General features: G+C 39.0%; 54 protein-coding genes and 1 riboswitch (1 of these 55 only partly in view). Of the genes, 11 read left to right on the top strand and 43 right to left on the bottom strand.

The window, feature by feature from the left end:
* Nucleotides 1-1541, top strand: the 3' portion of a protein-coding gene (locus KO495_RS01685) for a TonB-dependent receptor (RefSeq protein WP_215978667.1). 910 nt of this gene lie to the left of the window's left edge; the window shows 1541 of its 2451 coding nt (coding positions 911-2451); its start codon lies off the left edge, out of view; its stop codon occupies nucleotides 1539-1541.
* 233 nt (nucleotides 1542-1774) lie between these two features.
* Entirely contained in the window at nucleotides 1775-4171 is a 2397-nt protein-coding gene (locus KO495_RS01680; protein ID WP_215978666.1) for a TonB-dependent receptor, read from the top strand.
* Nucleotides 4172-4204: 33 nt separating this feature from the next.
* Here KO495_RS01680 and KO495_RS01675 read toward each other — a convergent pair whose 3' ends face one another.
* From KO495_RS01675 to KO495_RS01495, 37 genes are all read right to left on the bottom strand, one after another.
* On the bottom strand, nucleotides 4205-4846 hold the full coding sequence (locus tag KO495_RS01675) for an SCO family protein (RefSeq protein WP_215978665.1): 642 nt from the start codon (nucleotides 4844-4846) through the stop codon (nucleotides 4205-4207).
* A gap of 60 nt (nucleotides 4847-4906) precedes the next feature.
* Nucleotides 4907-5824 carry a heme o synthase gene (gene cyoE / locus KO495_RS01670; protein ID WP_215978697.1) on the bottom strand — a complete coding sequence of 306 codons (918 nt, stop codon included), beginning with the start codon at nucleotides 5822-5824 and terminating at the stop codon, nucleotides 4907-4909.
* 52 nt (nucleotides 5825-5876) lie between these two features.
* Complete coding sequence (locus tag KO495_RS01665; RefSeq protein ID WP_215978664.1) at nucleotides 5877-6983, bottom strand: COX15/CtaA family protein; 1107 nt, start codon at nucleotides 6981-6983, stop codon at nucleotides 5877-5879.
* A 2-nt stretch (nucleotides 6984-6985) separates the two neighbouring features.
* On the bottom strand, nucleotides 6986-7627 hold the full coding sequence (locus KO495_RS01660) for a hypothetical protein (RefSeq protein ID WP_215978663.1): 642 nt from the start codon (nucleotides 7625-7627) through the stop codon (nucleotides 6986-6988).
* Nucleotides 7620-8408 (bottom strand): SURF1 family protein, encoded by a 789-nt coding sequence (locus KO495_RS01655; RefSeq protein ID WP_215978662.1) that lies wholly within the window; start codon nucleotides 8406-8408, stop codon nucleotides 7620-7622. The genes KO495_RS01660 and KO495_RS01655 overlap by 8 nt, the downstream gene beginning before the upstream one ends.
* A gap of 48 nt (nucleotides 8409-8456) precedes the next feature.
* Complete coding sequence (locus tag KO495_RS01650; RefSeq protein WP_215978661.1) at nucleotides 8457-9341, bottom strand: cytochrome c oxidase subunit 3; 885 nt, start codon at nucleotides 9339-9341, stop codon at nucleotides 8457-8459.
* Nucleotides 9342-9367: 26 nt separating this feature from the next.
* The gene (locus KO495_RS01645) at nucleotides 9368-9901 is read right to left on the bottom strand and encodes a cytochrome c oxidase assembly protein (RefSeq protein ID WP_215978660.1); all 534 of its coding nucleotides are present in this window, start codon (nucleotides 9899-9901) and stop codon (nucleotides 9368-9370) included.
* The gene (gene ctaD, locus KO495_RS01640) at nucleotides 9901-11523 is read right to left on the bottom strand and encodes a cytochrome c oxidase subunit I (protein ID WP_215978659.1); all 1623 of its coding nucleotides are present in this window, start codon (nucleotides 11521-11523) and stop codon (nucleotides 9901-9903) included. The genes KO495_RS01645 and ctaD overlap by 1 nt, the downstream gene beginning before the upstream one ends.
* A 10-nt stretch (nucleotides 11524-11533) precedes the next feature.
* Nucleotides 11534-13108 (bottom strand): cytochrome c oxidase subunit II, encoded by a 1575-nt coding sequence (gene coxB / locus KO495_RS01635; RefSeq protein ID WP_215978658.1) that lies wholly within the window; start codon nucleotides 13106-13108, stop codon nucleotides 11534-11536.
* 431 nt (nucleotides 13109-13539) lie between these two features.
* Nucleotides 13540-14172 carry a transcriptional repressor LexA gene (gene lexA / locus KO495_RS01630; RefSeq protein ID WP_215978657.1) on the bottom strand — a complete coding sequence of 211 codons (633 nt, stop codon included), beginning with the start codon at nucleotides 14170-14172 and terminating at the stop codon, nucleotides 13540-13542.
* Between the two features lie 162 nt (nucleotides 14173-14334).
* Entirely contained in the window at nucleotides 14335-15102 is a 768-nt protein-coding gene (locus KO495_RS01625) for a hypothetical protein (protein ID WP_215978656.1), read from the bottom strand.
* 24 nt (nucleotides 15103-15126) lie between these two features.
* Nucleotides 15127-15981, bottom strand: a complete 855-nt coding sequence (locus KO495_RS01620) for a hypothetical protein (protein WP_215978655.1) — start codon at nucleotides 15979-15981, stop codon at nucleotides 15127-15129.
* Nucleotides 15974-16657, bottom strand: a complete 684-nt coding sequence (locus tag KO495_RS01615) for an iron-containing redox enzyme family protein (RefSeq protein WP_215978654.1) — start codon at nucleotides 16655-16657, stop codon at nucleotides 15974-15976. Before KO495_RS01615 ends, KO495_RS01620 begins: the two co-directional genes overlap by 8 nt.
* 6 nt (nucleotides 16658-16663) lie before the next feature.
* Nucleotides 16664-17773 carry a beta-ketoacyl-ACP synthase III gene (locus KO495_RS01610; protein WP_215978653.1) on the bottom strand — a complete coding sequence of 370 codons (1110 nt, stop codon included), beginning with the start codon at nucleotides 17771-17773 and terminating at the stop codon, nucleotides 16664-16666.
* The gene (locus KO495_RS01605; protein ID WP_215978652.1) at nucleotides 17774-18334 is read right to left on the bottom strand and encodes a diguanylate cyclase; all 561 of its coding nucleotides are present in this window, start codon (nucleotides 18332-18334) and stop codon (nucleotides 17774-17776) included.
* An 84-nt stretch (nucleotides 18335-18418) separates the two neighbouring features.
* On the bottom strand, nucleotides 18419-19234 hold the full coding sequence (locus tag KO495_RS01600; RefSeq protein ID WP_215978651.1) for a MipA/OmpV family protein: 816 nt from the start codon (nucleotides 19232-19234) through the stop codon (nucleotides 18419-18421).
* A complete protein-coding gene (locus tag KO495_RS01595; protein WP_215978650.1) occupies nucleotides 19227-20456 on the bottom strand; it encodes a beta-ketoacyl-ACP synthase in 1230 nt (409 codons plus the stop codon). The genes KO495_RS01600 and KO495_RS01595 overlap by 8 nt, the downstream gene beginning before the upstream one ends.
* Nucleotides 20456-21181: a 3-oxoacyl-ACP reductase FabG gene (fabG, locus tag KO495_RS01590; RefSeq protein WP_215978649.1), complete on the bottom strand. Its 726-nt coding sequence runs from the start codon at nucleotides 21179-21181 to the stop codon at nucleotides 20456-20458. The genes KO495_RS01595 and fabG overlap by 1 nt, the downstream gene beginning before the upstream one ends.
* Nucleotides 21178-21633 (bottom strand): 3-hydroxylacyl-ACP dehydratase, encoded by a 456-nt coding sequence (locus tag KO495_RS01585; protein WP_215978648.1) that lies wholly within the window; start codon nucleotides 21631-21633, stop codon nucleotides 21178-21180. Before KO495_RS01585 ends, fabG begins: the two co-directional genes overlap by 4 nt.
* A complete protein-coding gene (locus KO495_RS01580; RefSeq protein ID WP_215978647.1) occupies nucleotides 21626-22816 on the bottom strand; it encodes a beta-ketoacyl-ACP synthase in 1191 nt (396 codons plus the stop codon). The genes KO495_RS01585 and KO495_RS01580 overlap by 8 nt, the downstream gene beginning before the upstream one ends.
* 2 nt (nucleotides 22817-22818) lie before the next feature.
* Entirely contained in the window at nucleotides 22819-23397 is a 579-nt protein-coding gene (locus KO495_RS01575; RefSeq protein WP_215978646.1) for a DUF3261 domain-containing protein, read from the bottom strand.
* The gene (locus KO495_RS01570; protein WP_215978645.1) at nucleotides 23388-24623 is read right to left on the bottom strand and encodes an NAD(P)/FAD-dependent oxidoreductase; all 1236 of its coding nucleotides are present in this window, start codon (nucleotides 24621-24623) and stop codon (nucleotides 23388-23390) included. The genes KO495_RS01575 and KO495_RS01570 overlap by 10 nt, the downstream gene beginning before the upstream one ends.
* A complete protein-coding gene (locus KO495_RS01565) occupies nucleotides 24616-26898 on the bottom strand; it encodes a hypothetical protein (protein ID WP_215978644.1) in 2283 nt (760 codons plus the stop codon). Before KO495_RS01565 ends, KO495_RS01570 begins: the two co-directional genes overlap by 8 nt.
* Nucleotides 26899-26927: 29 nt before the next feature.
* Nucleotides 26928-27572: an outer membrane lipoprotein carrier protein LolA gene (locus KO495_RS01560; protein ID WP_215978643.1), complete on the bottom strand. Its 645-nt coding sequence runs from the start codon at nucleotides 27570-27572 to the stop codon at nucleotides 26928-26930.
* The gene (locus tag KO495_RS01555; protein ID WP_215978642.1) at nucleotides 27572-27997 is read right to left on the bottom strand and encodes an acyl-CoA thioesterase; all 426 of its coding nucleotides are present in this window, start codon (nucleotides 27995-27997) and stop codon (nucleotides 27572-27574) included. Before KO495_RS01555 ends, KO495_RS01560 begins: the two co-directional genes overlap by 1 nt.
* A gap of 5 nt (nucleotides 27998-28002) precedes the next feature.
* Nucleotides 28003-29544 carry an aromatic amino acid ammonia-lyase gene (locus KO495_RS01550; protein WP_215978641.1) on the bottom strand — a complete coding sequence of 514 codons (1542 nt, stop codon included), beginning with the start codon at nucleotides 29542-29544 and terminating at the stop codon, nucleotides 28003-28005.
* Nucleotides 29541-30506, bottom strand: coding sequence for an acyltransferase (locus KO495_RS01545; protein WP_215978640.1), 966 nt, complete (start codon nucleotides 30504-30506; stop codon nucleotides 29541-29543). Before KO495_RS01545 ends, KO495_RS01550 begins: the two co-directional genes overlap by 4 nt.
* Entirely contained in the window at nucleotides 30503-31246 is a 744-nt protein-coding gene (locus tag KO495_RS01540; RefSeq protein ID WP_215978639.1) for a glycosyltransferase family 2 protein, read from the bottom strand. The genes KO495_RS01545 and KO495_RS01540 overlap by 4 nt, the downstream gene beginning before the upstream one ends.
* Nucleotides 31246-31605: a thioester dehydrase gene (locus tag KO495_RS01535; protein WP_252738747.1), complete on the bottom strand. Its 360-nt coding sequence runs from the start codon at nucleotides 31603-31605 to the stop codon at nucleotides 31246-31248. Before KO495_RS01535 ends, KO495_RS01540 begins: the two co-directional genes overlap by 1 nt.
* A complete protein-coding gene (locus KO495_RS01530; protein WP_215978638.1) occupies nucleotides 31598-32998 on the bottom strand; it encodes an AMP-binding protein in 1401 nt (466 codons plus the stop codon). Before KO495_RS01530 ends, KO495_RS01535 begins: the two co-directional genes overlap by 8 nt.
* Entirely contained in the window at nucleotides 32991-33557 is a 567-nt protein-coding gene (locus KO495_RS01525; protein WP_354668353.1) for a hypothetical protein, read from the bottom strand. Before KO495_RS01525 ends, KO495_RS01530 begins: the two co-directional genes overlap by 8 nt.
* A gap of 8 nt (nucleotides 33558-33565) precedes the next feature.
* Entirely contained in the window at nucleotides 33566-33811 is a 246-nt protein-coding gene (locus tag KO495_RS01520) for an acyl carrier protein (RefSeq protein WP_215978637.1), read from the bottom strand.
* A 13-nt stretch (nucleotides 33812-33824) separates the two neighbouring features.
* Entirely contained in the window at nucleotides 33825-34079 is a 255-nt protein-coding gene (locus tag KO495_RS01515; protein WP_215978636.1) for a phosphopantetheine-binding protein, read from the bottom strand.
* Nucleotides 34060-34836, bottom strand: a complete 777-nt coding sequence (locus KO495_RS01510; RefSeq protein ID WP_215978635.1) for a lysophospholipid acyltransferase family protein — start codon at nucleotides 34834-34836, stop codon at nucleotides 34060-34062. Before KO495_RS01510 ends, KO495_RS01515 begins: the two co-directional genes overlap by 20 nt.
* Before the next feature lies 1 nt (nucleotide 34837).
* Nucleotides 34838-35608, bottom strand: coding sequence for a beta-ketoacyl synthase chain length factor (locus tag KO495_RS01505; RefSeq protein ID WP_215978634.1), 771 nt, complete (start codon nucleotides 35606-35608; stop codon nucleotides 34838-34840).
* A gap of 166 nt (nucleotides 35609-35774) precedes the next feature.
* Nucleotides 35775-36356, bottom strand: a complete 582-nt coding sequence (locus tag KO495_RS01500; RefSeq protein ID WP_215978633.1) for a HutD family protein — start codon at nucleotides 36354-36356, stop codon at nucleotides 35775-35777.
* A 93-nt stretch (nucleotides 36357-36449) separates the two neighbouring features.
* The gene (locus KO495_RS01495) at nucleotides 36450-37694 is read right to left on the bottom strand and encodes a GGDEF domain-containing protein (RefSeq protein WP_215978632.1); all 1245 of its coding nucleotides are present in this window, start codon (nucleotides 37692-37694) and stop codon (nucleotides 36450-36452) included.
* A gap of 249 nt (nucleotides 37695-37943) precedes the next feature.
* A riboswitch (TPP riboswitch) is annotated at nucleotides 37944-38041 on the top strand.
* A gap of 135 nt (nucleotides 38042-38176) precedes the next feature.
* On the opposite strand from KO495_RS01495, the gene thiC reads away from it, so the two are divergent.
* From thiC to KO495_RS01465, 6 genes are all read left to right on the top strand, one after another.
* Complete coding sequence (thiC, locus tag KO495_RS01490) at nucleotides 38177-40168, top strand: phosphomethylpyrimidine synthase ThiC (protein WP_215978631.1); 1992 nt, start codon at nucleotides 38177-38179, stop codon at nucleotides 40166-40168.
* 97 nt (nucleotides 40169-40265) lie between these two features.
* The gene (locus KO495_RS01485) at nucleotides 40266-41483 is read left to right on the top strand and encodes an FAD-dependent oxidoreductase (RefSeq protein WP_215978630.1); all 1218 of its coding nucleotides are present in this window, start codon (nucleotides 40266-40268) and stop codon (nucleotides 41481-41483) included.
* On the top strand, nucleotides 41467-41679 hold the full coding sequence (gene thiS, locus KO495_RS01480; RefSeq protein ID WP_215978629.1) for a sulfur carrier protein ThiS: 213 nt from the start codon (nucleotides 41467-41469) through the stop codon (nucleotides 41677-41679). The genes KO495_RS01485 and thiS overlap by 17 nt, the downstream gene beginning before the upstream one ends.
* Nucleotides 41679-42479, top strand: coding sequence for a thiazole synthase (locus tag KO495_RS01475; RefSeq protein ID WP_215978628.1), 801 nt, complete (start codon nucleotides 41679-41681; stop codon nucleotides 42477-42479). The genes thiS and KO495_RS01475 overlap by 1 nt, the downstream gene beginning before the upstream one ends.
* 155 nt (nucleotides 42480-42634) lie before the next feature.
* Complete coding sequence (thiE, locus tag KO495_RS01470) at nucleotides 42635-44248, top strand: thiamine phosphate synthase (protein ID WP_215978627.1); 1614 nt, start codon at nucleotides 42635-42637, stop codon at nucleotides 44246-44248.
* Between the two features lie 44 nt (nucleotides 44249-44292).
* Nucleotides 44293-44499 carry a hypothetical protein gene (locus KO495_RS01465; RefSeq protein ID WP_215978626.1) on the top strand — a complete coding sequence of 69 codons (207 nt, stop codon included), beginning with the start codon at nucleotides 44293-44295 and terminating at the stop codon, nucleotides 44497-44499.
* A 60-nt stretch (nucleotides 44500-44559) separates the two neighbouring features.
* Here KO495_RS01465 and KO495_RS01460 read toward each other — a convergent pair whose 3' ends face one another.
* Together KO495_RS01460 and KO495_RS01455 are read right to left on the bottom strand one after the other, a co-directional pair.
* Nucleotides 44560-45414: a delta-class carbonic anhydrase gene (locus tag KO495_RS01460; RefSeq protein ID WP_215978625.1), complete on the bottom strand. Its 855-nt coding sequence runs from the start codon at nucleotides 45412-45414 to the stop codon at nucleotides 44560-44562.
* A 275-nt stretch (nucleotides 45415-45689) separates the two neighbouring features.
* A complete protein-coding gene (locus KO495_RS01455) occupies nucleotides 45690-47180 on the bottom strand; it encodes a DUF3612 domain-containing protein (protein WP_215978624.1) in 1491 nt (496 codons plus the stop codon).
* A 156-nt stretch (nucleotides 47181-47336) separates the two neighbouring features.
* Between KO495_RS01455 and KO495_RS01450 the strand changes: the two genes are divergently transcribed.
* The 3 genes from KO495_RS01450 (at nucleotide 47337) to KO495_RS01440 (ending at nucleotide 51344) form a co-directional block, all read left to right on the top strand.
* Nucleotides 47337-47846 carry a malate synthase gene (locus tag KO495_RS01450; RefSeq protein WP_215978623.1) on the top strand — a complete coding sequence of 170 codons (510 nt, stop codon included), beginning with the start codon at nucleotides 47337-47339 and terminating at the stop codon, nucleotides 47844-47846.
* Nucleotides 47847-48920: 1074 nt separating this feature from the next.
* A complete protein-coding gene (locus KO495_RS01445) occupies nucleotides 48921-50522 on the top strand; it encodes a PepSY-associated TM helix domain-containing protein (protein WP_215978622.1) in 1602 nt (533 codons plus the stop codon).
* Nucleotides 50523-50630: 108 nt separating this feature from the next.
* The gene (locus tag KO495_RS01440) at nucleotides 50631-51344 is read left to right on the top strand and encodes a lipoate--protein ligase (RefSeq protein ID WP_215978621.1); all 714 of its coding nucleotides are present in this window, start codon (nucleotides 50631-50633) and stop codon (nucleotides 51342-51344) included.
* A gap of 34 nt (nucleotides 51345-51378) precedes the next feature.
* On the opposite strand, the gene KO495_RS01435 is transcribed toward KO495_RS01440, so the two are convergent.
* The 4 genes from KO495_RS01435 to KO495_RS01420 are packed head-to-tail and all read right to left on the bottom strand — an operon-like array spanning nucleotide 51379 to nucleotide 57044.
* Complete coding sequence (locus KO495_RS01435) at nucleotides 51379-52791, bottom strand: DUF3526 domain-containing protein (RefSeq protein WP_215978620.1); 1413 nt, start codon at nucleotides 52789-52791, stop codon at nucleotides 51379-51381.
* Nucleotides 52784-54226 carry a DUF3526 domain-containing protein gene (locus tag KO495_RS01430; RefSeq protein ID WP_215978619.1) on the bottom strand — a complete coding sequence of 481 codons (1443 nt, stop codon included), beginning with the start codon at nucleotides 54224-54226 and terminating at the stop codon, nucleotides 52784-52786. Before KO495_RS01430 ends, KO495_RS01435 begins: the two co-directional genes overlap by 8 nt.
* 12 nt (nucleotides 54227-54238) lie before the next feature.
* On the bottom strand, nucleotides 54239-56245 hold the full coding sequence (locus KO495_RS01425; protein ID WP_215978618.1) for a TonB-dependent receptor: 2007 nt from the start codon (nucleotides 56243-56245) through the stop codon (nucleotides 54239-54241).
* Between the two features lie 16 nt (nucleotides 56246-56261).
* Nucleotides 56262-57044, bottom strand: a complete 783-nt coding sequence (locus KO495_RS01420) for an ABC transporter ATP-binding protein (protein ID WP_215978617.1) — start codon at nucleotides 57042-57044, stop codon at nucleotides 56262-56264.
* Nucleotides 57045-57671 lie beyond the last annotated feature (627 nt).

The following is a 57671-nucleotide window of genomic DNA, read 5'->3' as shown; positions in this document are numbered from 1 at the left end:
TTGATTTTGACAGCCAGAGTCGCGGTGCATCGTATGATGCGAATGGTGATCGCTTAGCGCCAGAGCCAAGTCAAGGAGACTTATTCGATACACAGTCGTATAGTATTTTTGGTAAATTAGCGTACGCACTGGATAATCATCAGAGCGTAGAAACCAGCTTATTATGGTTTGATGCACAACAAGATACAGACTACGCTTCTGATCCTTCAGTTGCACAATTACCTTTATTAAGCGTACCTGCAAAAGTCAGAAAAGGTTTGGAGCTGGAAGAGCAAAACCAAGCAAATAACTTAGTGTTTAATGCTGCTTATCAACATAATGATTTTTTCGGTCAATTACTTAATAGCCAAGTGTATTATCGAGATTATCAAACGCGCTTTTACCCCTTTGATGGCCGACCTTATGCGGGTTGGGCTAATTTAGGACAAGTACACTTAGACACTGAAGTTTTCGGCGCTCGCTTATTGTTAAGTAAACAACAAGCAGAACATAGAATTAGTTATGGTATCGATATTAATGAAGAAAAAACGTCTATGCCAATTACTGCTTACGATCCTAATATTTTTGACCAATCAGAAGGCTTAGTCTTTAAAAGTATTGGTGATAAAACTTTTATGCCAGAGACTAAAACAGGCTCTTTAGGCGCTTTTGCACAATATACTTATACTTTTGATTTCGGCTTAAAGTTTGATGGTGGCATTCGTTATGAAAGTGTTGATGTGTCGTTTGATGACTTTACGACTCTTGGGCCACAAAGTGCTGTTGCTGGGGGGGAATTAAACTATTCAGATACACTATTTAATTTGAGTGTCGATTATCAGATTTCTGAAAGTTTTGGAGCTTATGTTGCCTTTAATCAAGGCTTTGAGCTTCCTGATGTTGGCTTACAACTAAGGTATGCTAATGAAAAATTCACTATTGGTGATAGTAAATTAAAACCTGTGACATCAGATAATGCGGAAATAGGTTTACGTTATTTAGATGAAAATACAACGTTTGATGTTGCACTTTTTCGCTCAACCTCAGATCAAGGGCGCGTTAAAACCGACGGTTTTGGTTGGAAGTTACGTCGCGATGAAGAAGTGATTGAGGGTGTTGAAGTAGAACTACAGCATTGGCTAACTGATAGCTTACAAATGAGTGTGTTTGCAGCATTAATATCAGGAGAAGAAAAAGTAGAGGCAGCTGAAGATTGGCGAGATATGAATGGCTTTAGAATTCCGCCATTTAAGAGTGGTTTTAGCCTAGATTATCAATATGACAATATCAACTTCTACGGACAAATAAACTATGTTGGTGCAGAAGACTACCGTATTGATGGTAAAGATAGTTTTGGTCGTCATAATGTGGACTCTTATATCACATTAGATTTAAGTGCCCGCATTCACTTTAGCGATAGTTTGGTTGAAGTTGCTTTAGAAAATGCCACTAACAATGAATACTTTCCTTTATATAGCCAGTTATTACGTTCAGGAAATAATACGAGTCATATACCTGCTAAAGGGGCTGAATTACGTGTTAGCTATCAACTTAATTGGTAAGTTCGAGAGAGTTGATTGTATAGGAGTGGTAAATGAGATAGCTAGTCCACTATAAGTAAACTTAAGCTGACTTCAGATTATATAGCGCTATTGTATTGTTGACGAAAATAAGCAAACGCTATGTATGTCTTTATAACTTTAAAGTAACCCGTAAATTATTTTCAATTAATTTACGGGTTTTGTTTTTTATATCGTTATTGTAAATAGTAATTGTTATTATTTATAGGTGGAGTATGTCTTTATTTACAGTATCCGCGTTAACATCTGCTTTGGTGTTAGCAAGCATGGCGGCGTTTCCTGCAATAGCCAATCAAACTGACGGCAGTTTGAATTACCAACAACAACGTATTAATTTTGATATTTCTACAGTGTCATTTAAAGAGGCTTTAACACAGTTTAGCCATGTGGCGGGTGTGCAGCTATTTGTTAAAGATGAGGCTGTAATAGGGTTGTCTACTCAATCACTGAAAGGGCAATATCAGGCCGCTGTAGCGTTAGATATATTATTAGATAACACGGGGCTAATCGCCGTGTGGAAATCACCCAATGCGGTGATCGTTAAGGAAAAATTAGCTAAACAAACGATTGAAGCTGAAACAGGTTTAATAACTAATGACGATGCGGTTGTGAAAAATACACTTGAAACTATTGTTATCACAACGGATAGACCAAGAAGCTTTGCTGCCAACTATGTACAAGCAGGCACTTTTCGCAATAGCCGAGTTTTAGATACAGCATTAACAACGAGTATTTTAACTAAAGAGTTACTAGAGGCGCAGCAAGCTTCATCTTTAGCAGATGCGGTTAGAAATACTGCAGGGGTAAGTTATGCACAAATTAATACGGCAATTTATAGCAATTTGGCAATTCGTGGTATTCGTTTAGAAAATAATACTAATTACCGCTTGAATGGTGTTTTACCTTTATCTAACTACATACAAATGCCGTTAGAGAACAAAGATAGAGTTGAGGTGCTTAAAGGTGCATCAGGGCTATATTATGGTTTTGGCTCTCCATCGGGTGTTATTAATTTGGTAACCGAAAGAGCTTACGAAAATAAGGTTACAGCAGAGGCTTTCGCAAGTAATCACGGTAGTTTAGGTGTAAACGTAGATATTGAAAAAACCTTTGATAATTCAGGTGTACGTATTAATTTAGTAACTGCCAATGAAGATCTTGGTGTTGATAGAAGCTCAGGTGATCGTCATTTTGCTTCTATTGGTTACGATTTATCGTTAAGTGAATCATTACGCTTTGAATTTGATGGTGAATATATTAGTAGGGATATTACTGAGCAGACAGAATATTACTTATTAGCGAATAGTGATGGAGAGATTACTTTACCTCCTTTATTAGAGCCTTCCACTAATCATGGTGCTGAGTGGTTTAAGGCTGAGGCAGAATCATATAATTTACTAGGGTCACTCACTTATGATTTTTCTGAGTTTTGGCAAGGAACATTTGCGGCTGGTCGTTCGTATTCAATAAATACTAGACGCTACTCATCATTTTATGGTTTTGATATCGATTCTGGTAGTGGCGGTAAAGTCGCATTATCAACTTTTCCTGAGACTGAGTATGATAATAAGGTTGTTGATATTAAATTGTCAGGTGGCTTTAATACTGGAGATATTTTCCATCAAGTTATTGCAGGAGGTTCTTTAAATACCAGTAATGCAGTGATCCCCGAAAAGGTAAAGCAAGGGGCGTGGTCTCAAGACTTATACCATCCTGAAAATATCGCAGCCGTTGATACACCACAACGCACCGTAAAAAATGAAATAGATAAAGAACAAAAAGGCTTATATTTAGCGACACATTCACAAATAACGCAATGGCTAGCATTGACTTTAGGTTACCGTTACACCGATTACAAAAATGAAAGCTTTACGAGTGATTATTATGACAAAATAGGCTCATTATCGGGTAGTATTTTAATTCAGCCCACAGAAAATTTGACATTATATGCTAGTTATATTGAAGGGTTAGAGGAAGGTGGTTTAGCACAAGGAATAGCTAAAAATGCAGGGGAAGTATTACCTGCTGCTGTGAGCGAACAGCAAGAAGTAGGGCTTAAATACCAGTCTGAACAAGGGCTATTTTTTACCGCAGCTTATTTTGATATTGATAGGGTTTCAGCTTTTATTGACCCCGTAACTAACTATTTTGTGCAAGACGGTCGCGCGGTTTATCAAGGAGTTGAGGTGAGCGCTTCAGGTGAGCTAACCGATAACTTATCTCTTATGGTTAATGCTACTTATATTCACGCTCAGCAGGAAAAAACCAGTAGTGAGCTACTGACATCAAAACGTATAGAAAATACTCCAGAGCACACTGCCTCAGTATTTATTAAGTATAATATGCCTAGTATTGAGGGTTTAAGTGTTACCGCAGGTGCATTCTATACGGGTGATCGCGCTGTCGATGCTCTCAATAGTGCTTTTGCTGATAGTTATACGTTGTTTGATATAGGTGCAAACTATCAAACAATGTTACTTAATCATCAAGTTGAGTTTAGCTTATATGGTCAAAATATAACGAATGAGAAATATTGGGCGGCAACAGGCTCTCGTTTATTAGCGCAAGGTTTACCTGGCACAATTAAGCTAACAATGAGTATTCAATTTTAAACGAATGATGTTATTAATTGGTAGTCGCTTTGCTTAATCTAAAGCGACGATTTTTTTAAAATCGGTTAACACTTGCTCAGTGTTAATACTGGGGACTTCACCTAAGGCTTGCTCTGGTTTGAAAATGGCAGAAATTTTACCGTCAGGATTAATTAAAATGAGCGAGGCACTGTGATCAACCCAGTAATTTTCAACATTGTTAGCATTATCATTGGTATCGTCAGTGATAGCGTACATTAATCCTAAACTACGGGTAAACGGGAATAAAACATTATGTTCGGCACGGAGCGCTTTAAACTCGGGATTAAAATAAGCAATATATTGAGCAAGTTTTTCTTGGCTATCTCGTTTGGGATCAGCGGAAATAAGCAAAACTTGGCTGTTATTGGCGATTTGTTGTAAGTCATCATAAATAGCATTCAGGCTTTGTAAGGTAATAGGGCAAACATCAGGGCAGGAGGTATAACCTAAAAAAGCGAAAGACCAATGATTTTCTAGAGCACTATTTGCAAAGCTATTGCCGTCTTCATCGGTAAGCTCAAACGCTGGGATAGTTCTTGGTTCTTGGTAGTACAATGCATAATCGGTTGACTCAGTGGTAGCAAGAAACTGAAAGGCAACTGCGCCAATGCTTACTGAAACTATAATGGCAATGGCGTAGAGCATTTTATTCATGAAATTATTCTCAAGTTAATTGTATCAGTGTCGGTATAGTGATTTACCACTAAACTGTTGTTAGCTAATCGCCATTAAATAATGATCGGCAAGTAAGGCAATAAATAGCAACATTAAATGCACAATAGAAAATTTAAAGGTTGCCATAGCGGTGTCAGCTTTTGCATGAAATTTCAATTGCCATGCATAAGCAAAAAAAATCGTATTAAGAATGCAGGCTGATACTAAATAGAGTATATCGCTCATACCAACTAAGTAAGGTAATAAGCTTACTACAAAGAGTAGTACCGTATATAACAGTATTTGAGTTTTGGTAAATTCCACCCCATGCGTTACAGGTAACATAGGGATATTTACTTTGGCATACTCATCTTTACGATGAATGGCCAACGCCCAAAAATGAGGTGGTGTCCAAGTAAAGATTATTAATACTAATAACAACGCATTGCCAGAGACTTCGTTGGTCATGGCGGTCCAACCCAATAATGGCGGAATAGCGCCAGCTAAACCACCAATCGTAATATTTTGCGGTGTTGCTCGTTTTAAGTACAACGTATAAATAAAGCTATAACCGACTAAACCAGACAAAGTTAAGTAAGCTGTTAATGGGTTGACTAAGCCATATAATAACGCAAACCCTATAACCGCTAAACTTACAGCAAAAGTAATGGCGCTTTGTGTTGTTATTTTTCCTTCAGGTAAAGGTCGGTTGTGTGTGCGTCCCATCACAGTATCAATGTTTTTATCGACAATATGATTAATGGCGGCAGCTGCTGAAGAAAGTAGCCCAATACCTAGCATAGCGGGAATAAGAACTTGCCAAGGCAAAGCGCCGGGTACCGATAAACTCATACCGACTAGCGCTGTTAACACTAATAAAGCGACGACTTTCGGCTTGGTAATATCATAATAAGCGCGCCAGTTTTTTATATGGCTTAGTACCCTGTTTTTATTGGACTCACTGAGGGTAACAGGCATGGTTTCAGGAACACTTTTAACTAATGCTTTATTAAGGTTTGAATGAATTAATCTACTCATGACAACTACCTCGTGAGTGTTGGGTGAGCTGATATGCTAATGAAATCAAACTTAACATTAACAAGGCGGCAACTAAGTTGTGTGCAACCGCAACATTGAGCGGTAATTTAAACCAAATATTACTAATACCTAAACTGACTTGGGTCACCAAAAATAACACCAACACGGCGCAAGATATTTGGACTTGCCGTATGGGGTATTTTTTTAAGGTGGCGATAACTAGCCATAGCAAATACAGGCTAGTAACAATAGCGCCTAAACGATGCACGACATGAATGGTGAGTCGTTCGTGGTGGTCTAAGTGACCAAATTCATAACTTTTTTGTGGTGGAGGCAATAAAGTAAAAGCTTCTTTGAAATTAAGTTGGTTTTGCCAGTCTCCTTGGCAAATAGGTAATTCAATACAACTTAAGGCTGCATAATTTGAAGAAGTCCAACCGCCTAACGCAATTTGCATGGTTAAAATAACAATACCGACTATGGCAAAGCGTTGGTATGAAGACGTTTTTTTAATTTGAGTTGCGGCATTGGAATTTATTGTTACCGCTTTATCACTTATTGCTGCTTCAATTTTCTTATTGTATAACTCAGGGTTGAGCTTTAAATATAAAAGAAACAATAAGCACAGTGTGGTGAAACCACCGAGTAAATGCCCCATAACAATCACGGGCATTAACATTAAGGTGACCGTCCACATACCCAATGCAGCTTGAAATATAACCACGGCTAAAGCAAGTAAAGGCAATAGCAAAGGTGTTTTTGTTGATGTTTTGTGTTTTATTCTCAGCTTTATTGAAATAAAAGCAATGGCAACAATAAATAACCCTAACGCACCAGCAAAATAGCGATGGATCATTTCATTCCATGCCTTTTCTGGCTCTACTGCTCGTTCAGGGAACGCTTTCTCTGCCGCGGCTATTTGTTCACTGGTTTGTGGTACATCAAGTAAGCCATAACAGGTTGGCCAATCAGGGCAGCCAAGCCCAGCATGTGTTAAACGCGTATAAGCACCTAAGCCAATCACAAAAATGGTTAATACGATACTTATTAACACTAAGCGACGTAAGGCGATAATATTGTTATTTGCAGAGTTTTCCATACTCAACCTACCTTAGAATACTTAAGGAGTTTTTTCATGTCGGTAATAATGGCTTTACCTAAACGTGTTTGTTGCGTTGAGTCGCTTTGCGCTTCTGCTGAGGTGTTTGCAGAATCAAGTTGGCTTGCCGTATCACCATGAGGGTTGTAACTTAAAATAATATTACCTAAGGGATCAGCAATAACTATTTGCGTTGAGCTTATATGCTGTAACGCTTGTTGAGGCATTGGCATAATTTGCCATTGGCTTTTCGCTAAACGTTGAGATTGCTCTACAGAAAACTCATGTTGTTTTAATGCCACGGGAGTAATTCTGGGCATTTCTTTGCCTAAAGCGACATAACTATTGTGTACAGTTTCTAGGGTTTGCTGACAACTTTTATGACATTGCGCCGGTAGTAAATACATAATAAGCCATTGGTGTTCAAATTGACTTTGCTCAATACCTAAATCGGTTAAGGTGAGACTTTTATTAATTAACTCTCCTTGGTTGGTTACACCAAACTCTAACCACTTCTGCTCTAAGGCTAATTTTGCCAAAATAACGGGTAAGGCAAAAACCACCAGCAATAACAGTAAACTTTGTCTGTTTCTGTTGGGCTTTATCACCATATCAGTCTCGGGTGACATATTAATATTAGTCATATTTAATGGCCTCATTATTTTTATTATAAGCGTGTTTTGTTGGAGAATTGTTCTTGAGAGCTTTTGTAACCGTTTTAGGCTTTGTATGATTAGTACGAGAGAATTTAAGCCATAGCATTAATAACAACCATGTGACCGCTAAGCCTGCCCATTGTACGGAGTAGCCAAAATGTTTGGCTGGCGGCATCACAACAGCCTGCCAATTTTTTAAATAACCTAGCTTTTCTTGTGCATCGACATAAATTACAAAAGGTAAAATAGGCTCATTAAGTAAAGTTGAAAACTTATTTAATTCTATTTGCTGTATTCTTAACGGCCAACTTGCCTCGGCGAAGTGTTGCGCTTGTAGCATAATACCGGTTTCAACCAAGCGTACATGACCTGTAAATTGATATTGACCTGTAATAGCTTGAATATCAGGTAATTCTTGGCGGTTGATGGAGCCTTTTACCCAGCCTAAGTTAATTAATGCACTTACATTTTCGCTGCGTAGTAATTGCAGCACACGATAACCTAAGGTGCCACTTTCAACTTGGTTGTCTAGCAAAAACAGCACATGATTATCAAAAGTTCCCGTAATGCTTACGGGGTAATCATTAAGGTTTTCGGAGGCAGGTAAAGCCAATAGCTGTGTTAGAGACAGCGGATCATTTTGGCTAAGCTGTGTTATGCGCATTAAACGTTGCTCTTTTTGTTGACCACGATCGTATTGCCAAATACTTAAACGTACTAGTATGCTAAACACTACTAAGGTAAATATTAGCCAAAGTAGTGTTGTCATCCATGAACTTTTAGCATCATGCGCTCGTACTACCAAAGACGTGCCCCACTAAATAATATATACAAAAATAAACAGCATAATCCAGACAACATCAACAAAATGCCAGTACCAGTTAGCGGCTTGAAAGGCAAAGTGATTTTTTGGCGTGAAGTGTCCTTTAAGGACTCTAAACCACATAATAATCAGCATGATACAACCCAAGGTAACGTGCATGCCGTGAAAGCCCGTTAGCAAATAAAAGCTATTACCATAAACACCACTGGTTAAATAAAGGCGCATTTCTTCAGAATAACCGTGGGCGTATTCTTGAATTTGGAAAAAGATGAATGCGATACCCAGCAAAATAGTAATACCGAGCCATACTTTTAGCTGACGGCGATTGTCTTTCATTAAGGCGCTGTGAGCAAAATGAGCGGTAATAGATGAGGTGAGTAATATCACCGTATTAATCAGCGGTAAACCATACCAACCCATTGCCGTTGTTTCAGTGCCTCCAGGGGTTTTTAATAAGGGCCAAGCGGCAACAAAGTCTGGCCATAATACCGCGCCAGTTTCAGCATTATTACCAGCCCCACCTAACCAAGGCACAGAAAAAACACGCAAGTACAACAGTGCGCCAAAAAAGGCGGCAAAAAACATCACTTCAGAAAAAATAAACCAGCTCATACCTTGTTTAAAAGAGTGGTCCATTTGATGAGAATATTTACCCGCTAATGATTCATTCACTACATCAGTAAACCAACCAACTAACATGTAAATAATTAAGGCGATACCTGCTAGTAATAGATAAACGCCAAAACCGCTTTGATCTTTTGACAAGTCAGTGACATAGTTTCCCGCACCCACGGCAATCATAAATAAAGCAATTGCCCCAACAATAGGCCAATGACTTTGGCTAGGTACATAGTAATTTTCGTATTCTTTATTAGTCATTTCATATCCCTTTTCAAGGTATTATCTTAGGATGATTTTTTACCAATATCGTACAAAGTATAAGAGAGCGTTAAGGTGCTTATGTCGCTGGGTAAGTCTTGATCTACATAAAACTGCAATCCCATTTCAACCTCTTCACCTGCAGCTAGCGGTTGATTAGTGAAACAGAAGCATTCAATTTTATTAAAGTAATTAGCTGCCATTCCTGGTGAAACCGAGGGTACAGCTTGGCCTGTCATGGCGTGATCTGCTTTGTTTTTGGCATAAAATTTTACAAACTTCATTTCACCAGGATGAACATCAATGCTATTGATCACAGGTGAAAATTGCCAAGGTATGCCTTGCGCATTGCGAGTAATAAACTGCACTGTAATTGTGCGAGACTCATCAACTCCGTTGGCATTGTAAGTGGCTGCAGTATCGTTAGTTTTGCCATTAAGGCCGGTAATATCACAAAAAACATCGTACAGAGGCACCAAGGCAAAACCAAAACCAAACATAGCGAGCACCACTAAGCTGAGTTTTTTAACGGTTTTGCTATGGCTTACTGTTTCAGACATTAGTGTTCGTCCTTATATATTCCATCAATATCGGCTTGTGAAGGTGGTGTAGTAAAGGTGTGATAAGGCGCAGGGCTCGCTACTGTCCATTCTAGACCATCGGCACCATCCCAAGGTTTTGCTGGTGCTTTTTTTCCACCTTTAATGCATTTAATAATTACGGCTAAAAAGATGAATTGCGATAAACCAAAAGCAAAACCACCAATGCTGACCCATTTGTTAAAGTCGGCAAATTGCAACGCATAGTCAGGAATTCTGCGCGGCATACCCGCTAAGCCTAAGAAGTGCATCGGGAAGAACAGTAAATTAACTGAAATCAATGAGCACCAAAAATGCCATTTACTTAAAGTGACGTTGTACATATGCCCTGTCCATTTAGGCAGCCAATAATAGGTACCAGCAAAAATAGAAAATAACGAGCCAGTCACTAAGACATAATGAAAGTGCGCAACCACAAAATAAGTATCATGATATTGAAAATCGACAGGGGTCATTGCTAGCATCAAGCCTGAAAAACCACCAATAGTAAACAAAATAACAAAGGCGATAGAGAATAACATTGGCGTTTCAAAGCTTAATGAACCGCGCCACATGGTTGCGACCCAGTTAAACACTTTTACCCCAGTTGGAACGGCAATTAACATAGTGCAATACATGAAGAACAGCTCACCAAAGAGTGGCATACCAGTAGTAAACATGTGATGCGCCCAAACAATGAATGAAAGTAAAGCGATAGACGCTGTGGCGTAAACCATTGAGCTATAACCAAATAAACGTTTACGGGCAAAAGCTGGAATAATAGTAGAGACAATACCAAAGGCAGGTAAAATCATAATATATACTTCGGGATGACCAAAGAACCAGAAAATATGCTGAAACATTACTGGGTCGCCACCACCAGCGGCATTGAAAAAATTGGTACCGAAGTAAGTGTCGGTTAATAGCATAGTAACCACACCAGCGAGTACAGGCATTACGGCAATTAATAAATAAGCGGTGATAAAAAAAGTCCACACAAATAATGGCATTTTCATGTAGGTCATGCCGGGAGCACGCATATTCATTATGGTAACAACGATATTAATAGCCCCCATAATGGATGAAATCCCCATAATATGTACGGCAAAAACAAAAAAGGCGGTACTACCGTTAGAGTAGGTGGTTGAGAGCGGTGCGTAGAAGGTCCAACCGAAATTAGGTGCGCCACTTTCCATGAAAAAAGAAGCGAGTAGAATACTAAACGCGAAAGGTAAAATCCAAAAACTCCAGTTATTCATACGTGGTAATGCCATGTCTGGCGCACCAACCATCATAGGTAGCATCCAGTTTGCAAAGCCAGTGAACGCTGGCATTATTGCGCCAAATACCATAATTAAACCATGCACTGTGGTTAACTGGTTAAAAAAATCAGGTTCAACTAATTGTAAGCCAGGCTGAAATAGCTCTGCCCTGATAACCATGGCAAAAGCGCCACCAGTTAAAAACATGATAAAAGCGAACCATAAATAGAGCGTACCAATATCTTTATGGTTGGTGGTGTATAGCCAACGCTTGATACCTGTCATTTTGTGATCATCATGGTGCTCGTCGTGGGATTCTTGTTCTATAACGTCTGTAGTCATTTTATGTCCCTTACTTCGCGCTAGCAGCAGTATCAATGGCTGCAGGTTGTACTAAATCACCGGTATTATTTCCCCATGCATTGCGTTCATAAGTAATAACGGCGGCTATTTCTGTTTTGGTTAATTGGCTACCAAAAGCAGCCATAGCAGCATTTTTCTTGCTCCCGTTAAGTACTATGTCAATATGAGCCGCTATATCCCCTAACACCATAGGACTACCTTTTAGTGCAGGAAATGCGGGTGGTAATCCTGCTCCTGTAGGTTGATGACAAGCAACACACGCTTTCATATAAACGTTTTCACCCATTGTCATTAATTCCTCTTTACTGTAGATCTTAGTGAGGTCTTCGGTCGCAGTATTGGTAACCATGGGGGCGTCGACTTTTTTGTCGCTAGTGTCAGTGATGGGGGTTGTTACTGCCTCGAGCGTTGTTTCATCGTTAGCTGTTGAGCTATCCGCTGCAGATTTCACTTGAGATGCTTGTACAGCATCGCCAGTATTGTTACCCCAAGCGTTGCGCTCATAGGTGACAACAGCAGCGATTTCTTTCAAGCTTAATTGTTTACCGTAGCCTTGCATGCCAGTACCAGCTTTACCATTAAAGACTATTTGAATGTGCGTATTAACATCGCCAGTCGCAATGGAGCTATTTTTAAGAGCAGGAAAAGCAGGAGGTAAACCTGCTCCCGATACTTGATGACATGCTGCACAATAAGCGACATAGGTTTTCTCACCTAAGGCCATTAATTCATCCATTGAAGCTTCTGCGCTTAGTGAGGCTTTTTCAGCATCAGCTGCTTGCGCTATTAACTCGTGCTGTTCATCAAGCCATAATTGGTAATCTTCAACAGACTTTACCTCGACAACAATGGGCATAAACCCATGATCCTTACCGCATAATTCGGCACACTGACCACGATAAATACCTGGCTCGTCGACTTTGGTCCATGCTTCATTAATAAAACCAGGGTTGGCATCTTGTTTAACTGCGAATGCAGGCACCCACCATGAATGAATAACATCGTCAGAGGTAATTAAAAAACGTACTTTTTGGTTGGCGGGAATAACAAGGTGTTTATCAACTTCTAATAAATAATTTTCACTTTTATCAGATTCACCTTGATGGTTTTCATATTGCTCACGAGGCGTCGATAACACAGAATAAAACTCAATATCTTGATCAAAGTATTTATAATGCCATTTCCATTGTGAACCGGTAATTTGAATAGTAACGTCAGAATTATCGTTATTTTCCATAGCGATAAGTGTTTTAGTTGCGGGAATTGCCATAGCAATAAGAATAACAATAGGGATAGCGGTCCAGAGTATTTCTACTTTAGTACTTTCATGGAAGTCTGCAGGCTTTGCACCTTTAGATTTTCGGTGAAACGCGATAGACCAGAACATAATGCCAAAAACTATAACGCCAATAGCGGTACAAATATAGAGCACAAGCATATGTAAATCATATACTTCTCTACTTATTTCGGTAACACCTTGGGTTAAATTAAGCTTACTGTTTGCCCATGTTGAATTACTAAATACACTTAGCCATAGTAGCCAAGCTAGGTTACGTCTGCTCACTCGACATCTCCTTTCTAATGCATAGAAAACAGAATTGCAGCAATGTAAATCACGGCCCACTGAACTGAATATCTGTTAGTTTTATTATTATTTTATAAACTAGCTAGTGACGAGAGCTGATAATAACAATCTTCGATGAGAGAGTATTAGCGCATTAACGTCTTATTCTTTTTGTTCGTTTTTTATGCGTTATTTGTATTATGAATACGCTACATTTGATTGTAGGTCAATATAATTTATAGAACAGGAATTGAAAAAAAACCATTTAATTCAATAGAGTGTTAACTCTAAATAGTCTTCATTAGTAGGAGGTACGAGGTTTGAGCTGAGGTTTAATAAACTAAAGAGCCAGTAAATAAAGATCAAAAGAATTTATTGAAATTTATTTACTGGCTCTTTATTAATAGTGGCGCGGTTTTTATAAACTAGAGTTACATCCAGTTACCGTTGCGTATTACACCAACAGCTAAACCTTCAATACTAAATTGCTGTTGTGTTAAATCAACTTTAATCGGGGAGAAATCTTCATTTTCAGCATGCAAGTAAACAATATTACCCTCGCGCTTAAAGCGCTTAACGGTAACATCATCCTCAACACGAGCAACAACAACTTGACCATTTTGCACGTCAGTTGTTTGGTGAACCGCTAGTAAATCACCATCTAAAATACCAATATCTTTCATGCTTTCGCCGTTAACACGTAGTAAGTAATTGGCGGGCGGATGAAAAAGGCTACCATCCATTTTGTAATGATCTTCAACATGCTCTTGCGCTAAAATAGGCTCGCCTGCGGCAACACGGCCAATAAGTGGTAAACCCGCTTCTTCCATAATTTCTTCTGTTAAACGGATACCACGAGAGGTACCTGCTAACATTTCAATGTAACCTTTCTTTGCAAGGGCTTTTAAATGCTCTTCGGCAGCATTAGCTGATTTAAAACCAAAAAAAGTCGCTATTTCAGCCCGAGTTGGTGGCATACCAGTATCAGCAATTTTATCTTTAATTAAGTCTAATATTTGTTGCTGTCTTTTAGTCAACGAAGGTAAATCGAGTATCGAATTCATTATTATTTAGCCTGTAAATTTACACAGTGTTACTGTTAGTATATACAGGCTGTGTTTAAAGGCAAGTGAGTTGCATAAAAATTGTAGTGTTTGTATATGAAGGCTAATGTTTAAAAGTTCATTAAATATGCACTCTTAAAGGAGCAGTTGGTATATTATTATTTAGATCTTTGATAGTTCTAGCATTTTCTTTCTAATGCGTTGCCAGCGCTTACTGTCCTCAATATAAAGCCAAATACATATGCTAATTAAGGTTGATATGAGTAATGTTCCTATTAGGCTGAACGCTTCTAACGAATGAAATAACATTATTGTGAAGAGTAGTAACATAGGTGACAAACATAAGATGGCTACTGCATATGTTGGATGGTGAACGGCTTTTCTCGCGTCTTCAAAAGCATATTTACTCAACACTCTCTCTTTGCCATTAAAGATCATTGATGTGATGAGAATAATAGGGGAGTTATTAAGGGTGCCATATTCTCCATTTATTCCTGAGACTTCTAGTGTATATTCTTTTCCTGTATGAACAGCTCTTTCCCAAAAATAAGGCAATACGACGATATATCGTTTACCATTTGGTAGAACAAAATTGTTTGATAACTCTAACTGGCTCAGTAGGCCTTTATTAGGGCGCTCTACGAATAGCCTCCCCGTAATAGTTGATAAAGTAGGGTATATAGGAGAGAAAAGGCGCAGTGTTCCAACCCTTATTGCCCAATAAAACGCAAAACCACTGCCAACTATCGCTAAAACATATTGGAGTATCCCTGGCATCCAATTACCGCCAGCGCTTATATATCCATATAAGCATAAAACGATAGATAGACAAAGCCCTGCATATAAGAGCTTGGTAAAAAAGAAATTAATACGAAATCTTCTTAATCGAGTACGCAAAAATAGTTTTTCAATATCTGATAGGCTACGCATTATACATCCCTGTAAATTGATTATTTAAGCCGAGTCGGGGCTACTCTTTTCAAGTTGTATCAGTCTTATTGTTTCTAACCTTGCGTATAAGTGTTCGGTAAAAAAGCCATGCATTAAAAAGCGCTGCCCTAAGTTCCAAGGGCCAAGCAAATACTGAGGATATTTGTTATAGGCTAACTCAGTTAAGTTAGGCTCATTAATGATGCGACCGACTCTGATCGCGATAGATTGATCTAAATTAAAGCCATTAATTGCATCGCGATACTCATCTTTTTTCAGTAAAAAACAAAATAAGCACATAAATAAAGCATGCGACGTTTCAAAGTCGAGTATTTGCGTTGATCTTCTTTTGATATGAAAGTCGTCCATATTAATTGGCTGCCAGCTGTCCCAAGTACATCTCGGTAAAATGTCGTTGTTTGAAATTGGTGCCTGACTTTTTCCTAGCTTGATAAAACAGTCGAATAGCTCTTGGTCGTGATCAACAAAGGTACTATTGAGCATATCGTTAATGGTTTTTGGGTAAAGATTAACGCGATGTTCGTGCCCTGTATTTTCCGATAAAAAGTTTAAAATATTCGATTCAGTAGCAAAGTGCCTAAGAATTAAAAGGTTGGCTTCAGGTGAAACAAAATAACGACAAAACCAGCAAATAGTTTTTTGTAAAAAGTGATGGGCGCTAAATTGAGGGAAAGGTAACCGTTTAATAAACCATACAATATGCAGCAGTATTGCAAAAAAAAGCTGTAATAATGGTCTTAATACCCAGCGAAAGCTGTTATTGAGATCTGTCATCCATAATTGCGTGGCAACCTCTTCTATCGGCAGAGAGTCATCATTGCTAATGGCCTGTAAATAAGGACTGACTTTTTTAGCCATTATCAACCTCCTCTAATTGCAGTTGATACAATTTAGCGACGACTTTTGCGGTGCGTATTATGTCGTTAACCCGCTCAGGCGATGTTGCTACGCGATCAATCAGACGGTAAAGCGCTTGTAAGTGATTTTCATCGTTTTCACCGTGGTAATCCATAAAGGCAGTAATAGTATTTTCAAATGAAAATTGCTCATTAATACGTTGTGACCATTTGCTGGCCATTTTGTTACCTAGACCTTCAATAATCCACATTGCACCAATTAAATCAACGGGGTTGGGTTGGCTTGCTCGGTACATTAAAAAGCCATGTAGTGCCTCCGAGCCTATATTTTTACTGGCTGCTTGAATGTCGGTTAAGGTTCCACCTGTTGCTACATAATCGTTTTCAAGTATTAGGTAATCACGATGCTCTTCTGTGGCGTGGCTAATGACGGTTGACCTGACATCAGCATATTCGCGATCAAAGCTTGAGGCACAACGGCTGATCCAGCGTGAGCCTTCAATGACTTGTTGGCGTAAATTAAGTAATAAGCTTTGATAATCTTCAATACTTAATCGCCCTTGCTCTAAGCGTTTTATAATAGGTACTTGCGTGATGGCTAGATCAAAATCGAACCAGACTTTTAGCAGTGATTGTAAGCAACTTTGTCCTAGCTTGGTTAAGACTATATTATCCATTATTTATTACCCTACAACAGTTAAGTGCATGTACGCACAGTTAAAACGACCACTTTCGGGAACCATGCAAAAAAGTGTTTCGCCAGCTTTTAGCTCATGAGTTTTAATGAACTCATCTAACATAATAAAAATTGATGCACAGCCGGTATTTCCACGTTGATAAAGGTTGGTATACCATTTTTCTTCAGCAATACTCGCCCCTGAAACTTCTAGCATTTCAAAAATTTTATTTTTGAAATATTTTGATGAAAAGTGACATAACACATGGTCAATTTTATGAGGGTCAACGTGACCTTGTGCAATTAACTTTAAAAAACCTTGTACGCCAACAGCAACAATATTGTCGAGTAACCTAACATCTTGGCGTAATAAAAGTGCGCCAGCTTGTTCTGCTTCGCCATAGCTTGAGTAGTCTTGCCATGTTTTTTGCTCTTCATCTTTAGATTGTCCCACCGACATACAAACAGGAAAAACATTGGCGTGTGAAAAACTTTTAATCCAATCAATACGAAGGCTACGGCCAGTTGGTCGAGGCTGATTTTCTAGTAATAATGCCCCTGCGCCGTCTGATAGCATCCACCGTAGAAATTCAGCATTAAAATCTACAGCTTGATCGGTAACTTGTTCATAACGGCTGTGTTTGAATAATCGTGAGGTAAGTTCACTAGCAATGACTAAGGCGTTATCGCTATCTTGACACCTTATATTATTAAAGGCGGTTTTAAGTGCCATCATGCTGCTAGAACATATGCCGTGGCTTGTGTGTAACTCTACTTCAGAAAGGTTTAATGCGGCTTGTACCATGCTACCAAAGCCAGGTAAAACCATATCTCCTTGACTGGTTGCACAACTTAACATTTGTATTTTGGCTGGAGCCAAGTAGCTTTCGTCAATACAATTCATACCCGCATTGGCGGCCATATCACTATTTGAAATTGTGGTTTGCTGTTGATCATTAATGGCGTAATGACGCTGTAAAATGCCATTAGAGTTTAAAATTTTTCGCTTTAAGCGACTTTTCTTACCGTGAATTAAACCTAATACCGATTCAATCTCTTCATTATTAACGGCTTTGCCGGGTAAGTAACGGCCAGTACTATTTATATAAACCTGCACTTAAATTCCTTCTTTAAAGTGCGCTTTTAAACAGCGCAAATTTTCTTCAACGTAGGGAAAAACACAAAGTAACGCCATAAATGTTAAGTAGGCGGGTAAGTAAGATGAAGTACCGTGCGGCTCACTAACTAAGGTTAGTGACATATTGCCAGCCCAATTAAAAGTAATAAGCTGTTGAAATTCAGCCCAATTAATAACAATAATTGAAATTAACATGTACAGTGGTAATGAACCAAGGTAGGTGTGGGCGTGCATTTCCCAGATAGATATTTCACGTTGAGGGGCGGCGTAGCGCACATCGCAATGAGCGACGATTTCGTGTGAAATCCAAGTAATAATACAAATAAGTAAAATTAATACATTTACGTCATACAATAAGCAGAGAATGATGGGAATACCCATTTGTATGCCCATTAACGAATGCATTAACGACTCTTTAATGCCTGAGGTTACTTCAATTTTGGTGGCTCTGTGGCAACACCAGTCAGCAAAGCCTGCAATACCCCATAAGGGTAAAAATAGGTAAAGCATTACATTGATGAGTAGTGCAGAAGTGTCCATTTCTATTTGTCCTTTATTATTCTTTTAAATTATTCAGTTACGCTTTTAATAACAAGTGAGTAGCTGCGCTATTGCTTTTGTATTTTATCCCTTTTGGTAAAGTATCCAAACAATGCCTACCCCTGCAGAGTAGCCAATAACGTCATTGACTAAAGGGCTATTTTCTTGCTGACTACCGTGCAACGAGTATGCACTTATATAAGCAGCTAGCCATAGCTTTTTGTGTTTCCATACTAAGCCGGTTGATACATTAGTGCCGGCATAACCGCCATTGGCATTATATGCACTGCGAGTAGCTGTTTGATATTGACTGTCTACGCCATAAAAGTAATGCGCTAACTCATCATTTGCGGTATTAATATCAAGGGCGTTAGCCCATTCAAGGGTGCTGTTATCATTAAAGCTAAAGGTTTTTTGATGTGCCAAGCGTAAACCAGTACGCCAACCAATATCATCAAAACCTCTGAAGTCGGTTGCGATAACTTTACGGGTGTATAGCTCCGCTAATAAATAATCATCACTGTTAGGTTTTCCTTGCCAGTAATGCTTAATGGATGGTCCTAATTCAAATGACCAGTCAATATCTGGCATATTTCGACGGGTTTTATTATCGTCACTATTCACAGGAATGCCTGCCGACATTGAAATATCTAAATACCAACCGTTATCTTGCCATAACCAGCCCGTTAAACCTTCTCGGTCGATAGAGAGCTTTTCACTTTCATAATGAAAATAAGGTAGTGGCACTACATAGGTTTGATATTCATTAGAGCCAGGATAATCGGCAGTATGTAGTGAAAAAGCACCAATGCCTAATTCAACTTTACTATTCGCGTAAACAGCAGGGCTGATAATGTTGCTTAGCATAATAAAACAGAGTGTTAGTAAACGATTATTCATTGGTCCAACGCTTAAATATTAAAGAGGTATTAATACCACCAAAGGCAAAGTTATTCGACATAACATAGTCAGTATTAATCGCTCTATTACTGTCTTGAATATAATCAAGTGGTGCACATTGTGGATCGATATTAGCTAAATTAATGGTTGGTGCAAAACTGTTGTCATTCATCATGTTAATACATGCCCAAGCTTCAATTGCACCACAAGCACCTAAGGTGTGACCTAAATAACTTTTAAGCGAACTAATTGGCACTTTTCCCAGAGCATTATAAGTGGCTTGTGACTCAGCAATATCACCTTTTTCAGTTGAAGTGCCGTGAGCATTAACATAACCAATTTTTTCAGCGCTAATATGTGCATCTTCAAGAGCAAGCTCCATTGCGCGTTGCATGGTTTCTGCTGTAGGTTGTGTTACATGGTTGCCGTCTGCATTGGAGCCAAAACCGACAATTTCAGCTAAAATAGTGGCACCTCGTGCTTGCGCTGAGGAAAGCTCTTCAAGTATTAACGTGCCAGCACCTTCACCAATTACTAAACCGTCTCGGTTTTGATCAAAAGGGCGCGGTGTTGCTTTAGGCTTTTCATTCGCAATACTGGTTGCAAATAAGGTGTCAAAAACAGCCGCACCAGATAAACAAAGTTCTTCTGCGCCACCTGCAATCATTATTTTTTGGCGACCAAATTTTATCGCCTCGTAGGCATAACCAATTCCTTGGGAGCCTGATGTACAAGCAGAGCTAGTAGTAATAGTACGACCTTTAACACCAAAGAAAACCCCAATGTTCACAGGTGCGGTGTGACTCATCATTTGAATGTAACTGGTAGCGGTAATACCATCCATAGTGTTGTTATTTAATAACTCACCAAAAGCGATAATAGGGGGGGTTGAACCTGAAGATGATCCGTATGAAATACCAGTATCGCCATTAATTAAACTTGGGTGGGTCAATAAGTCGGCTGCAATCAAAGCTTGTTCGGTTGCGGCTGTCGCCATTAATGACACTCTTCCCATAGCGCGTATTTGTTTACGTTTATAGTGCGCTGGTTTGATAAAATCTTTTACTGGAGCACCTAAGCAGGTATTTAAGCCATTAACCGTTTGCCATTGCGGCATAATTTCTACGGCATTTTCGCCTTTTTGTAATGCGGCGCTAAAACTTGGCCAGTCTTGGCCTAGCGCGGTAATTGTTGACATTCCAGTAACTACAACTCGTTTCATTACGCTAATCCACCGTTAATTGAAATGGTTTGGCGGGTAATATATGCAGCGTCGTCTGACATTAAAAAAGCGACAGTGGCGGCAACTTCTTCAGGTTGTCCCATGCGGCGCATAGGTACCATTTTAAGAATGTCGTCGGTGGCTAAATCGTCTGTCATTTCTGTAGCAATTAAACCTGGTGCGACACTATTCACAGTAATTTTTCGTTTAGCTAGCTCTAATGATAATGCTTTTGCTGCACCAATAATCCCTGCTTTAGCGGCGCTGTAATTTACTTGCCCACGGTTACCGGTAATACCTGAGACAGAGGTCATTGCGATAATACGTCCACCTTTTCGTGTTTGAATCATGGGCATTACTATTGGATGAATAACATTGTAAAAACCTTCTAAACCGGTTTTTAATACCACATCCCAATCATCGCCAGACATTGCAGGGAAAGCCATATCTCGGGTTAATCCAGCATTACATACCACGCCATAATATGCGCCATGTTCTGCGATATCGGCTTCAATTATTTGTTTAGCAAGGGCTCTATCACAAACATCAAACTGAATAATATTAGCTTGTTGTCCAAGTGCTTCAATAGCTTGTTGTGTTTGTTGTGCTTGTTCAATACCTGTACGACAATGTACTGTAATATCAAATCCTTGTTGTGCTAATTTGATTGCAATGGCTTTACCAATACCACGGCTAGAGCCCGTTACTAATACACGTTTACTCATGAGTTTTCCTTGATAAATTGACTCGCGTCTTCAGGTTGAAAGGTGTTTACTTTGGCTTCAGCAAGTAGATTGTCGCCGTGTTTAATCGTGCAGTTGAACACACTTAAGCCTGAAGGCTCAATGTAAAGCTCTTCAATGAAAATATCGAGTTTGCTATCACACGAAAAACTGGCTTGGTGTGTTAAGAATTTTCGACTACCCAACAAAAAACCAACCTGAATAGTGCTATTGTTATCTAATGCTTTTGCGCCAGCATAAGCGGCAATAGCTTGTGCCATATATTCAATACCAATATAGCTTGGTACTCCAGCAATATCTTTTTGGTAAAAGGGGGAAGTCTCACTAATGTCTACCCAACAATGTGCCGTGGTTTGATCATAATCCGCTAAGCCTGAGATTAAAATCATGGGATCTCGATGAACAATTAATTGTTCAATATCGTAGCTATGCACTGTTTTTTCCTAATATTAAGCTGATGTTATTACCGCCAAAGGCATATGAATTAGACAAACAATAACGGACTTTTTTGGTGGTATTGTCGTCGACTAAATTGATTGCTGCTAAAGAGGGATCGATTTTACCATTATTCACGTTGCTTGGTAGTGTATGGTTTTCACTTTGATTTTGTAAAAGTAACCAACACAAACCCGCCTCAAGTGCGCCCGCTGCGCCTAATGTGTGGCCAGTATAACGTTTTGTTGAACTAGCTAACACGCTACTACCAAACAAACGATGTACTGCCTTGGCCTCCATGTCATCATTTTTTGGTGTGCCAGTGCCATGTAAATTAATATAGTCGATGTCGCTGGCTGATAAATTGGCACCTTTAAGTGCCAATGCCATTGACTGGTAAGCACCGTCACCCTCAGGGTGAGGCGCTGAAATATGGTAAGCGTCAGAGCTTTCGCCAGCAGAGCATAAGTTGATGCTATCGTTATTGCGGCTCATTAAAAAGAGCGCTGCGGCTTCGCCAATATTAATGCCATCTCGCTCAGCACCAAAAGGATTACAAAGCCCTGCTGATACTGACTCAAGTGCACTAAAGCCATTAATGGTGAGTTGGCTTAACGCGTCAACGCCGCCGCAAAGTACCACATCAGCAATATTGCTTTCGAGTAGCATTTTAGCGGTTGCTAGTGATTTTGCACTGGAGCTACATGCGGTAGAAATACTATAAACAGGGCCTTGTGCGCCACAAACATGGGCAATAAATTGTGCGGGTGCTGCCATTTCTTGCGTCGCATAATGGTAGTCTTTAGGTATGTTACCGTTTGCTAATAACTGCGATCGGGCACGTTCACCTGATAAAATACCTGACGTGCTAGTACCAATAACTACAGCAATACGTTGCTTATCTATATTACCGGTGAGCTGTGTGAAAGTGTGCGCTATTTGCTGAAAAGCCTGCAATGCCAATTGATTATTTCGACTGTTAAAGTGGCTTGGGTAAGCTGACAAACATGGCAACTCTGCATTAACTTCACCGACAAAAACAGGAGTACCATCTAAGTGTAAGTCGTCTCTTTGGCTGAGGAATTCAGTTGAGTGATCTTGGCGTTGTATTGCTGTAAGCACCTGTGCTTTATTGTTACCTAACGCACAGTTTATACCTAAGTCATGTAGAAAAGTTGCCATAGTTACGACTCAATTGGGCTAATTAATAATTGATAATTTCTAGTAAGGTGATCAAAGCTTACTTGTGTGTTTGTGATGGTAATTTTAATAACGCTTTTATCGTTGGCGATTACTTTACGTAATAGCGCATCGCCATGCTTTTCTTCGGTGATTATTGCGCCATTTAACATAGTATTGAGCGTGGTTATTGGCCAATACACTAATTGAAAGTCAGCCATAATAAAAGCAGGCTCTATCGCTGTTAAGTTAACATAACTTTTTGATGTTATGGTGCCATCAGCCAAAGAAGCCATTTCAAATAACGGTATTCCTTGTAAACTTACTGCGACTACATCAACTTTTGGCTCGCTAATTTGTACTTGCATTAATACACTGTAACGTTTGTTTTGATGATTAATAGCGAGTAAATGCTGAAAATCCTGCCCCACTAATTGTGCTGGCGCTTTTGATAGCAACAGTGTTACCTGCTCAGCAATTGTTATTTGTGGCGCAATTTGTTGCTCAGCATTAGTTGTCTGTTGATTACGGGCACAACCACTAAGCAGCAATAGCAGTATTAAGCTAAATATTTTTACTGGCATAAATCGACAAGTACCTTAAAGCGACGTTCGCTTTGCGCAACATAAGGATTAGCGGTGTCCCATGCATATCCAGCTAAAATTGAACTGATCATGCTTTTGACGTTTTTTTCTTGTTTTTGATAAAAAATAACATCTTGAAAACCGCCCTCATACCAAGCACTCACAAAGGTTTTAAAGCAATCAACGCCAGCACGTAGTGGCTTTTCAAAATGCTCAAAAAAATCAACATGCTCACCTTGTAAATATTTATCTACCTGTGGCGCAATAAGTGCCGATGAACATAAGGCGATGGTAATACCTGAGGAAAATACGGGATCTAAAAACTCACCCGCATTGCCGAGTAAAGCATAGTTTTTACCCGTTAAGCCCGTTACATCAGCCGAGTAACCTTGCAAGGTATTTACAGGGTTAGCCCAGTTAGCCTCACCGAGTAATCGTGCTAGATTAGGAGCTTGGTAGATAAAATCTTTTAATATCACCTCAGGAGTCGCCTGTGCATCAAATTGCTCAGGTCGACCAACAACACCAATACTGGCGGTACCATCTGAAAAAGGAATTAACCAATACCATATATCAGCATGTTTAGGGTGTACGGTAATAAGTATTTTATTGCGGTCAAAGTCAGCAGCGCTGATCTTATCTTCAACATGAGTGAAATAAGAATGCCTCACGGGGAAAACCGACGGTTTTTCCAATGATAAAAATTTTGGCAGCACACGAGCAAAGCCACTAGCATCGAGTAAAAATTTAGCCTTAACGTGGTAATTATTGCCCGCTTCATCAGTAATGGTTAATTCAGGTTGCTCAGGCTCAACATTAACTTCTACTACTTGGTGACCAAAGCGAACTTCAACACCCGCTTTACTGGCACCATCAGCAAGTAGTTCGTCAAAGGCGGCACGCTTTACTTGGTAGGTTGTACCGGGTCCGTCGCTAAACTTTTCGGTGAAATCAAAAAAAGTATCTTGCCCATTTTTATGAAACGCTGCGCCATCTTTATATTGAAAAGCTAAGCTATCAGCGTGTTGGTGAAGTGAGTCGACTAAGCCAGCTTGCGCTATAAAGGTCATGCATTGTGGCAGTAAGCTTTCACCAATTGAGAAACGCGGAAAATACTGTTTTTCAATCACCAATACTTTATAGCCACGTTGTGCTAATAATGTTGATGCTACGGCACCTGAAGGCCCAGCACCAATAACAACCACATCAAAAAATTCTTTATTCATATTTTCCTCTAATGGTTAATGGTGCAATAAAGTAGATGCAAATTAACCCAATAACTACCGTTAAACCAAAACTAAAAATGGCCGGTGTTTTACTCACTACCAACAAACCAAAAACAAAGGCTGATGACAGTGCTGATAATGTTATCGCGATCACATTCATAGGATGTAAAGCACGACTTTGATAAAAAATAAGATAATCAATTGCTAAGGCTAAAATTAATACCAAAGCTAACGCGTTAAATATATTTAACGGCCCTTGTATAACATTGCTTAATAGCAACGAAATAATAATAGTAGCGAGTAGCGCTGCACCGGCATTAATCGCTGCGCGCGTCGTAAATTTTTTCCACAAGACGACAGTAAAAATAGCGATGGCAATAACTAGCCACAATAATAAGTTTTCACGAGCTAAAGTCATTAAATCAGATAATTGTGCTGCTTTATCAACAAGCATTACTTTATTGGCGTAAGGCGAAATCAGCTTTGCTAGTTTCGCCTTATCAATATTACTCACTTGCATGAGTGTGGTTACCGCCTGACTATCGCGATAATAAAACGGAGACACTAATGACTTTATTGGCGATTTTAATGCGTCTTCAACAGTTAACAAAGTGAATTGAGGGAAGGTGATTTTTTGCGTTAATAAGGTATTAATTTGCGTAAAGGTTTGGTTATTTTCTGCATTACTAAGCAACTGATAGTTTTCTTGCTGACTTTTTGCTGAAGGCACCCAATTACTGATAGCGCTCACTTGCGCTTTGCTTTCGGTAGACATTATTGCTTGGTTAAGCAGCTCTTCTAATTCAAGCGCCGCTTGGTTGTTATTAGCACGAATGAGTAATCTATGGTGATTCGTACCAAAGAGTAACTGTTGATGGCTTTGCTCGTTAGCTAATAGCTTGTCACTGCTGGCACTTAGCAGAGCAATATTATCGTCGAATGTTAACGGTGTAAAAACTTGCTTTGCCAGCAATAAGCCAAGACTTAGTAACACAACCATTAGCATATTCTTGCGGTTTGATGCCATGATACTGGCAAGTTTTTGCCCTGTAGTTTTAAGGCGGCTATCGTTGATGGCTTTATTCGCGAGCTGCGGTACTAAGGTAAATACAGCGACAATTGCGCCTGTTAAGCCGAAAATTATAAAAGTGGCAATTTGCGCAAAAAAGCCAATCGGTGTGAATAAAAACATAGCATAACCAATCGCTGTAGAAGCAAAACCTAACAATATGGCATTGCGCACTGCGTTATTGTGTAGGTTCGTATCGCCTTGCTCTATTTTGTCGGTTAAATAGTGAAAGCAGTAGTCAATGGCAATACCAATTAAGGTGATACCAAAAACAAAACTGATCAGGTGCACCTCTTTAAAAACAATAAATAATGCTAGTAATCCATAGGTTATCGCATTGGTTAAGGTTAATAACACCGCAGATAATGCTTGTATACCTTGGAAGAAGTACCACACTAAAATTATCATCGCTATTAAACTTAAACTGCCAAAAAGTGACATTTCAAAAGCCGCTTGTTGCGCATTTTCACTCGTATGGAAAACAATACCTGAATATTTTATTACGCTGTTTTGATAAGTACTTTGTATAGTATTTAGTGTATTTAATAATTCGGTCGCGAATAGCTGAGCATTAACAATATCTTTAGCTTGTTTAGGTAAATCAACAATAAGTATTGCTACTTCACCTTGCGGTGTTTGTTTTACTAAACGGCCATCTTGTTGCGAGATTCCGTTAGTATTCACCAGTGCTTGTTCAATAAAGTTACCAATCATTAAGCTAGGATCAAGCTCAAATGAGGCTTGAACAAAAGGGTTAGCCGACTCACTCAGTTTACTTAATATTTGCTCGTCAAAATTGTCACCCCGCTCTAAACTTTGTTTATTGGCAACAGAAAGTAAGCTGCCTTGATATTGACTATAAAAACGTGCAATTTCGTTAATGTCAGGGTTGACTTTTTCACTACTTAACCAGCCTTTTTTTGTAAAATCTTGGTGGGCTTGATCGTGCGCTTTTAAGTGTTGTTCGCCGGTAAAAGACAGTACAACTTTACTTTGGTGTTGGTTAAAAAAAGCCGCTTCGCTTTGCTGCCACTGAACGCCACTTGCAGAGTCTTCTGTTGGTAACAAAGCTAACATATCAGCTTGAAAGTGGACTTTGTTAGTGATTAACATTGCCACAACAACAATGAGACTAAAGGATAGCTGTAATGCACCTAATAGCGCGACTCTTCGACTGCTATTGTTGTGATGCTTAGTCCTTGTCATAGTGTATTCCTTTGGCAACTGCGGAGATATTATTTGCTATGTGCGACATCTTCAGCGCTATTTTTTGAACTTTGTCGGGTGTAGCTTAGCATAATGTCGGTTTTGTTGTGTTGAGCATCAAGCAAGGTGATTTTGTCAACCTGACCTGCACCGCATAAGGTGAGTGAATTGATCACTTTGCTTACGTCGCTATCTTTTGGCAAAAGCGTTATACACTGGGCAACATTCGCGGTGAAAAATGAAAACTCATCGGTAAGTTCGTGAAAGTCACCAGCAATGAGTAGGCGAATAATGCTGGAAAACCCTAACGCGTGTGGCATTGGTTTTTTTACTCCTGCTTCTTCAATATAGAGCATACCTTGCTCAAAAATAATGGCACTTTTGGCGGGTTTAAGCGTTTGCCATATAAAATCCTGCTGATTAATGCTAAACGTGCCTTTAGAAACAAAAGGTTTTTTCAACACTTTAAAATACTTATGCTGCGTAAATTGACCTTGGCGCTGCATATTTTTAGTTAATAATAAAATGTTAGTAGCTTGCTGCGTGCTTAGTTCGGTTTTAATATTTTTTTTGGCTGCGATATCTTGTTTGCTATCTTGCGCCAGTGCGGTATTGATAAATATCGTCATTAATAGCGACAATAACAGCGATATTAAAGGGAGTGTTATTGGCATTATAGTACCTTGGCTATTTTAGTTAGCAGTACCGCAGGGCTCTCAAATTGCATTTCTTTACTTTGCATGCATACCGCGACTTGTGTGGTGGTTGCTTTGGTAAGCTTTTTACCCGTTTGTGCATCAGAAATAATGTAATCTATTTTTAAGCGCTGCTCGTACTCTTTTAAAAAGGCTTCAATTTTTATTTGTTGAGTAAAGACCGTTGCTCCAACATATTTAATACGCATATCAATAATTGGCCACATATAACCTGAGTCGTACATATCATTGTAATCGTAGTTAAATAGGCGTAATAATTTACAACGCGCTAATTCTAGATAGCGTGCATAATTACCGTGCCACACTACTTGCATAGGGTCACAGTCATGAAAGGGAACTTCATAAAACTCACTTGCCGATAATAAGGCGTTGTTACTGTTCATTTTTATTACTCGTATAGCGACCAGCGTTGATTTTGAATAGCATCAACTGTAAAACGTAAGACTGGCTCTAGTGGACGATCTTCACTGAGAGTTTCAAAAAAACTATCAATATCGTCATACATTGCTTTAATGCATGGCGATAAGCTATCGTGATCAAGCTCATTATTGATAATTCTTAAACGTACGCCTTGTACTGCCGCTAACAAAGTACTCGCTAATACTTGCTCGGTAAGTTGCAATACACGTAAAGCATCGCGTGCGGCTATGGTGCCCATGCTAACTTTGTCTTGATTATGACATTCGGTTGAGCGTGAAAAAACACTGGCAGGCATAGTGTGTTTTAATGCTTCTGCCGTATAAGCCGATGCGCCGATTTGTACCGCTTTAAAGCCATGATTGATAAACCGACGTTGATCACAACTTGCTGATAAATTAGAAGGTAAACCATTGTTGTAACGGGTATCAACTAATGAAGCAATTTGGCGATCGGCTAAGTCAGCTAGGTTGGCAACCGCGGTTTTTAAACTGTCCATTGCCATCGCGATATGGCCACCGTAAAAATGTCCGCCGTGTAAGACATGCTCACCTTGGCCATCAATAATAGGGTTGTCGTTGGCTGAGTTTAACTCGTTCTCAATTAAGCTTCTGAAAAAGCCTAAGCTGTCTTGTAAAACACCAATCACGTGTGGCGCACAGCGAATAGAATAGCGGTCTTGCAAACGATCAGAATTACGAGGATGCTCATAATGATTTAAGTCTTGTCTGATCCAAGTAGCAATTTGCTGTTGGCCAGGGTGTGGTTTTACCGAGAATAAAATTTCATCAAAATGATGGCTATTCCCTTGTAATGCCAAGCTGGAAAGGGCGGTAATTCTACTGGCTAATTTGGCAAGATATTCTGAGCGATTAAAAGCTAAACATGATAAAGCTGTCATCACCGCTGTGCCATTCATAATGGCTAAGCCTTCTTTCGGGCGCAAAGTTATTGGTTGTAAATTTACTTCATTAAGTACTTCACTACTCGGTCTAATTTCGTTGTTATAATAAACCTCACGTTCGCCAATTAAGGCGCCTGCAACATAAGATAATGGCGTTAAGTCACCACTTGCGCCAACTGAGCCTTCTTGTGGAATAACAGGCACAATATTTTTGTTAATAAAGCTAACTAGCAAGTTTAATAGTGGCCAGCTAACGCCTGAATAACCTTGGCTTAACGAAGCAAGACGCGTTGCTAAAATGGCTCGGCCTTGTTCTGGGCTAAATGAATCGCCTAAACCACAACCATGAAAACGCGTCAAATGCAGTGGTAGTTCTTTCACTAAATCAAGAGGAATGTTCACGGTAACTGAATCGCCATAGCCAGTGGTAACACCGTAAATAACCCCTTCTTCTTCGAGCAACTTATCTAAAAAGCGCACAGCAGAGTCTATTTTTTCTTTGAATAATTCATCGTTAGTAATTTCAACGCTATTTTCTTGCTTGGCAATTGCAACGATATCTTCAATGGTTAATCGTGTTGCGCCAAAAGTTATTGCCTGCTTGTTCACTGTTTACTTTCTCCGTTGCTCTCTTTTCGACTCACGGCTTGGTCTTGCTGCCAAAAATCATAAAAATTAAACCATTGCTGCGGGTATTTCGCGGCATAAAAACTCAGTCTATCAGCATATAGGTTAATGAATGATTCAAGCACTTGAGTACGTTGTTTTCTAGGTAAAGCTAATTCGTCGCTGACATGTTCAAAGATTACTCGAAACTTCTTACCTTCTTTGAGACAAAATAACCAATAAATAGGGCACTTTAATAATGCCGCTAAAATAAAAGGACCTTGTGAAAAAGGAGCGTCTTTACCAATAAATGGGCTATACACAACTCTACCAGCCACTGAAACACTGGTCCGGTCTCCGACAATGACAATGATTTCACCTTGATTAACTTTTTCTTGCAAACTAATTGCCAGTTCAGGACCAATATTACTTAACTGAATTAAGTTAACGCTGACATTATCAGCTGCCTTCTTTAATACTTCATTGAACTTGATCGCATTTTCAGTGAAAACCAAGACATTAATAGGTATATGGTACCGCCCCTGACTTAGTGCGCGGCAAACTTCAATATTACCTAAATGAGAGCCAATAAAAATAGCTCCCTTTTTGTTCTCAATAATGCTTTGCATAACCCCGTCTTGATTATAAATAATGTCGGCGGTGGTGATATTACCAAGCCAAGCATCTATTTTATCAAAGGCAGAATCTGCAAACGCTAAAAAGTGCTTTAAGCCAGCTAGCCATGAGGCGCTTTTTTTATTGCCGTTGTAATAGTTAACTTGCGTTAAAAAGTCACGTGACGCTGTGCGTGCTGCTTTACCTGTGGCGTAAATATATAGCACTACAGGGAATAAAAAAATCAATAATATTCTGCGGCCTAGCAGTCGATAAATGGCAAAGAGTAACTTCATACCAAGCAAAGAGCCACGCTCTTCAATATTGGCCCAATGTTTGTTTTTTGTCATGACAACCAGCGCTTAATGTTTTTGTAGAGCAAAGCTGGGCTGCGGATTAACATGCCGAAAAATAAACGTGTATGCATCCAAGAAATTCTAATGTTGTCTTCTAAAGGGCGAAAGTGAGAACTGCCGTCCTCAGGATAAATAACTTTAGTGGGCACAAAAGTAATAGGGCAGTTTTGCCAATAAAGACGCACCAGTACTTCGGTATCAAAATCCATACGATTACCTAAGGCAACTTTATCACTAAGGATATTGTATGCCGCTAACGGATAAACGCGAAAGCCGCACATACTATCTTTTACTTGTAGCGATAAGGTTTCAATATAAACCCAGACATGGGTGATGTAACGCGCAAAATACCGATGCTTTGGAATTGACTCATCATACATTGGTGTACCTGAAATCAGTGTCAGTGGCGATGCTTTAGATAAGTTGATAAACGTATCAATATCATTCAAGTCATGCTGACCATCAGCATCGACTTGTAATGCATGGCTAAAACCTTGCTGATAAGCGTAACTTAACCCTGTTTGTACGGCCGCACCTTTGCCTAAATTACGCTGGTGGTGTAGTAATGTTATGCTCGGTTGCTCGGTTGCTAGTGTGCGTAGCGCCAGTTCGGTATTGGTATCACTGCCATCGTTAATCACAATAATAGGCAGCTTATACTGAATTAACTTATTGATAAACGATGAAAACTTATGGATATGATTGTAATTAGGAATAATAAAGCAATATGACATTAGTTTTCCTCTAAAACAATGCGACCAGAAGAATGTGTACCGTGTTCAGAATAAAACTTGAAGGTAAATTTAACCTCGCTTTTTTGTTCTAACTCTAAAAAGACTTGGGTATTTGGCGTGATCACTAATTGGTATTTTAATACTTCGACTTGCTTTACTGCATGGGGTTTTAATGACAAGTATTGTTGACCAAAATTAACAGCCCAGTCGAGTTGTACCACACCAGCAAGTATTGGAGCCGTAGGAAAATGTCCTTTAAAATAATCGAGACTAGGCTCAACCATAAAAGTCAGTAGCGCTCCGTGTGTTGTTTTTTGATGGTGAGTTATTTCTACTTGGGTATTTTGCAAACTAGTCAAATACCTTCTCCAAAGCTGCCTGGGTTAATTTTCCCTGCAGATTATAAGGTAATTCGCTTAGGTAGCGCCATTTTTTTGGAAGACAAAGAGCATTAAACTTTTCACTTAAGGTTTGTTTTAACTGCTGATTCATTTGAAGCTTGCTGAGCTCACTTTGCGCCATTTTCCCCGTTGGTGTTAAAACTATAACGGCTGCGAGGACATCTCGCTGCCCTTGCTTTACAATAATACGTGCCTCATCAATCCACGGGTGCACCGTTAAGCTTGCTTCAATATCTGATAAATTAACTCGTTTATCTTCAATTTTCACTGTACGGTCAGTGCGGCCTAGTAAGTTAAATTGTTGAGGTGAAATCAATTCAATAATGTCGTCCATGACAAACCAGTTATGTGCTGTAATTGTTGAACTGTCGGTTAAATAAGGTGAATTGAGCAGTAATTGTTGTGTTGTGTCATGGCATTTAATAGTAATGTCATGGAACACAGTCCAAGGCTCTGCTGGTAATGTTGTTACTTGTCGATGTGCAATACCGCCAGACTCTGTACTGCCGTAAACCTGAGTTATACCTAAACTTAATTGTTGAGCCAGTGTGAGTGCGTCATTATCATCCAACTTACCACCCGATGAAAAAATGCGATTAAAATTACTCGTATAAGGTGAGAAAACATTATCTTTTGATAAGCGCTTCAAAAAAGCAGGGCTGGAAATAAGGACAATATTATTATTCGCCTTGAGCAGATTCAGCGCGCTTTCAGGGTAATCTATTTGTCGTTCAAGGGTGGCTGAAATTTTTAACGGCCACAATAACCTAAACAACATACCGTAAATATGATGATGTGGCACTGTGGTAATAAATGTACTCTCAGCATTAATACGTTGGCTGTGCTCTGCAAAAGTAGTAATTAAACAGCTAAGCTCTTTGTTGAGCTGCCACCAGTGCTTTTCAATTAATTTTGCTTTACCAGTAGAGCCTGAGGTAGAAAATATTAACTTACCTGTGGTTGGCCACATCAATGTATTACTTAGTTGTGATTTGTCAGCTATATCATTTTCATCATCAATAACTGAGCGCTCTAACGAGTAAAAACCTGCGGGGAAATTAGCTGAGCCAGCTGAAAATTGACTAAACTGTTGCAACTCTTTGAGCGTTTCAGGTTGACTATTATTCGGAATATAAATGGTAATACCGTGCTGTGCTAAGGCAAATAACCGTACGGCAAAGCGGTATGTATTGCTTTCATTTAACACCACCGCGTTAAGTTGTGTTTTATTGAACTGTTGTATTTTTTTGTGAAAAAAGGCAACGTCTTGTAAAAAATTTTCTCCGGAAAAATCCCCTTCAGCTAAAGAAAATAAAGGCGATTTTTTGGCTAAGTACGATAAGTTAGTCATGAGAGTGTTTCGCTTTAACACGTTGTCGAACAAGCCATTCAACGGTCATCAAAGTCCCCATTAATAAATAAGCAATTAAGCCGTTGTATAAGGTCCATGTTTCGATACTGGTAAATAGTGCAGTGTACAACGAAATAGTGCCATTAATAATAAAAAATACACACCAAACACGGGTAACATTTTCAGTATAAGGAATGGCTGATGTCGGTAAATTGGGCTCTTGAAGGCGAGCGAGGGTTTCAATAATGCTCGGCTTTTTAAGTAATGAATAAGCAAATATTGCTAACATTGATAAGTTGATCACCAAAGGGTATAGCAAAACGCCAATACTAATATCAAAAATTGCGGTCAAGGCCAGTACAGCAATAACCGCAATAAAGATGTGATTCATCCAAGGAATAGATTGCTTAATACGTTTGCTGAGTACTAATCGCACTAAAAATAAGCCAATAAGGGCAAAAGCTAAAGTACGATTCTCAAGGTATTGCAACCCAGTATAAACAGCTACTGGGTATAAAATGATTAACGTAAAAGAAAGCGCTACGAGGATTTTAGTCACAGAAATACTTAAGCAATCAGCTTTTCCATTTCGTTAACCACATCATTAATCGTTCTTACTTGTTTAAAAGCGTCAGGCTCAATTTTTTTGCCAGTAATGGTGCGTAGTCTTACCACTAAATCTACGGCATCAATGCTGTCTAAATCTAAATCTTCATAAAGATTAGCTTCGGCAGTAATTTCACTGGCGTCAATTTCAAACTCTTCTACTAATATGGTGCTTAGGGTGTCAAATAACTCTTGTCTCGATTTCATTGCTAGCCTACGTTTACTTGTTTTCGGTAATAAATTGGCTCAGGCTATTAACCGAGCTAAAGTGTTGCTTAGTGTCGTCTGAATTGGCATCAATTTTTACATTAAAGGTTTTTTTGATCGCTAAACCTAACTCTAATGCATCAATGCTGTCTAAACCTAAACCGTCAATGAACAGTGGCTCGTCATCTTGTATATCGTCAACACTGACATCTTCTAAATCTAATGTTTCTATAATGAGTGCTTTTAAATTAGCTTTTAAGTCCGTCATTATTGTGTATCTCCTCTCTAAAAAACTGCTCTAATTCACGGGTGAAAATACGTGAACCTTTACTTATAGGGGTTGATGTTAAATGTGTAAATTTTGGCGTAGTAGCTATCACTTTTAAACACACTTCAAATTTTTTTTCTGGTACCTGATACCACTTTTCTGTTTTTGTTAATGTTGCAGGCTCTACTTTTAGCGTTATACAACAAAGTGTTGCCTGACAACGTAAAGCAATATTAGCCGCACCTCGTTGAAACTTTATTGGCTTACCTGGCGTAGTGCGTGTGCCTTCAGGAAAAATAATTAAGTTATGACCTGCTTGTAACGCAGCATTACAATCTTGTATTAATTCTTCGGGATCATCATTGCTAATATAACCAGTATTGTTGATCACGCCTCGCATAAAAGGGTTTCTAAAAAGGTGAGCTTTTACAACACAATTAGCATTAGGTACGAGTGAAATCAATAATACCACATCTATTAATGAAGGGTGATTGGCAAGTATTAATTGTCCGGATATTTGTTGTAAATGTTGCCGTTCATTCACGTTAAATGTCGAAATACCTGTGATGCTCATAAAAGAGATAAAATGTTTAAATGTATGATGTACGGTAGTTCTTGCTAGTTTTTGTTGTTTAGCCGTGTCACGAATAAATAAACGTTGAATAGGTAAAACAAATAGCGCAATAAATAAACCGCCAAAACCGAATAAGCTAAATGCAATGCCCGTGGCGAGAATACGCCATAATTTATTTAACATGTTATTGCTCAACTCTGCTTAAACGCCATAACTTATCAGAAGATGACAAATTGCAGTGGCTTTGCGAGCTATTAAACCAGGTGACAAAATTAAGCGCCAAAGGCGTGCTGTTAGCAACGTTATCTTGTGTTGCGGTATGAGCGGTTGTTGAAAACCGAATGATTTCTGTATTAGGCGTTTGTTTCTCTATAGCCTTTGGGGCTTCTTCAACACGAGTAACTATACAGGCAAATGCGTGATCAACTTGACTTTCATCGGCATACTCTACATAAAACTCAGGTAGTGCTTGATCGGCATGAATTAATAATACTTGATCACAGTTATGGGAATGTAATCGAGCGTAAGCGTCAACCAAGGCCATTAAAAAAGATTCTTTTCCTGCTGAAATGGCAGAGCTTGGGGCAGTATTTTGGGTAAAAATAGAAAATAACCCCGGCACCGCATTATGTACTGATAAGCTAAAAGCGGTTGGTGATAATGGCTCTTTTTCGGCTAAATCATTTAATAACGCGGAAGTTTTGTCTAAATCACCATGGCGACTTGAAAATATAATGTCAAAAGCAGCGTTGGTTTGTTGGCTTGACTCATAAGCGCAGTGTAATGCTATTTTTGCAAATGGACTTAAACGACGTCTTTGCATAGGCTTTAACTGTGGTAAAGCAGGTAAATCAGCTTTACCAAATGAGTATTGTATAAATTTGTCACCTAATTGCTGCCCATTGCTGGCGGCAGATAAGCTAGTGAGATGAGAAATTTTTAGTGAAAAGTCCATGTATTAGTACTGTCGTTATTCAAAGACACTTAACGCAATTCTACCTTATTGAGTAAGAGCTTGTACAAAGATAAGCATTACTTTTTACTTAATCGTTAGTATTTCGATGTAGTTTATAAGGATTTAAGCTCATCTCTCCTCTAAGTTATTAGCCCCTAGTGTAGAGTTATTGTTTGAGCGTAATCGTGGTTATGATTAGGTTTTTCCCTGAAATTGTCACCATACCTTCTTGTTCTGTTGCGGTGACTTTAGCTAAACTGCCTTGCTCAAGTATTACTTGGCTTGCTAAGCTTTCAATTGTAGTAGTATCGGTTAAGCTATAAGCAAAAATGACACAAGATTTTTGTAATGGCACTGCAACTTGTTGCATTGTAGTGTAACTATTAACTTCTACTGAAGTGCTGTTTTGTTTAGTAATAACATTAAAGTCTTTAATAGCGCCGTTATGTAATAAGCCAGTGGTTTTATATGCACCATCAAATTTAGCAATATCAAGTAATTGAGTTAATTTATCAGTATGGTGTTCGTAGTGTTCTAAGGTTATGCCATTACCTTCAATTAATACTAAGTTACGCTCGTAGCCACTAAAATTAGAAAACTCACCGTCGTTAGCTACACTGGCAATACTTAAGCGCCAATCAAAATCATCTAAAGTAGCCCCATCATTAATCGCAAGTTCAGTGGTAAAACCTAAGCCGTTTTTCCAAGGAATAGTTTTAAAGTTATCAGGGGAAATAAGAGTGATCATATTGGTCTCAAAATAAAATATTTTAACGTAGAAGTAACCTGAATGAGCAGACTACTTTAGTATTTGTGAGTATAAGTCGCGATGATAGAGTGACTAAGTTGAAATAACAACTCTGTTACGGCCTTGAACTTTAGCGTTATATAATGCTTTATCCGCTCTGGCGATAAAGTCAGAGAGAGACTCGTTGCCTCGTTCAGCTAAACCAAAGCTTGCGGTAAGTTCTATATTATGGGGCCACTGATGTTCAGTAATCATTCTTCGAATAACTTCAGTACAAGCTGCCATTTGCGAGAGTGTCGTATTAGGGCAAAGCAATAAGAACTCTTCACCGCCCCAACGTGCAACAAAATCGGTATCGCGTGAGTTTTGACTAAGTAAATCAGTAAATTCACACAGAATGTCATCTCCTGCGGCATGCCCTAAGGTATCATTAATTTTTTTGAAAAAGTCTAAATCAATAAAGGCCACGGAAAGTGTTTGAATATCATCAAGTAATAAGCTATTAACGCCGGTTCTATTGAGTGCGCCAGTAAGTGGGTCTTGATTTACTTTGTCTCTTAATTGCTGAGTGTGTAACTTATTAAGCTTTTCTCTTTTTTGATGTGAATGATAAAGCAACAAAAATAGCGATGCATTAATCCATATACTCATTAAGGCAATATAAACATTTTCATTAGTAAAATACTTACCCGTAAAAACAATTTTATCGAGCTCGATTTGATATTTTCCAGGTTTAATACCGTTACCTGTTGCGAGCTCTAATACCATAATATTATCGAGCTCAGGGGCAGCATATTTCATCGGTAATTTTTGCTCAAAAACCCACCAAGGCGCTACTTGTAATGAAGTCAAAGGGATGTCTATTCTTGAGTTTTTACCGTATAAAAAGTATTCAGTACCGTTAAATTTCAAGGTGCCATCATCTTTCAGGTTAGAATAAACAGGATTAAAATTTCGTAATTGAAAACGCACCCCATGTGGTGCAAGATTGATATATTTAGCATAAATACTCACGGTATCAAAACTTGATAGGTCAATACCGAAAGGAGCACCCTTTGAAGAAAAGTCGTAAAACTGAATGGCTAACTCACAAAAAGGCCATAGGTAATCAGAAGCGATAATTTCACAAGATAAAATAATTTTTTCATTTTCAATAACATAAGAGCTCTTTGATTTTCCTGTTGCGGTACCTATGTCTGAAATTGCATTAATTTCAAAAGCTGTGTGCGCATCTATAGTGAATGATTTGTGCCAATAATGTTGCTGCATGAAGTAAATGAACCCCGTGATCATTAATAAACAAAGTACAACAGTCACTTCTAACTTGTTTTTACGCATGGGGTCTCTCTATATACAGCTAATCTGAGTCTATTTGAACATTAAAAAAGTTATTTAAATATGGCTATAGTGTTCAATTATGAATTGAATATGAATAATTAATTAGCGATATGTGTTTGATTATTAGATCTAGTTTAAGCTATTTTCTGTCATAGAACTCATTTATTAGTTAAGCGATTAGCGCTTGCTAAGCTGCCGTTGCTCAAGTTAGAATTATCATGCGTTTGAGAGAGCAATATTATTCAAACGTAACACTTGTCGGAGTGCCAAAGGCTGAGATCGCGAAAGCGGGATCCGTAAAACCTGATCAGATTAATATCTGCGTAGGAAACAAGAGAGAGTTAAACGTCCTAATGTAAATTTACGCCATACTCTTTTTGCCTCTTCTTTAGCGAAAAAACCGTTAAAGAAACTCCGCCTATTTTTATTTTTTTCTTATGTTTTATGCAATAACACAAGAAAAACAAAAACAAGGTGCGATCATGACTAACTCAATAAATGCTGATGATAAAACAGCAGAAAATACAGTAAAAAAACCACAAACACGCCGTGAAAAACGTGAAGCGGCCGCAGCATTTTTAAAAAATGTTTCAGACCAATCATTTCCAAATTCTAAAAAAATCTATGTTGAAGGTAAAATTCACGATATTAAAGTAGGTATGCGTGAAATCACCTTAACTGATACGTTAGTTAGCGGCAGTAAAGAAAATCCGGTGTATGAAAAAAATGAACCACTATGTGTTTATGATACTTCAGGTTTCTATACCGATGAAAATGTTGAAATAGATGTTCACAAGGGTATTCCACGTTTACGTGAAGCGTGGATTGATGCGCGTGACGATGTTGAAAAGTTCACGGTAACACACTCAAAGTTTGCCCAAGAGCGTCTTGATGATGAAGGTGTTGATGAGATCCGCTTTGAACACTTGCCGACTAAGCGCATTGCCAAAAAAGGTAAAAACGTTACGCAAATGCATTATGCAAAGCAGGGTATTATCACCCCAGAAATGGAATACATTGCCATTCGTGAAAACCTAAAGCGTGAACAAGTTAAAGATGAAATTCTTCTACAGCAACATAAAGGGCAGTCTTTTGGTGCGAGTATTCCTGAACAAATAACCCCTGAATTTGTTCGTGACGAAGTTGCTCGCGGTCGCGCTATTATCCCGGTAAACATTAATCACCCAGAATGTGAGCCAATGATTATCGGTCGTAACTTTTTAATTAAAGTAAACGCAAATATTGGTAACTCAGCAGTTACCTCAAGTATTGAAGAAGAAGTTGAAAAGTTAGTTTGGTCTACTAAATGGGGCGCAGATACGGTAATGGATTTATCGACGGGTCGTAATATTCACGAAACCCGTGAATGGATCATGCGTAACTCACCAGTACCTATTGGCACGGTACCTATTTATCAAGCACTTGAAAAAGTGAACGGTGTTGCCGAAGACTTAACGTGGGAAATTTTCCGCGATACCCTGATTGAACAAGCCGAGCAAGGCGTAGATTACTTTACTATTCACGCAGGCGTATTACTACGCTATGTACCTATGACGGCAAAACGTGTTACCGGTATTGTTTCGCGCGGCGGTTCAATTATGGCGAAATGGTGTTTAGCGCATCATAAAGAAAACTTTCTTTACACTCACTTTGAAGACATTTGTGAAATTTTAAAACAGTACGATGTTTCATTCTCATTAGGTGATGGTTTACGTCCAGGTTCAGTTGCTGATGCTAACGATGAAGCGCAATTTGCTGAGCTTCATACTTTAGGTGAGTTAACTAAAATTGCTTGGAAACATGAAGTACAAACAATTATTGAAGGTCCAGGTCACGTACCGCTTCATATGATTAAAGAAAATATGGAAGAGCAACTTGAGCATTGTGGTGAAGCGCCATTTTACACGTTAGGGCCATTAACTACTGATATTGCACCAGGTTATGATCATATAACTTCGGGTATTGGTGCTGCCAATATTGGTTGGTACGGCTGTGCCATGCTTTGTTATGTAACCCCGAAAGAACATTTGGGCTTACCGAACAAAGAAGATGTAAAAGAAGGCTTAATTACTTATAAAATTGCTGCTCATGCTGGCGATTTAGCGAAAGGTCACCCGGGTGCTCAAATTCGCGATAATGCCATGAGTAAAGCGCGTTTTGAATTCCGCTGGTACGATCAATTTAACATAGGTTTAGACCCTGAAACGGCTAAGGCTTATCACGATGAAACCTTGCCGCAAGAGTCAGGTAAAGTTGCACATTTTTGTTCAATGTGTGGCCCTAAATTCTGTTCAATGAAAATTTCACAAGAAGTACGCGATTATGCGGCTGATCTTGATAAAAATGCTATTAAAATTCAATTGCTTGATGAAACGGTCACCATAACCTCTGATGAAGCTATTGAAAAAGCGATGCAAGAAAAGTCGGCGGAATTTAAAGCCACAGGTAGTGAAATTTACCAACTTGCTGAGTAAGCATAGTAAATCATAATATTTGCTCTCATTTTGTTTATTAAGCAGTGAGAGTGAATAGATTTTTCAGCGGTGCATTGGCTATTAAGGCGGATTTTACATGAACATTGCTATTGTTGGCGCAGGGTTGATGGGGCGATTGCTCGCATTGTCATTGTTGCGGCAAAAAGGCTCAGGCTACCATATTACACTGTTTGACAAAGACAGTAAGCTAGCTCATAACAGTGCTGCGTATGCGGCAGCAGGATTGTTAACGCCATTGGGTGAGTCACTTCACTGTGAGCCTAATATTGTTGAAATGGGCTTTAAGGCTTTACGTTTATGGCCAACATTACTTGATAGCTTAGATGAGCACACTATTTTTCAGCAAACTGGCGCTATTATGGTTAGCCATGAGCAAGACAAAGGTGATTATCAGCGTTTTGTTAGGCACTTAAAAAATAACTATCCTGAGCAGCAACTACAAGCATTAGATCGCCAAGATTTACTCGCGCTAGAGCCTGAAATTGGTCGTAGCTTTAATCAAGGTCTGTATTTACCGCAAGAAGGGCAAGTAGGCAATCGCCGCTTATTAGTGGCACTACGAAAACAACTTGAGCAAGACGCTGAGTTAAATGGTAATACCTTGAATTGGTTAAGTGAGTGCCAAGTCAATGCTATTAACAATGGCAAAGATGAAAGCAGCGTTAGTTATCAATATCAAGGACAACAATGCAGTGCTCGTTTTGACTTAGTGATAGATTGTCGTGGCACCGGAGCAAGTACTAAACATAGTAATGCGAACTGTGCACCGTTAGCTGATTTACGCTCGGTACGTGGCGAGTTATTTCAGTTATTTACCCCAGATGTTCATATTTCTAGACCGGTTCGCTTAATGCACCCAAGATATCAACTTTATATTGCGCCCAAACAAAAGGGCTATTATGTGGTTGGCGCAACAGAAATAGAAAGTGATGACGACTCACCAATGACAGTACGTTCGGCCATGGAGTTACTCAGCGCAGCATACAGTGTTCATCCAGGTTTTGCTGAAGCGAATATTCGCCAGCATATCAGCCAGTGTCGCCCTGCGTTTAGTGATAACCAGCCGAAAATTACTGTTCAGGGCTCGCTTATTCAAGTGAATGGTTTGTTCCGTCATGGCTTTTTAATTGCGCCAGTGGTGCTTGAGCAAACTCTCGCAGTGATCGCTAATCGAATCAATCACAGCAATAGCCCACTCCCTTATGCTGATTTACTTCCGGTTAGCATTTCACCTGTTAGCATTTCACCTGTTAGCATTAATACAAAAGAATTATTAGATGAACATTCATATTAACGGTAAAGCTTACCCTTTAAACCATGAAGCACAAATCACGGTTACAGCAGCATTAGCGCTTCATTTTATTGAGCCACAACAAAGCACTTTTGCGGTCGCGCTTAATGGCGATTTTGTTGCTAAAGGCGATTACGATACCACTCGGCTCAAAAATGGCGACAGTCTTGATGTTTTATTGCCAATTCAAGGGGGTTAATGGTTATGTCATTAAATATTTATGGTCAAAACCTTGATAGCCGTTTATTGATTGGTAGTGCGCTTTACCCGTCGCCACAAATCATGAAGCAAGCTATTCTGGCTAGTGGCTCACAGGTGGTAACTTTATCGTTAAAAAGACAAAACCCTGCAGAGCAAGCAGGGCAGCAAATCTGGCAATATTTACAAGAAATTGTCGCGCAAACAAAAGGTCACTTATTACCTAATACCGCTGGCTGTAAAACGGCTAAAGAAGCGGTAACTTTAGCAAAAATGAGTCGTGAAATTTTTAATACCAACTGGGTTAAATTGGAAGTGATTGGCGATGATTACAATTTACAGCCAGATCCTATTGAGTTGTTGTCGGCAACAGAAACATTAATTAAAGATGGCTTTAAGGTGCTCCCGTATTGCACCGATGACTTAGTATTGTGTCAACGCCTCTATGATTTAGGTTGCCAAGTGATCATGCCGTGGGCATCACCTATTGGTACAGGTAAAGGTTTGATGAACCCTTATAACTTAGAAACCATTCGCATGCGTTTACCTGAGGCAACCTTAATACTCGATGCAGGCATTGGTAAACCTTCAGATGCTTGTTTGGCGATGGAAATGGGGTATGACGGCGTATTACTAAATAGTGCGGTGGCGCTGGCTGATAACCCGGTGATGATGGCAAAAGCGTTTGCGTTGGCATTGCAAGCGGGTGAGCAAGGTTATGTTGGTGGAGTGATGGAGCAAAGACAAACCGCTCACCCATCAACGCCAACGTTAGATACGCCTTTCTGGCACCAGCAGTGAATTAAATGACTTCTTGCTGTAATGCAAAATTTCGGCGTCAAAAGTGCTCATTGACTAACGTCAACTCCGCGCTATTTCCTGGTAATTTGGTATTACAGCTTCAAGTAATTTAATTCATATTTAAGTTATTAAATTATAAAAAAGTACTGACATTGATGGCTGAGTTAAATAAGAAAAAACCAATAATCTGGACGATTTCGGGCAGTGATTGTTCGGGTGGTGCGGGTATCGCTGCTGATATTAAAACAGGGCATGGCTTAGGTGTTGAAGTCTGTCACTTGATTACCGCGAATACTGTGCAAAACTCGCAACAATTGGTGTCAGTAAATGCGGTTTCGGTTGAGTTATTGCAGCAGCAAGTTGACGTGTTAATTGATGACAAAACGCCATCGGTCATCAAAATTGGCTTAGTGGCTAATACTGAGCAAGTGCAGTGGTTAGCCGAGTTACTGGGTCAATTGAAACAATCAAACCCTAATCTGCTCAGTGTTTATGATCCTGTTGGCCAAGCAAGTGTTGGTGGCAGTTTTAACGCGCTGTCTTCGACCGATTTAACGCCATTGTTAAAACAGCTTGATGTTATAACACCAAACCTTAATGAAGCTAAAAGCTTAGCGGGGTTGTTGAACGAAAATACTGCGGCATTACTCGCACAAAAAATTTATCAAAACTTTGCTATTACCTCGGTGATTGTTAAAGGCGGTCATAGCGCGGATGAAAACTTCAGCAACGATTATTGCTATCATCAGCTCAATCAATTAAGTGCAGCAAAGCAAGACAATCAAGATAAAACTCAGATGGCGATTAGCTACCAATTAGCTTCGTCTCGTATTGAAACACACTATAGCCATGGCGGTGGCTGTAGCTTTGCCACGGCGCTATCAGCTTTTTTAGCGCAAGGCTATTTAATGCGCGATGCGTTCACTTTGGCTAAAGCCTTTATTACTCAAGGGTTAATGGCCAGTGGGCCACTCAGTCAAGAAAACGGTCATCAATATTATGGAGCATTTGAGCAACAAGGTTGGCCAAAAAAAGCAAAGTGCTTCCCGCAGGTTATTGGCGAGTTAGCTAATAAGTACCAAGAGTTACCCACTTTTAAACCACTAGCGCTTAATGGCGAACAGCTTGGGCTTTATCCGGTGATCGATTCACTATATTGGTTAAAGCGTTTATTACCGTTAGGGTTAGAGATTATTCAGTTACGCATTAAAAATGTTACTAATGAGCAGTTAGAGCGCATTATTGTTGAGGCGATTGAATTTGCTAAAGATTATAAAACGCGTTTGTTTATTAATGATTACTGGCAGCTTGCAATAAAACATGGTGCTTATGGTGTTCATATCGGGCAAGAAGACTTACAAGATGCCGATTTAGCTGCAATTCAACAAGCCGGTTTACGTTTAGGTATTAGTACTCATGGTTGTTATGAGTTCTTATTAGCGCAACAATTACAACCGTCGTATTTAGCCATTGGTGCGATTTTTCCCACAAAAACCAAAGACATGACTGGACAAATTCAAGGCATAGATAATTTAAAGCAAGTATTAGCGTTACGCCCAACGGAAAAGTCACAACAAATACCTGTAGTGGCTATAGGCGGTATTAGCCTTGAACGTGCGCCCAAAGTACTAGCAACAGGCGTAGAAAGTATTGCGGTGGTAACCGCCATTACTGAAGCTGAATCATCACATGGTATTACGCCAGAGCAAGCAGTTGTTCAATTGCAAAATGCTATTAGTGCCGAAGCAATTGAGGTACTTCAACATTAATAACCTATAATAATAGGCAAAATGATAAGCATGGTGGGATTATTATGATTAAATTAAAGCTACAAAAAGTAGGTGCGGGTTTAGGTGTTGAATTACCGTCAGAAGTATTGAGTCAGCTTCAGGCCAACAATGACGAGAATATTTTCTTAGAAAATATGTTTGATGGTAGCTATCGGTTGGTAAAGCATGATGAAGAGCTATTACAAAGTATTACGCTAATAGACGGTCAAATGCATGAAGAAGATGCTTAGTTAAGCATCTAGAAAATCAATAAAAAGGAGTATTTCAAGTAATACTCCTTTTAGAAGAAGTTATTTAATCTCAGAAAGCAATGCAGGGTTAACCACTAAATTTCTAACGCCATGAGCGTGATCTTCGTTGAATGTGTTGCCTTCACACCATTTACCAACCGTTTCAATATTCACTTTGGCAACTTTAGGGCGAACGCTCCAGCTTACTTGGAATGGTGAGCCATTCTCGTTGTAGCTAGGTCCAGTTGTTGAACCGTCATATTGTACTGGAAATCCAGTATTGTTAGGAATATTTAGCGCTTGTTCATAGCCATTTTTCACACCGTGTTGAGTGAGTTCTGCAAAATCTAAAGCGTTTTTATCATTAACTAAAACATACACTTGTGTTTCTACACGTAATTGTGGATTTTTAAGGGAATCACTTAAGCAAGAACCTAATGTTGGGCCTGGTTTTACTTGTGCCGTTGAATGTACATAGTGTAATTCAATGGTATCACCTGAATTTAATGCACCGTGCTTGCTAGGGCAAATAGCCGTTTTTGTTGGAGTAGTTTCAGCTTTGGTTAGTGAACCAGAGTAAACATAACCTGTTTGAAAACCTTTACCGTCACCATTGCCTGCGTATTTAGTAAACTCCCCACCTTTATGCTCAGCATTTTTGTGAAAATGAATGTTACAAAGGTTCATTTCTGTATGTGCTGGTGCCGCAGAAAAAGCACGTTTATTTGTACCAGCTAATGCATCAATATCACGTGGAGATTGAGGGCCAAAGCCTTTACCTTGAGTGTTTTTCTCAAGCATTGCACGTTGTTGTGCAATAGTATTATCTGACGCTTGGTCATGGGTACTTGCAGCACAAGCTGTTAAAGGCAGTAGTATAGAGCTGATAGCTATAGCAATAATGTTTTTATTCATATTTTTCTCTTAAGTTGTTTAGTAACAGTTTGTTAACAATGAATCGATTGGTTTTATTATTTTTTATTATATTTAACCGTTATTTATATAATTTGTTAAAGTTGGAACCACAAGTACATGCTTGTTGATATTCAAAGTGTTCGGCTTTATTTATGGTTAAATAAATGTTAATTTTTCGTTGTTAATTTGTTCGGTATGCTACATTAATCATATAAAATAAACATGCAATAGGTGTAGCCAAGCTGTTAAAAATTGTAATCAGAAAAGCAGTGTTTTTATGGGTAGCAGCTTGGATTTCGTGGGCATGAATTACCACGTGTGCAAATTACCCGCACTGTTTTTTCTAGCCCTCGCTCAAGCCAATGAATATTTAAAATACGTGCAACGCTTAGTAATTGCTTCTTTATATGGTGAGGGATAGTGCTTTCCCCGCCGTGCTGAATGCATAAATCTTGTAATTGCGCGACGATAGCGTGAGCATCACCCCCTTGAGCGCTGATAGCTGGATTTAAATCAATGCCAGCACATAATACGTGAGAGTTTCCTGCTAAATCATCCACTTGAATCGACTCGCAACAATAAAGGCGCGGTAACCCTTCGACAATCATAATAGATAGCTGCACACTGGTGTCAGAGGATATATCGGTAAATTTTCTAAATACCGCCCAATGTTGACAAGGATCTTCTACCGTACGCATATTCCCCCAAGGTAAGGGAATACCGTTACCTCGGTAAACGGCTTTTAACTTTCCAGGTTGATAAGCATCAAAATAATGCCAATGGGGGTAGGGAGAAACAACTGTCATGCGGCGCATAGCGACCGAGGCTGAAATGTTAAGTTGTTGGTGAATACTCGCTTCATAGCCATGGCTGTCTAATAATTGTCTAAATGGTGCTTTTGGGCAAAGCAGTGCTCCAGCAAAAAAACTCGATTCAAAGTCATGCCATGCTTTTAGAATGTCTTGTGCATTAGGCGTACTAAAATCCGTTGATTGCTCAGTATTACCGCCTATGGTTAGTGTGCATTGTAACCCGTCAAGGTTATGTAATACCGCATGGCCAATATGCACAGCTAAATCATACTTCAAACGGCTTTCACGTTGCTTTAATAAGGTATTTAAAAAGACGTGGTTAGGGGCTTGAAAGTAAGAGGTTACTAATTGTTGATTAACCGCCCCAGTTTCATCTAACTGTTGCTGGCACTTTTCATCAAACCATTGAATATTAAGCCCTTGCTCGTTAGCAATACTGATTAAGTCACTCGAAGTTAGATAAAGGTTTTTACCACCCACTTCTTCAGCAGCCCGTTCAAGATCAGGGAAATGATTTTGATGGTGTTCTTGATGTGCACGAATTAACAAATGCGCAAATTGGCGACCGCTAATGCCTGTTTGCGATAACATTTCAGGAATAGCTATTTGCAAAATGTCGTTTGAATAAAGAAAGTTAGGCTCTAACGCCATACCAACAATGCCGCCATGGTTACCTTTGGTTGGCGTGATATTTGATGGCTCAGGCTCACTATCTAAAAACCATTCTACGGGCTTTTGAAATACTTCCGCTAAGTTTTCCAGCATTTCTTGGCTTGGTGTACGTTTGCCGCGCTCAATCATAGATAAATAAGAGACTGAAGGCGCAGAATAAGCATCAATTCGAATACATCGGGCCGATAAATCTTCTAATGTTAAGTTATTACGCTTTCTTAAATTACGTATTTTAGTACCAAGAAAGTGTGATTTTCGTAGCAAACTTGCGTCTTTTTTCATAGAAATTCTGCTTATTCATGAATGTTGTCTATATAACCACCATAGCATGTTTTGTAAAATTTACACTGTGTAATTCTTATTGTGAAATTATGAAAAAATAAGTCATATACTGAATTTGTGCTGATAAAGACCTAATAACTTACAGAGGAAATAACAATGGCAGCTCTAAATTGTGCAAACCTATCACCAGAAAATGGTACTCAAAAGCTTGATATTGCGAAGCGCTATCTTGATGAACATTGTCCATTAGATAATGGTTCACATACGGAAGTTGCTCATTACGTTGTTTATTTTAATCACCTGTTAGCTTTTTTCACTGACGGTCGTCATTGTGGCTTACAAGCACCAAAACAGTTTGTTGCTTTGTGTGGTCATCGAGATGATCCTAGTGCACTGCTTTTAAAGAAAGCGGATGGCTTGCACATTGAAATAGCGTTTAACCGTTGTGGTGAAACCGGTAAAAATGATGCGGCGCATATTGATGATATTCAAGTAGAAACGGCATTAAGTACACTAGAGAATAAAGCAGAACCACAATTAAAAAGATTATGGATGAGCTTTTTAACCGGTGTTCAACATACCTTATGTGATACTAATAGCGATAAAAGTTTTACCGATAAAAATGGTGATGATTATCAATTTAATCTGTCGAATGATTTGTCATAGTAGCGTCAAGAATATTCAAGCTTGGTTGTCTTATCTTGAAAATTAACGCGAGTAAAGTTGATACAAGCGCTGAGACAACTACCAACTACCAACGAGTAATGAGTATGGCTAACCGTTAGTTGTAAAGCTTATTTGCTCGGCTTATCTACAGCCCCTAACGAATTCTGCTCTGGTTTTATTACTCATAATGAGGTAATTAATTTAATAGTGTACTTAATTACATCATAAATTTATTCCTGATATAACAATCATTTATTTTTTGTTTTATCGGTTGAGTTGCAGCCAAATATTTATTTAGTTCACCACCACCAAGATTCATATCTTTATATAAACTTATAATAAACAAGCCAATCCCACAAAAGCTTATTTCTACTAAATCGCTATCAATCTCTAAATTTTCATTGCTTATCTAAGCACGGGAACTTACCATAAACACAAATAGTAACAATTATCGTTACATTGAGGTGTTGTGTTTATGGCTAAATTTTAGGTGAATTATGTTTTTAAGTTTTATCCCTGCTTGGTTCGCATGCTGCTTACTTTATGGCAGCAGCAGCAAGCAACGTTTTTTTAAAAGCTCATTACCTAAAGCGCCTGCAAGCATAATAAGCTTGGTATTAGTGGTTTGTATGTTGCTAATTTTGAACCACTACTTGCCTAATATTGCTGCGATAATTACCGGTGTAGCATTGATCTGTTGCTTTTTACCGCTCGTGACTTTAATTGCGGCCTATAAACGATTTTATTTAGGATTAAGTAGTGTCGTTATTTGCTTGCTGCCATTAGTTTTTTTCTGGATTGGGGGAAATACATAATGTGGTCACGCACCTTCGCAGGCTTAATTATTGGGCTGCTACTGTCAGTTTCTCTCGTTTTAAACCTCAATTTACTGTTACCAATTAAAGAAGACACTATGCTGCTTATTGGATTGTTATTAGCGTTTCCACTTTGGGCGGGTACTCAAGTTTGGAGCTATTGTTTTACTAGCGCTAAAAGAGCTTGGTTCAAGTTGAGCTTGGTATTAATACCTTCAGTGCTAGTTAATGCTGTGCTGTTGGCTTTGAGGTAATGGAAATGAATAAGGAATCTTTAAAAGCATTAACCAATGCGCACGCTTGGGTTGGGTTGATCATCTCAACGGTGTTATTTATCGTGTTTTTTGCTGGGTCATTAAGTTTATTTCTGCAAGATATTGGTGCTTGGGAGAAAAATCCACATTTCACAACAGGCTCTTATCAAAATGAATTTCCGTTAGATAAAACCGTTGCTAAGGTGAGTGAAAACTACAAGATTCATACTCATGGCTATTTTATTTTATCAATGCCGACAAAAGAGCAGCCTATCGCTAATCTCTACTTTGAAGAAGAGTTGCCAGAAGAGAAACACCTAGATAAACATTTGCTATTGTCTTCTGACGGCAAAGTGCTGGGCGATGGCGCAGGGTTCAATTGGGCTAACTTTTTATACACTCTGCATTATGACCTTCATATTCCAACGGTGGGTTTGTATTTTGTTGGTATTGTGACCTTATTTTTCTTTGTGGCTTTACTAAGTGGCGTGGTCATTCATTGGCGTAAAATTATTAATAAATTCTTTCAATATCGTCACGAGGGTAAGAAAGATAAACTACTTGATGCGCACAATTTAATTGGTGTGATGGGGCTTCCTTTTCATCTTATGTATGCATTTTCAGGTTTGGTATTTAACTTATTGATTATTTATCAGATTTCTTATGCGGTAGTACTTTATGGTGGCGATCAAGGTAAATTATTTGAGGCGGCAGGTATTGTTGATGTGCACTTAGATGAAACTAACGTGCAAGTTCCTGTTGTTGGTTTAGATAATTTACTGGTTAAAGCTAAAGAAAGTTTAGGTGAAGTAACATTAGCAAGAGTTTCTATTGATCATTTTGGTGATGAAAGTGCTTCAGTAACCTTTAGAGGTATGGATGAAAGCCAATTCTCCACGAAAAAAGAGGTGACTTATCATATTGCTTCTGGGCGTGAATTATATTTAACAACAGATAATTACGATAATGACTTGCGCGGTGGTTTAGAGGTTATAACCAGCTTACATTTTGGTAACTTTGCCGGTTATGCTTTAAGAGTGTTGTTCTTTATATTAGGTATTGGTACTTGTTATATTATTTTAACGGGCAACCTAATGTGGCTGCAAAAGAAAACCAGTCTACGTAAAGAAAAGCAAAACCCATTAGGCTTGCGTTTAGTGTATGCAATGACAACGGGTGGCTTTATCGGTACTATTTTTGCGACCGCTGTTGGCTTTATTTGTGCGCGTGTTATTGCTATTGATTATGTAGGGCGTAGCGATATCATCAGCTATATATTCTTTTTGTGTTTATTTAGCGCTATTGCCCTTTCGCTTTTATTATCTTCTGGGTTAGCGACACAAAAAAGGTTCGCAGCAATTTTTCTTAAAATCACCGCGATATTGCTTGCTACAACCCCAATATTAGATTGGTTATTTGTCGCGCAAGGCATTACGACTATGATTGAGCTAGGTTACTACAGTGTACTTGTGGTTGAAGTAATGCTATTAAGTTTAGCTTTGTGCTGTTGGTTAATTGCTACTAAATTATTTTTAGCGAAAGCACCGTTAATTGCTATTCAAACACAAGACGAACAAACGAATGCCATAAAGGCTACAGCTTACTAGTTAACTAAATGAGCTACTTGCTTGTAGCTCAGCCCACTTGTTACTTATAATGGCTCGTTTATATCTTTATTATTGAACAGGGCCTTAGGGTAACTGAAAATAAGCATTATGAATAAACATCGCAATAAACTCCTGCGTTACAGTAACACCACCGTTGCGACTGTTTTTGAGAAAGAGACCGCGCTTATTGCACAAATGCAAGCGGGTGAGGTTGATCAGTGCTTACTCTTATGGCAATCGAAACAACCAACCTTAGTATTGCCAGCAGGTAAAAAATGGCCTGAATCAACGCAGCTTACCCAAGGTTTATTAGCTGAAGGCTGGCAGTTATATTCTCGTAAAACTGGCGGAGCTCCCGTACCACAGTGCCCTGGTATTATTAATCTTTCGCACCTTTATATTTGGTCAGATCAAACACCGTATTCAATTACCCAAGCGTACGAAAACTTATGTACGGTGTTACAGCAATTCTTTCAGCAATTTGGTTTATCAAGCCAAGTACATGCAACTAAGGATTCGTACTGTGATGGTGACTACAATATTAATCTTAATGGTAAAAAAATTGTTGGTACCGCACAGCGGGTTATTTTGAAAAAAGGCGGCGGTAAAATAGTGCTCGCACAAGCCTTTATTTTGATTGATGTGTTACTTAATGAAATCATTAAACCAGTGAATTTGTGTTATCACTTATGTAATAAAGAAGAACGCGTAAAAGCCAATGTACACACCACTCTGTTCTCACAAAGTAAAGAGAGGCCAAGTATTGATAGTTTATATCAACAATTAACCTCTGCTTTTATCAATAGCAAGCTTTATGACTAACCCTATTTAGTTTAATAAGGTTAGTCTGAATAAGTTAGCTAACGCGTAGTTTATTAAAGCGCTGACGACTAACACCCGCAAGCACACAAGTTAACCCCAGTAATACTAACCATGCATAATCACTTAGTGGTGTGCTTGATGGTAATATTTGTGGTTTTTCTATTGATATTTGTTCTGCAAATAACGGAAACGTATCAATATCCTCGCTTGTTACTGGCGTGTCATTAAACAAATAAGGATAAATAAACTCCCTTATTTGCTGATGATACTGGCGTACTGAATCAATATAAGCGCTGTGTGCTTGAGTATCGCTACCGGCTAATTTATTCAATTGCATTTGAAATAATAAACTAGGGGATAACACACTTAGCCGAGTTAGCCAGCTTTGCTTTTGCTGTTGCTCTGCAATATAGGTATTCCAGTTTTCAGCGACCGATAAATCACTCAATTGTTGCATGGCGTAATACCACTTCCAGTGAAAATCGGCTTCATAAGCTATTTTTTCACGATATTGCGGGTAGTCTTGCACAAATTCCTCGAGTGCGGCTTGCTTATCTTGATCCCAACCATCGTTCAACACCAATCGCTGGGTAGTACTTGCTTTTAGCGGTTCAGCATTAGTGAACTGACTGCTTAGCCCTAAATGAATAAAGCCCGGGATTAAGACCGCAATGACTAACCAACTGGCAATAAACGCTAGGCTGTTATAAAGCGAACTTTTATTAAGGCTCATGATTAAAGCAGCGACAAAAAACCAAAAAGCGGTGTAAGTTAAACTTAACGCCAAGAAGGTAAAGAACATGCCATCAAAAGGCAGGCTTAGTAATACAGCACTGCTAATAAAGAGCAATGAAATAATTAAGCTAACCAGCACAAAGCGCTGTAATAATGCACGCCAAATTAACTTTTTAGCGCTGTGGTTAGCAAAGGCGCTAAGTAATCGCCAACGACCAGATTGGCGCTCTTCGCTGAGTAAATTTACGCTAAGTACGCCAATTAAAATGGGTAACATATACGCAAGAATAAAGCCTAAATCGAAGCCACCAGTACGATGCTTACTAGGGTTAATTAATTCTTTATTATAAATTTGCCCTTGTAGTGCTAACGCATTAACTTTCATGGCAACGAGGTTATTTTGGCTTTGTCCAACAAATAATGCCGTCCAAGGTGACAATTGCCAAGCTGTTGGTGAGTGTGCGTAATAGGCAAGTGACCCCATTTCAGGCAATTGCTCACGTTGTTGAATATGCTCACGCTCTTTTTTAAAGACAATGGCGGACTTTACTTGGTCGATACGTAAAGCTTTGTAACTATTAGCACCGAGGTAAATAGCCAATAAGCCACTGATAATAAATACCAATAGACTAACTTTAGTCGCAGCGCCGTGAAACAAACGTTTGAGCTCAAAGGCGAGAATACTCGCACTCAATTTATTAATGTTAAGCATGAACAATTGCTCTCCTTTGTAGCTTTTTGCGTGTAAGTAATAACAATAAAATAACCAATGACAGTAACGGCGCGATAGCAGCAAGTAACATGTGCTGTAATGACCATGCTAGCGGTGGTTGCTGATAATGAAATTCAGGGAATTGTTGCCAAAAATTAGCACTAACACGTTGGCCGCGATCATTATGAAGCTCAATTTCATTAATATGTAAATCATTAAGCTTTTGTATTCGGTTGTAGCGATGTTGTTCGGCTTGCTGCTCAAAATCAGAAAAATGTCTCTGGTCTGAAGCGCTTAATGCCATGGATAAGTCACGTACCGCTAAATAAGGGTTTAACCAATAAAAGTGACTAATAAAGCGTTGTTGTGCGGCAAACTGTTGTAATTGTTTTTCATTGTGGCGTTGGTATATTTCAGCGGTAATACGTTCACCTTCTTGCATGACTAAGCCGCGATAATTAACCGGTAATTCAGCCACCGTTGTAACACCGTATTCAGCTAATATTTTGGCTTTAAAGGCATTAAAATGTGGATCGTTAGGCTTGTGGCTATCGCCTACCTTGCGCACATCAAGTTTTACCGCTAGCGCCATATCGTTGCTGTTTTTTTGCGGGTATAGGTGCTGTGCTATTTCAGCTAATGCACGTGGCGTTAATACTGTGAGCGTAAACCATAAAGTAATTAAAACGCTTAAGCTAACTTTAGGTGACTGCGTTAGGCTTGAACACAATAAAATGACGACTACCCAAAAAAAGCAATACAAGGCGTAACTAATAAATAGTAAGCCAAGACGAGTCATTACCTCGCCAGTAAAAGCTAAATCGGTATTTAGTGCGACAATGATAGTGATTAAAAAAATAGGCAGTAAAAATGATAATGACAATAGCCAATAAGCTAAACCCTTGCCCACGAGTAATACTCTAAACTTAACTCCCATCGACATTAATTGTTTTAAGGTGCCGCTCTGTCGCTCTCCACTAATACTGGCAAATGCCATAACAATTAACAGTAATGGCCATATCAGTAATAAAATATTGGCAATACTCAGTTCTGAAAAACGTAATAAAGTACTGCCGTGGCTATCATTGGCAAAGTTAGCGCTGTTTTGTTTATGCGCTTCTAAAAATACACTATGACCAACCCAGTTATTTACGCCCACGTCAAAATAGCTTAAAACGCTTGGTGGTCTAAAAGCAAAGTGACCAAAATGGGCAACACGATGCGGGTGTCTATCGGGCTGCGCATTCCACTGTTCTTCAACTAATGCTTGTGAAGTGCTCTGTATATTTTGACTATGTTGGTATTGCTGCCAACTGGTCCATAGTGAAATAGCTAACAGTATTTGCATTAAGGCAAACAGCAGCCAAATACTTTGATTTTTTAATTTGAGCTTCAGTTCGTGCTTACAGACACTGAAGCTGGTGTTATTAAACATGGTTAATTCCTTCTAAAAGCGGTAGGACAAACTTAAGTTAATGGCACGTCCATCACTAGGAGAGTGAATGGTTTCACTACCCACCAAATAAACGTATTCATGGTAAGTATCAAAAACATTATTCATTCGTACTCCGGCATTACCCCAGCCTAAGTCATAATCAAACGCTAAGTCGATAATTGTGTATTGGCCGTAGCGCTTATCTTGTATAACGTTGCTGACGTAATAATCACCTTGAAAGTGACCAAATAGCGACACTTTAGCAACTTCAATAGGCTGGTAAATTACGCCCAAAGTAGCGGTATATTCAGGTACACCTCTGAGCCAATTGCCTTGGCTTGCTTGTTGGTTTTCGCCAGGCTCTACTAGCTTTGCTTCTTGACGAGTGTACGAGCCAAAAGCTGACCAGGTGTCATCAAGGTAAGCACTAAAGCCGAGGTCCCAACCATCACGTTTAGTTTCACCTAAGTTTTCAAAGTCGCCTGAGCCGTCTGTTTTTTGGGTTAACTCGTCTTTGGCATCTTGTTGCCATAGCGAGACGCGAGTATCTAACCAGTCAAAAGGTTGCCATTTTATCCCAGCCTCGTAACCGTAGTTTTTTGATAAGTTATAATCGTTATTTGTATCACTAACATAGGCTTTACTGCCTGTAGGTGCCTGAAAACTTACGCCGTAGTTAGCAAATAAATTAAGGTTAGGAATAACTTCATACAGTACGTTAAGCTTAGGTTGTACGGTAATTCCGCTATCATTAATATCCTTTTTTTCACCATTTAACTGGTTGGTTAGTTCGCCAGAAAAACCATCGGCGCGTAAACCACCACTAATCAGCAATTGTTCGCCTTTATATTGCAACTGGGTAAAACCACCATAATTGTTGTAGGTAAAATCCCAGTAACGGCTTTGCTTAATGCGTTGTTTTTTTTCAGTAACGAAACGTTGGTTGGTGTTGTCCTGTCCTTGATAATCTAACCCGGCGGTTAATAACCATTGCTTGCTAATGTTGTATCCTAACGTAGCAATGGCGCCGATTTGTTGATCTTTTTCTAATCGTTCTTGTTGTAAAGATTGCTGTGAGTAGCGGACATAACGATGACGATCAAACTGTTGCCAGTAGGTTTTTAGATTGAGGTATAAATTGTTATTTACGTCGTGATCAATATGAGCACTTATATGGCGTGTTTGCTTATCCCCTGAATCATCACGGGCATAATCCGCTGATTGAGTAGGGTCTTCTTGCGCCGCTTGCTCAGTTAAATAACCGGGTGCATCAGCTTCATAGTCAAAATAACGAGCGACTAAACCAATGTCGGTATTGTCTGACGGTTGGTAAAACCATTTACCAGCAAAAGTGTGCTTCTCTAAATCCGCATGATCACGATAACCGTCTGTTTTTCGGGCACCAACAAAATAGTGTTGAGAAAAGTTGTCTTGCACATCGCCAAAATAACCTTGAGCTTCTAGGGTATTAAAGCTACCCACTAGTAGCTCTACTTCTTTTGCGTCGTCACGACGGCTGTGTAAGTTAATGTTACCTGCTAAGTTATGTAAACCATAACGTGCATCATGATTACCTTTCACAACTTCCATCCACTCAACTTCCATTGGAAAGAGTGCATCCATTTCATTTAAGCCGACATGAAGGTTACTTGGAATGCCATCAATCAGCAGTTTAGTATGTGGCATCGAACCTTCGGCGTTAAAACCACGCATGGCAATGTCTGTAGATATAATGCCTTGGTTAAAGCGAGAGAAATAAACCCCTGGAATTTTTTTTAATAAATCGAACGTTACATTAACGTGCTCATTTTGCAGCTGATCACGCGTAATAATATCAACCGAGCCTACAAGTTGAGCTTCTTTAGTTTTATTGTGTTGTGAAACAACTTCGATTACTTCGCCTATATATAAGGTTGAATCTTGCTCTTGCACTTGCACTGGTTCGGCATAGCTGTGCGTAGAAAAAGTAAAAGTACACGCCAATGCTAATCGCACTGGGTTTAATGGAAATTTAAACATAATAATAACGTCCTAATTATGCGTTTTGTGTAGCTGGTTTAGATGAAGGAGTAGTGTTAGAAGTGGTGTCAGAAATAGTGGTTTTAGTTAATTCATTATTGTCACTAATGTGCTGGTGATATTCTTTTTCAAGCGCTTCTAGAGAAAGATTGTTATTGTTTAATAAGGCTTTTAATTGCCCTTGTTTCATAATACCGATTTGATGAGCTAAACAATGTGCACAATATAAATCGTGAGTGACCATTAAAATAGCAGCACCACGTTGAGCTAATTTTTCAATAATACGAATAAACTCTAACGTTGCGCTGGGATCTAATCCTGAGGTTGGCTCATCAAGCAAGAGTACTTTAGCGCCTCGTAATAAAGCGAAAGCAATGCCTACCTTTTGACGCATACCTTTTGAATAACTGCTTAATGGCTGAAGCCATGCAGATTTTTGTAGGCCAGTGTCGGTAAGTGCTTGCTCTATTTCTGCGTTACTTGTTACATGACCACTTAGCTTTGCCAAATACACTAGGTTTTCTAAGGCGTTAAACTCTTCATATAAATTGACTTGCTCAGGCAAGTACACCAACTTCTGTTTAGTTTTCTCTGGAGAAATAACTACGCTATCACCGTCAATAGTCATTTCGCCACTGTCAGGTTCTATAAAGTTTAATAATAAATTAAGTGTCGTACTTTTACCTGCGCCATTAGCGCCAAGTAAACACATTACTTGGCCGGCGGGCACATTAAAGCTGAGTGAGTCAAGCGCTTGGTGGCTACCAAAACGCTTAGTAAGGTTTTTTATTTCAATCATGCGAGCTCCGAAGAGGTGGGTTATTTTATTTTAAGGGATAAATTGATGTTGTTATATTATCACTATTTATATTTTGTTATAAAATAACATTTGTTACAACTGTTTATTGTATTTTAAGGGGTTTTAAATTTTAAGTTGTTGTTGGTATGTTTTAATATAACTTTTTTGAAAGGGCGCTGATTGGATAGTACATAGGGGATGTTAGGGTTGTTTATCGATTATCTGCCTTACTAGATTATTTTTGCTATAGTAAACTATCGTCATACTTGATAATGCAAATGATAACTATTATTATGTCGTAGTTTTTGTCTTATAGAGATATGTTGTGCTTATAGATAACAGCACGTTGCAACATAAACTGAGTAACATGTATCGCCAAAATTATACTTGGCTACATGCTTGGCTGCGTAAAAAAAACATTGTGTGAACATAACTCTGCAGATATTGCACAAGATACTTTTGTACGCGTACTTACCTCTAAAAATACCCTGAATAATGTACGAGAAGCACGAGCCTACTTAACTAATCTGAACTTAGTTAAAGAAATGTTTAACAAATTGAAATATCAACAAAAATTATTTTATGAATTGCTAGCTTGATAGTTTTTCTTCTTTTCATATGATAAGC

This window comes from Colwellia sp. D2M02, assembly GCF_018860755.1.
Lineage (GTDB): Bacteria > Pseudomonadota > Gammaproteobacteria > Enterobacterales > Alteromonadaceae > Colwellia > Colwellia asteriadis.
This window is presented reverse-complemented; position numbering and strand designations above follow the sequence as displayed.

Coding starts and splice junctions, on each gene's coding strand:
- KO495_RS01605 (WP_215978652.1), bottom strand. CDS start 18,334: ATGGACACTTCTGCACTACTCATCAATGTAATGCTTTACCTATTTTTA.
- KO495_RS01645 (WP_215978660.1), bottom strand. CDS start 9,901: ATGTCTGAAACAGTAAGCCATAGCAAAACCGTTAAAAAACTCAGCTTA.
- KO495_RS01595 (WP_215978650.1), bottom strand. CDS start 20,456: ATGAAACGAGTTGTAGTTACTGGAATGTCAACAATTACCGCGCTAGGC.
- KO495_RS01655 (WP_215978662.1), bottom strand. CDS start 8,408: ATGACAACACTACTTTGGCTAATATTTACCTTAGTAGTGTTTAGCATA.
- KO495_RS01520 (WP_215978637.1), bottom strand. CDS start 33,811: ATGAAATCGAGACAAGAGTTATTTGACACCCTAAGCACCATATTAGTA.
- KO495_RS01600 (WP_215978651.1), bottom strand. CDS start 19,234: ATGAATAATCGTTTACTAACACTCTGTTTTATTATGCTAAGCAACATT.
- KO495_RS01650 (WP_215978661.1), bottom strand. CDS start 9,341: ATGACTAATAAAGAATACGAAAATTACTATGTACCTAGCCAAAGTCAT.
- KO495_RS01625 (WP_215978656.1), bottom strand. CDS start 15,102: ATGCGTAGCCTATCAGATATTGAAAAACTATTTTTGCGTACTCGATTA.
- KO495_RS01680 (WP_215978666.1), top strand. CDS start 1,775: ATGTCTTTATTTACAGTATCCGCGTTAACATCTGCTTTGGTGTTAGCA.
- KO495_RS01565 (WP_215978644.1), bottom strand. CDS start 26,898: ATGACAAGGACTAAGCATCACAACAATAGCAGTCGAAGAGTCGCGCTA.
- thiE (WP_215978627.1), top strand. CDS start 42,635: ATGGCTGAGTTAAATAAGAAAAAACCAATAATCTGGACGATTTCGGGC.
- KO495_RS01615 (WP_215978654.1), bottom strand. CDS start 16,657: ATGGATAATATAGTCTTAACCAAGCTAGGACAAAGTTGCTTACAATCA.
- KO495_RS01430 (WP_215978619.1), bottom strand. CDS start 54,226: ATGTTTAATAACACCAGCTTCAGTGTCTGTAAGCACGAACTGAAGCTC.
- KO495_RS01465 (WP_215978626.1), top strand. CDS start 44,293: ATGATTAAATTAAAGCTACAAAAAGTAGGTGCGGGTTTAGGTGTTGAA.
- cyoE (WP_215978697.1), bottom strand. CDS start 5,824: ATGCCTGTTACCCTCAGTGAGTCCAATAAAAACAGGGTACTAAGCCAT.
- KO495_RS01515 (WP_215978636.1), bottom strand. CDS start 34,079: ATGACGGACTTAAAAGCTAATTTAAAAGCACTCATTATAGAAACATTA.
- KO495_RS01510 (WP_215978635.1), bottom strand. CDS start 34,836: ATGTTAAATAAATTATGGCGTATTCTCGCCACGGGCATTGCATTTAGC.
- KO495_RS01435 (WP_215978620.1), bottom strand. CDS start 52,791: ATGCTTAACATTAATAAATTGAGTGCGAGTATTCTCGCCTTTGAGCTC.
- thiC (WP_215978631.1), top strand. CDS start 38,177: ATGACTAACTCAATAAATGCTGATGATAAAACAGCAGAAAATACAGTA.
- thiS (WP_215978629.1), top strand. CDS start 41,467: ATGAACATTCATATTAACGGTAAAGCTTACCCTTTAAACCATGAAGCA.
- KO495_RS01675 (WP_215978665.1), bottom strand. CDS start 4,846: ATGAATAAAATGCTCTACGCCATTGCCATTATAGTTTCAGTAAGCATT.
- KO495_RS01570 (WP_215978645.1), bottom strand. CDS start 24,623: ATGAATAAAGAATTTTTTGATGTGGTTGTTATTGGTGCTGGGCCTTCA.
- KO495_RS01620 (WP_215978655.1), bottom strand. CDS start 15,981: ATGGCTAAAAAAGTCAGTCCTTATTTACAGGCCATTAGCAATGATGAC.
- KO495_RS01450 (WP_215978623.1), top strand. CDS start 47,337: ATGGCAGCTCTAAATTGTGCAAACCTATCACCAGAAAATGGTACTCAA.
- KO495_RS01560 (WP_215978643.1), bottom strand. CDS start 27,572: ATGCCAATAACACTCCCTTTAATATCGCTGTTATTGTCGCTATTAATG.
- KO495_RS01500 (WP_215978633.1), bottom strand. CDS start 36,356: ATGATCACTCTTATTTCCCCTGATAACTTTAAAACTATTCCTTGGAAA.
- fabG (WP_215978649.1), bottom strand. CDS start 21,181: ATGAGTAAACGTGTATTAGTAACGGGCTCTAGCCGTGGTATTGGTAAA.
- KO495_RS01540 (WP_215978639.1), bottom strand. CDS start 31,246: ATGTCATATTGCTTTATTATTCCTAATTACAATCATATCCATAAGTTT.
- ctaD (WP_215978659.1), bottom strand. CDS start 11,523: ATGACTACAGACGTTATAGAACAAGAATCCCACGACGAGCACCATGAT.
- KO495_RS01505 (WP_215978634.1), bottom strand. CDS start 35,608: ATGGACTTTTCACTAAAAATTTCTCATCTCACTAGCTTATCTGCCGCC.
- KO495_RS01475 (WP_215978628.1), top strand. CDS start 41,679: ATGGTTATGTCATTAAATATTTATGGTCAAAACCTTGATAGCCGTTTA.
- KO495_RS01460 (WP_215978625.1), bottom strand. CDS start 45,414: ATGAATAAAAACATTATTGCTATAGCTATCAGCTCTATACTACTGCCT.
- KO495_RS01555 (WP_215978642.1), bottom strand. CDS start 27,997: ATGAACAGTAACAACGCCTTATTATCGGCAAGTGAGTTTTATGAAGTT.
- KO495_RS01420 (WP_215978617.1), bottom strand. CDS start 57,044: ATGATTGAAATAAAAAACCTTACTAAGCGTTTTGGTAGCCACCAAGCG.
- KO495_RS01455 (WP_215978624.1), bottom strand. CDS start 47,180: ATGAAAAAAGACGCAAGTTTGCTACGAAAATCACACTTTCTTGGTACT.
- KO495_RS01495 (WP_215978632.1), bottom strand. CDS start 37,694: ATGCGTAAAAACAAGTTAGAAGTGACTGTTGTACTTTGTTTATTAATG.
- KO495_RS01485 (WP_215978630.1), top strand. CDS start 40,266: ATGAACATTGCTATTGTTGGCGCAGGGTTGATGGGGCGATTGCTCGCA.
- KO495_RS01575 (WP_215978646.1), bottom strand. CDS start 23,397: ATGCCAGTAAAAATATTTAGCTTAATACTGCTATTGCTGCTTAGTGGT.
- KO495_RS01580 (WP_215978647.1), bottom strand. CDS start 22,816: ATGGCAACTTTTCTACATGACTTAGGTATAAACTGTGCGTTAGGTAAC.
- KO495_RS01445 (WP_215978622.1), top strand. CDS start 48,921: ATGAATAAGGAATCTTTAAAAGCATTAACCAATGCGCACGCTTGGGTT.
- KO495_RS01545 (WP_215978640.1), bottom strand. CDS start 30,506: ATGACAAAAAACAAACATTGGGCCAATATTGAAGAGCGTGGCTCTTTG.
- KO495_RS01425 (WP_215978618.1), bottom strand. CDS start 56,245: ATGTTTAAATTTCCATTAAACCCAGTGCGATTAGCATTGGCGTGTACT.
- KO495_RS01440 (WP_215978621.1), top strand. CDS start 50,631: ATGAATAAACATCGCAATAAACTCCTGCGTTACAGTAACACCACCGTT.
- KO495_RS01660 (WP_215978663.1), bottom strand. CDS start 7,627: ATGACTAATATTAATATGTCACCCGAGACTGATATGGTGATAAAGCCC.
- KO495_RS01530 (WP_215978638.1), bottom strand. CDS start 32,998: ATGACTAACTTATCGTACTTAGCCAAAAAATCGCCTTTATTTTCTTTA.
- KO495_RS01665 (WP_215978664.1), bottom strand. CDS start 6,983: ATGGAAAACTCTGCAAATAACAATATTATCGCCTTACGTCGCTTAGTG.
- lexA (WP_215978657.1), bottom strand. CDS start 14,172: ATGAATTCGATACTCGATTTACCTTCGTTGACTAAAAGACAGCAACAA.